The 55,083-nt window shown below is 56.7% G+C and carries 48 protein-coding genes, 1 tRNA gene and 1 pseudogene; 34 read left to right on the top strand and 16 right to left on the bottom strand.

Annotated features, from left to right (window positions below; all coding sequences use genetic code 11):
• Positions 1-350 precede the first annotated feature (350 nt).
• Complete coding sequence (locus tag ACZOF8_RS09055) at positions 351-1,619, top strand: nickel pincer cofactor-dependent isomerase, group 22 (protein ID WP_022488251.1); 1,269 nt, start codon at positions 351-353, stop codon at positions 1,617-1,619.
• 32 nt (positions 1,620-1,651) lie between these two features.
• Here the strand turns inward: ACZOF8_RS09055 and ACZOF8_RS09050 are convergent, their stop codons facing one another.
• Positions 1,652-2,455 carry an AraC family transcriptional regulator gene (locus ACZOF8_RS09050; protein WP_288310225.1) on the bottom strand — a complete coding sequence of 268 codons (804 nt, stop codon included), beginning with the start codon at positions 2,453-2,455 and terminating at the stop codon, positions 1,652-1,654.
• A gap of 255 nt (positions 2,456-2,710) precedes the next feature.
• On the opposite strand from ACZOF8_RS09050, the gene ACZOF8_RS09045 reads away from it, so the two are divergent.
• Genes ACZOF8_RS09045 through ACZOF8_RS09030 form a run of 4 tightly spaced genes read left to right on the top strand, consistent with a single transcriptional unit; the run spans position 2,711 to position 7,214 of the window.
• Positions 2,711-4,033, top strand: coding sequence for an SLC13 family permease (locus ACZOF8_RS09045; protein WP_022488249.1), 1,323 nt, complete (start codon positions 2,711-2,713; stop codon positions 4,031-4,033).
• Between the two features lie 15 nt (positions 4,034-4,048).
• Positions 4,049-5,575 carry an NAD(P)/FAD-dependent oxidoreductase gene (locus ACZOF8_RS09040; RefSeq protein ID WP_154488644.1) on the top strand — a complete coding sequence of 509 codons (1,527 nt, stop codon included), beginning with the start codon at positions 4,049-4,051 and terminating at the stop codon, positions 5,573-5,575.
• Between the two features lie 21 nt (positions 5,576-5,596).
• On the top strand, positions 5,597-6,847 hold the full coding sequence (locus ACZOF8_RS09035; RefSeq protein ID WP_154488643.1) for an NAD(P)/FAD-dependent oxidoreductase: 1,251 nt from the start codon (positions 5,597-5,599) through the stop codon (positions 6,845-6,847).
• Positions 6,840-7,214, top strand: coding sequence for a DUF1667 domain-containing protein (locus ACZOF8_RS09030; protein WP_154488642.1), 375 nt, complete (start codon positions 6,840-6,842; stop codon positions 7,212-7,214). The genes ACZOF8_RS09035 and ACZOF8_RS09030 overlap by 8 nt, the downstream gene beginning before the upstream one ends.
• Before the next feature lie 45 nt (positions 7,215-7,259).
• Here the strand turns inward: ACZOF8_RS09030 and ACZOF8_RS09025 are convergent, their stop codons facing one another.
• A complete protein-coding gene (locus tag ACZOF8_RS09025) occupies positions 7,260-8,231 on the bottom strand; it encodes a LysR family transcriptional regulator (protein ID WP_154488641.1) in 972 nt (323 codons plus the stop codon).
• Positions 8,232-8,377: 146 nt separating this feature from the next.
• On the opposite strand from ACZOF8_RS09025, the gene ACZOF8_RS09020 reads away from it, so the two are divergent.
• The 4 genes and pseudogenes from ACZOF8_RS09020 (at position 8,378) to ACZOF8_RS09005 (ending at position 12,440) form a co-directional block, all read left to right on the top strand.
• Positions 8,378-8,908, top strand: a complete 531-nt coding sequence (locus tag ACZOF8_RS09020) for a TRAP transporter small permease (RefSeq protein ID WP_487426803.1) — start codon at positions 8,378-8,380, stop codon at positions 8,906-8,908.
• Positions 8,905-10,182, top strand: a pseudogene (locus ACZOF8_RS09015) (TRAP transporter large permease); the annotation flags it as partial. The gene ACZOF8_RS09020 and the pseudogene ACZOF8_RS09015, both read left to right, overlap by 4 nt.
• Positions 10,180-11,241, top strand: a complete 1,062-nt coding sequence (locus ACZOF8_RS09010) for a TRAP transporter substrate-binding protein (RefSeq protein WP_487426805.1) — start codon at positions 10,180-10,182, stop codon at positions 11,239-11,241. The pseudogene ACZOF8_RS09015 and the gene ACZOF8_RS09010, both read left to right, overlap by 3 nt.
• A gap of 56 nt (positions 11,242-11,297) precedes the next feature.
• A complete protein-coding gene (locus tag ACZOF8_RS09005; protein ID WP_302157757.1) occupies positions 11,298-12,440 on the top strand; it encodes a metallo-dependent hydrolase in 1,143 nt (380 codons plus the stop codon).
• 105 nt (positions 12,441-12,545) lie between these two features.
• Here the strand turns inward: ACZOF8_RS09005 and ACZOF8_RS09000 are convergent, their stop codons facing one another.
• Positions 12,546-12,725 (bottom strand): hypothetical protein, encoded by a 180-nt coding sequence (locus ACZOF8_RS09000; RefSeq protein ID WP_022488242.1) that lies wholly within the window; start codon positions 12,723-12,725, stop codon positions 12,546-12,548.
• Between the two features lie 676 nt (positions 12,726-13,401).
• On the opposite strand from ACZOF8_RS09000, the gene dsdA reads away from it, so the two are divergent.
• Together dsdA and ACZOF8_RS08990 are read left to right on the top strand one after the other, a co-directional pair.
• Positions 13,402-14,742 (top strand): D-serine ammonia-lyase, encoded by a 1,341-nt coding sequence (gene dsdA / locus ACZOF8_RS08995; protein ID WP_487426802.1) that lies wholly within the window; start codon positions 13,402-13,404, stop codon positions 14,740-14,742.
• Positions 14,743-14,776: 34 nt separating this feature from the next.
• Positions 14,777-16,114 carry a GntP family permease gene (locus ACZOF8_RS08990; RefSeq protein WP_022488240.1) on the top strand — a complete coding sequence of 446 codons (1,338 nt, stop codon included), beginning with the start codon at positions 14,777-14,779 and terminating at the stop codon, positions 16,112-16,114.
• 37 nt (positions 16,115-16,151) lie between these two features.
• Here the strand turns inward: ACZOF8_RS08990 and ACZOF8_RS08985 are convergent, their stop codons facing one another.
• The 3 genes from ACZOF8_RS08985 to ACZOF8_RS08975 form a co-directional block, all read right to left on the bottom strand.
• Entirely contained in the window at positions 16,152-16,706 is a 555-nt protein-coding gene (locus ACZOF8_RS08985; RefSeq protein WP_022488239.1) for a cupin domain-containing protein, read from the bottom strand.
• Positions 16,707-17,016: 310 nt separating this feature from the next.
• A complete protein-coding gene (locus ACZOF8_RS08980; RefSeq protein WP_419144613.1) occupies positions 17,017-18,354 on the bottom strand; it encodes an ATP-binding protein in 1,338 nt (445 codons plus the stop codon).
• A gap of 396 nt (positions 18,355-18,750) precedes the next feature.
• Entirely contained in the window at positions 18,751-19,671 is a 921-nt protein-coding gene (locus ACZOF8_RS08975) for a LysR family transcriptional regulator (protein ID WP_022488237.1), read from the bottom strand.
• Positions 19,672-19,802: 131 nt separating this feature from the next.
• On the opposite strand from ACZOF8_RS08975, the gene ACZOF8_RS08970 reads away from it, so the two are divergent.
• Entirely contained in the window at positions 19,803-20,693 is an 891-nt protein-coding gene (locus ACZOF8_RS08970; protein WP_022488236.1) for a DUF6282 family protein, read from the top strand.
• A 20-nt stretch (positions 20,694-20,713) separates the two neighbouring features.
• Positions 20,714-22,027 (top strand): SLC13 family permease, encoded by a 1,314-nt coding sequence (locus ACZOF8_RS08965; protein ID WP_154488636.1) that lies wholly within the window; start codon positions 20,714-20,716, stop codon positions 22,025-22,027.
• 323 nt (positions 22,028-22,350) lie between these two features.
• On the opposite strand, the gene ACZOF8_RS08960 is transcribed toward ACZOF8_RS08965, so the two are convergent.
• Complete coding sequence (locus ACZOF8_RS08960; protein WP_022488234.1) at positions 22,351-22,770, bottom strand: Fur family transcriptional regulator; 420 nt, start codon at positions 22,768-22,770, stop codon at positions 22,351-22,353.
• A gap of 207 nt (positions 22,771-22,977) precedes the next feature.
• Between ACZOF8_RS08960 and ACZOF8_RS08955 the strand changes: the two genes are divergently transcribed.
• Positions 22,978-24,483, top strand: a complete 1,506-nt coding sequence (locus tag ACZOF8_RS08955) for a CYTH domain-containing protein (protein WP_487426800.1) — start codon at positions 22,978-22,980, stop codon at positions 24,481-24,483.
• A 165-nt stretch (positions 24,484-24,648) separates the two neighbouring features.
• Positions 24,649-27,192 (top strand): ATP-dependent chaperone ClpB, encoded by a 2,544-nt coding sequence (gene clpB / locus ACZOF8_RS08950; RefSeq protein ID WP_487426799.1) that lies wholly within the window; start codon positions 24,649-24,651, stop codon positions 27,190-27,192.
• 458 nt (positions 27,193-27,650) lie between these two features.
• Here clpB and ACZOF8_RS08945 read toward each other — a convergent pair whose 3' ends face one another.
• A complete protein-coding gene (locus ACZOF8_RS08945; protein ID WP_487426798.1) occupies positions 27,651-28,118 on the bottom strand; it encodes a MarR family winged helix-turn-helix transcriptional regulator in 468 nt (155 codons plus the stop codon).
• Positions 28,119-28,317: 199 nt separating this feature from the next.
• Between ACZOF8_RS08945 and ACZOF8_RS08940 the strand changes: the two genes are divergently transcribed.
• The 3 genes from ACZOF8_RS08940 to ACZOF8_RS08930 all read left to right on the top strand — a co-directional run bounded on the left by ACZOF8_RS08940 (position 28,318) and on the right by ACZOF8_RS08930 (position 32,068).
• On the top strand, positions 28,318-28,863 hold the full coding sequence (locus ACZOF8_RS08940; protein ID WP_022488230.1) for a rubrerythrin family protein: 546 nt from the start codon (positions 28,318-28,320) through the stop codon (positions 28,861-28,863).
• 75 nt (positions 28,864-28,938) lie between these two features.
• Complete coding sequence (locus ACZOF8_RS08935) at positions 28,939-30,402, top strand: MFS transporter (RefSeq protein ID WP_487426797.1); 1,464 nt, start codon at positions 28,939-28,941, stop codon at positions 30,400-30,402.
• 457 nt (positions 30,403-30,859) lie between these two features.
• Positions 30,860-32,068, top strand: coding sequence for a DUF819 family protein (locus ACZOF8_RS08930; protein ID WP_154488629.1), 1,209 nt, complete (start codon positions 30,860-30,862; stop codon positions 32,066-32,068).
• Here the strand turns inward: ACZOF8_RS08930 and ACZOF8_RS08925 are convergent.
• From ACZOF8_RS08925 to ACZOF8_RS08915, 3 genes are all read right to left on the bottom strand, one after another.
• Positions 32,029-33,231 carry a CapA family protein gene (locus tag ACZOF8_RS08925; RefSeq protein ID WP_487426796.1) on the bottom strand — a complete coding sequence of 401 codons (1,203 nt, stop codon included), beginning with the start codon at positions 33,229-33,231 and terminating at the stop codon, positions 32,029-32,031. The genes ACZOF8_RS08930 and ACZOF8_RS08925 overlap by 40 nt on opposite strands.
• A 328-nt stretch (positions 33,232-33,559) precedes the next feature.
• Entirely contained in the window at positions 33,560-35,290 is a 1,731-nt protein-coding gene (locus ACZOF8_RS08920) for a [FeFe] hydrogenase, group A (protein WP_487426795.1), read from the bottom strand.
• Positions 35,284-37,119: an NAD(P)-binding protein gene (locus ACZOF8_RS08915; RefSeq protein WP_329777389.1), complete on the bottom strand. Its 1,836-nt coding sequence runs from the start codon at positions 37,117-37,119 to the stop codon at positions 35,284-35,286. The genes ACZOF8_RS08920 and ACZOF8_RS08915 overlap by 7 nt, the downstream gene beginning before the upstream one ends.
• Before the next feature lie 225 nt (positions 37,120-37,344).
• Here ACZOF8_RS08915 and ACZOF8_RS08910 point away from each other — a divergent pair, with 225 nt between their 5' ends.
• Together ACZOF8_RS08910 and ACZOF8_RS08905 are read left to right on the top strand one after the other, a co-directional pair.
• Positions 37,345-37,767, top strand: coding sequence for an RrF2 family transcriptional regulator (locus tag ACZOF8_RS08910; RefSeq protein WP_022486653.1), 423 nt, complete (start codon positions 37,345-37,347; stop codon positions 37,765-37,767).
• Between the two features lie 69 nt (positions 37,768-37,836).
• A tRNA-Ala gene (locus ACZOF8_RS08905) sits at positions 37,837-37,912 on the top strand.
• A gap of 99 nt (positions 37,913-38,011) precedes the next feature.
• Here the strand turns inward: ACZOF8_RS08905 and ACZOF8_RS08900 are convergent.
• From ACZOF8_RS08900 to ACZOF8_RS08885, 4 genes are all read right to left on the bottom strand, one after another.
• Positions 38,012-38,161: a YvrJ family protein gene (locus ACZOF8_RS08900; RefSeq protein WP_441373896.1), complete on the bottom strand. Its 150-nt coding sequence runs from the start codon at positions 38,159-38,161 to the stop codon at positions 38,012-38,014.
• A 3-nt stretch (positions 38,162-38,164) separates the two neighbouring features.
• Positions 38,165-38,410, bottom strand: coding sequence for a DUF2922 domain-containing protein (locus ACZOF8_RS08895; protein ID WP_154487234.1), 246 nt, complete (start codon positions 38,408-38,410; stop codon positions 38,165-38,167).
• 15 nt (positions 38,411-38,425) lie between these two features.
• Entirely contained in the window at positions 38,426-38,653 is a 228-nt protein-coding gene (locus ACZOF8_RS08890) for a DUF1659 domain-containing protein (protein WP_195839581.1), read from the bottom strand.
• A gap of 417 nt (positions 38,654-39,070) precedes the next feature.
• Positions 39,071-39,646, bottom strand: a complete 576-nt coding sequence (locus ACZOF8_RS08885) for a peptidoglycan recognition protein family protein (RefSeq protein ID WP_441369032.1) — start codon at positions 39,644-39,646, stop codon at positions 39,071-39,073.
• A gap of 898 nt (positions 39,647-40,544) precedes the next feature.
• Between ACZOF8_RS08885 and larAH10 the strand changes: the two genes are divergently transcribed.
• Positions 40,545-41,852: an NPN-dependent 2-hydroxyacid racemase, LarAH10 family gene (gene larAH10, locus ACZOF8_RS08880; RefSeq protein ID WP_022486822.1), complete on the top strand. Its 1,308-nt coding sequence runs from the start codon at positions 40,545-40,547 to the stop codon at positions 41,850-41,852.
• Positions 41,853-42,015: 163 nt separating this feature from the next.
• Here larAH10 and ACZOF8_RS08875 read toward each other — a convergent pair whose 3' ends face one another.
• Positions 42,016-42,570: a hypothetical protein gene (locus ACZOF8_RS08875; protein ID WP_022486821.1), complete on the bottom strand. Its 555-nt coding sequence runs from the start codon at positions 42,568-42,570 to the stop codon at positions 42,016-42,018.
• A gap of 157 nt (positions 42,571-42,727) precedes the next feature.
• Here ACZOF8_RS08875 and ACZOF8_RS08870 point away from each other — a divergent pair, with 157 nt between their 5' ends.
• The 13 genes from ACZOF8_RS08870 to tuf form a co-directional block, all read left to right on the top strand.
• Entirely contained in the window at positions 42,728-43,723 is a 996-nt protein-coding gene (locus ACZOF8_RS08870; protein WP_022486820.1) for a hypothetical protein, read from the top strand.
• Positions 43,724-43,741: 18 nt separating this feature from the next.
• Positions 43,742-45,106, top strand: a complete 1,365-nt coding sequence (locus tag ACZOF8_RS08865; RefSeq protein ID WP_022486819.1) for a phosphohexomutase domain-containing protein — start codon at positions 43,742-43,744, stop codon at positions 45,104-45,106.
• 12 nt (positions 45,107-45,118) lie between these two features.
• On the top strand, positions 45,119-46,108 hold the full coding sequence (galE, locus tag ACZOF8_RS08860) for a UDP-glucose 4-epimerase GalE (protein WP_441369034.1): 990 nt from the start codon (positions 45,119-45,121) through the stop codon (positions 46,106-46,108).
• A gap of 5 nt (positions 46,109-46,113) precedes the next feature.
• A complete protein-coding gene (gene abc-f / locus ACZOF8_RS08855; protein ID WP_308664156.1) occupies positions 46,114-48,078 on the top strand; it encodes a ribosomal protection-like ABC-F family protein in 1,965 nt (654 codons plus the stop codon).
• Complete coding sequence (locus tag ACZOF8_RS08850) at positions 48,075-48,770, top strand: uracil-DNA glycosylase (protein WP_308664155.1); 696 nt, start codon at positions 48,075-48,077, stop codon at positions 48,768-48,770. The genes abc-f and ACZOF8_RS08850 overlap by 4 nt, the downstream gene beginning before the upstream one ends.
• A gap of 4 nt (positions 48,771-48,774) precedes the next feature.
• Positions 48,775-49,545: a threonine/serine exporter family protein gene (locus tag ACZOF8_RS08845; RefSeq protein WP_154488470.1), complete on the top strand. Its 771-nt coding sequence runs from the start codon at positions 48,775-48,777 to the stop codon at positions 49,543-49,545.
• Positions 49,546-49,554: 9 nt separating this feature from the next.
• Positions 49,555-50,031, top strand: coding sequence for a threonine/serine exporter family protein (locus ACZOF8_RS08840; protein ID WP_022486814.1), 477 nt, complete (start codon positions 49,555-49,557; stop codon positions 50,029-50,031).
• Positions 50,032-50,087: 56 nt separating this feature from the next.
• Complete coding sequence (locus ACZOF8_RS08835; RefSeq protein WP_279127710.1) at positions 50,088-50,441, top strand: cupin domain-containing protein; 354 nt, start codon at positions 50,088-50,090, stop codon at positions 50,439-50,441.
• 357 nt (positions 50,442-50,798) lie between these two features.
• Positions 50,799-51,053: a L7Ae/L30e/S12e/Gadd45 family ribosomal protein gene (locus ACZOF8_RS08830; RefSeq protein WP_288311668.1), complete on the top strand. Its 255-nt coding sequence runs from the start codon at positions 50,799-50,801 to the stop codon at positions 51,051-51,053.
• Positions 51,054-51,118: 65 nt separating this feature from the next.
• On the top strand, positions 51,119-51,502 hold the full coding sequence (gene rpsL, locus ACZOF8_RS08825) for a 30S ribosomal protein S12 (protein ID WP_012939266.1): 384 nt from the start codon (positions 51,119-51,121) through the stop codon (positions 51,500-51,502).
• Positions 51,503-51,546: 44 nt separating this feature from the next.
• On the top strand, positions 51,547-52,017 hold the full coding sequence (gene rpsG / locus ACZOF8_RS08820) for a 30S ribosomal protein S7 (protein ID WP_012939265.1): 471 nt from the start codon (positions 51,547-51,549) through the stop codon (positions 52,015-52,017).
• 23 nt (positions 52,018-52,040) lie between these two features.
• Positions 52,041-54,128: an elongation factor G gene (gene fusA, locus ACZOF8_RS08815; RefSeq protein WP_022486811.1), complete on the top strand. Its 2,088-nt coding sequence runs from the start codon at positions 52,041-52,043 to the stop codon at positions 54,126-54,128.
• A gap of 29 nt (positions 54,129-54,157) precedes the next feature.
• Positions 54,158-55,083: elongation factor Tu (gene tuf / locus ACZOF8_RS08810; protein ID WP_487426792.1), on the top strand; the 926-nt coding region annotated here is incomplete at its 3' end.

Genomic DNA, 55,083 nt, shown 5'->3' with positions numbered 1-55,083 from the left:
AAACGGTTTGACCGCGTGAATCCAGACCAGGAAGTAGAGGACAAAATACAGGAAATCCGCAGCCAGCATAAAGATTATGGATATCGGCGCATGACCGGTGACTGGGCTGGAAAAGTCCTGTTCAATACAGGCTTCCTTTGCAGGCAGCATAAAAAAGTAACGAGACAGTAAAAACCATCTCGTTACTAAGGTCTAACTTTTTGGGGTCACATCAGGGGACTGGCTGCTTTCACCGTTTTCTTCTGCACGATTTGTCAGGATTTTTGCCTGTGACAGTAATTTCGGAAAATTCTTCCATGATATACTGGACCTGCTGTGGAATCGGAATTTGGCAGGGAGGAGGAATTGCCATGAGTTCACTGGAAGAAATGCTGCAGGGATATGAAATCCCGGAGGTGGTGAAAATCCGGACCATCTTTGACCGGACACGGTTGGAAAATCCGGAGGAAACTCTGTTGGCACGGCTGCGGGCCAAAAATCTGCCAGTTCTCCCGGGACAGCGGATTGCCATCACAGGGGGAAGCCGGGGAATTGCGGATTATGTGCCTTTGATGCGGGCGGCCGTCCGGTATCTGAAGGAAATGGGTGCCGTGCCTTTTATCGTGCCGGCCATGGGCAGCCACGGGGGTGCAACGGCGGAAGGCCAGGTGGAAGTACTGCGGAATCTGGGGATTACGGAAGAAAGTGTGGGAGCCCCAATCGTTTCCAGTATGGAAGTGGTGGAAATCGCCCGGACGGAACTGGACCTGCCGGTGTACCTGGATAAAAATGCCTGGGAAGCGGATGGTATCCTGCTGTTGAACCGGGTGAAGACCCATACCTCCATTTATGGCCGGTACCAGAGCGGGCTGGTAAAGATGCTGGCCATCGGACTGGCCAAGCATGTGGGGGCCGCCATGACCCACAGCCTGGGTACGGACTACCTGAATGACAACATGGCCCGGGTGGGCCTGACGGCACTGGACCATGCCAAAGTGGTGGGCGGCATTGCCGTCATTGAAAACGGGTATGACCAGCTGGCAGATGTGTATGTGCTGAAAAAAGAAGAAATCAGGGAGGAAGAACCGAAAATTTTGGAACGGGCCAAAGCCATGGTTCCCCGGATCCCTTTTGCACATATGGATGTGCTGATCTGCCGGAAACTGGGAAAGGAAATCTCCGGTACAGGGATGGACCCGGCGGTGGTGGGCCGGCCCATCAACAACCGGCCCAATGTGGGTCCGGATGTAACGGAACTGGGAATCCTGTCTCTCACGGCCAAATCGGAAGGCAACGGGAACGGCATCGGCATGGGAGATTTCATCAGCCGGCGACTGCGGGATGCCGTGGATGAAAAAATGACGGTGGTGAATGCTTTGACTGGCATGAAGCCCTTTACGGCCCGGATCCCGCCTACCATGGATACGGATGAGCTGGTGTTCAAAGCCTGCATCAAGGCAGCGGGACGGATCGCTCCGGAAGATTTGAAACTGTGCATCATCAACAGCAGCGGGGATCTGCGGCATATCTGGGCCACCAGAGCGCTGGCGGAAAATCTGGATCCTCATAAGGGAGAACTGGCCGGAACGTATCAGAAGGTGCATTTTGATGGGTCCGGAACATTGATGCTGGAAGAATAGAAAAGGGGGGTGTGAATTTTTTCACACCCCCTTTACGTATGGTCCCTGATGAATTTTTTGGGGGACTGGCCCAGTTTGCTGGTGAAGGTGCGGATGAAGTGGGTATAGGTCTGGAACCCTACGGCCTTGCCCACTTCTTTTACTTTGCCCCCTTTTTCCAACAGGGAACAGGCCATCTGGAGCCGGTACATGGTCAGATAGCTGCCGATGGTGAACCCGGTATGTTCCCGGAACACCTTGCACAGCCGGGACTTGCTTACATACAGGTGGGCGGACAGATCTTCCAAGGAAATCTCTTCCCGGTAGTGGCTGTGGATGTACTGGAGGATCTGCTGGACCAGGCTGTTGTATTCTCCGGAACCGGGCTGCCGGGCAGGTCCTCTTGCCTGCAGGATCCGGGCAATGGCCAGGACAAAATGGAACAGGAGGAGGTTCTGCTGGATGTCCTGGCCATAGGCATCCGGAGCAGGCTGAAGCAGAGACTCCATCAGACCGCTGATCTGGGCCAGTTCCTGGTGGGTCAGCTGGATGGTCTGTGGGGCGGCCTGGAACAGGGATTTCAGATCCGTCTCCTCCGTGGACAGCCGTTCCAGGACGGAAAGGGGAAACCGGATGGCATACCGGCTGGTGGTTTCGTTGGCACCGCAGAAACCGTGGTGGATTTCAAAGGGGTGGATCAGGAACAGGCTGCCTACATTCAAAGGATACTTCTGTTCCTGGAGAAAAAAATCACCGATATTGTTCAGACTGATGTAAATTTCCAGCTGGTCATGAAGATGGGGACGGGGATTCACATTATGGTCTCCCCAATAGGCATAATAGAGACAGTGTGTCATAATGAGCTTCCTTTTAGCGTAATGGATTCTTTTTTCATGATACGTCAGATGGAAGGATTTGTAAATCAAAGAAAAAGCTGCTGAATCATATCATGATTTTACGCTCGATTGGCAAATCTTCGCCGGATGGACTAAAGGAATTGACGGTAAAATTCTGAATACTCTATGATAACTGGCAGATGGCCCTGCTGATATCCAGCAGGGGTGCCAAAAGGATTTCGTGGAATTTTGCAGAATGCAGAAGGGAGCAGAAAAATGAGTGAGATTACAGTCTGTCTGATCATCGCCGTAGTGACGATGATCCTGTTCATCGGCCGGGTGTTTCCCATGGCTCTGACGTCGGTGCTGTGCGCCCTGGCCATGGGGATCTGTCTGCCCAGTGTGAAGCTGTCCGCCATATACAGCGGCTTCGGGACGGCTCCGGTGTATATGATCGCCGGGATGACCATTGTGGGGGATGCCCTGTTCCAGACAGGGGTGGCCCAGAAAATCGGGATTACCCTGAGCCGGATGAAAATCTTCCAGAATGAACGGGTCTTTACGGTCATGGTGGTTGTGGTGTGCACTCTGATGTCCGCTTTTATGAGTGATTCGGGCTGCATCGCCATGTGGATGCCCATCATTGCAGCAGTGGCAGCCGGGTCCAAGGGAAAGATCCGGTCCAAGATGGTGATCATGCCTGCCGGCATTGCCTGTATCGTAGGGGGCGCTACCACCCTGGTAGGGTCCACCTCCCAGAATACAGCCAACAGCTTCCTGATGCAGGTCCCCGGCTTTGAAGCAGGCATGGGGGTCTTTGACATGACTTCGGTGATGTGGATGGTGGATGCCCTGATGGTCCTGTATTTTGCCACCATTGGCTATACCATCACCAAAAAGACACTGAAGCCTGGCTCTCCCCATTTCGATGACGGGAATGTGTTTGCCCAGAGTTCGGAAGAACTGGACAATGTGCCCCAGGCGTCCACCCGGAAGCAGGTGATTTCCGTGTTCACCCTGCTGCTGTGCATCCTGGGCTTCATCCTGTGCGGGTTTGCTCCTTTCAACAAGTATCTGAACATCGCCAATGTGGCCCTGATCGGATCCTCCATCCTGTTTGTGACGAAGACCATCGACTACAAAACCACGCTGAAGAACATCAGCTGGGACGTACTGCTGACGGTAGGTTTCATCGCCACCCTGGGGGTGGCCCTGGAGAAGACCGGAGCCGGGAAACTGATTGCGGAACAGACCCTGGCATTCTTTGGCGGAGAGGATGCTTCCCTGAATGTGATTCTTTGCGTCATGTTCGTTTTGGGCAGCTTCCTGACCCTGTTCATGTCCAATGTGGCCGTATCCGCCATGCTGGCCCCCATTTATATCCCTCTGGCCCAGCGGATGGGCCTGAGTCCGGTGCCGTTCATCATCCTGATTGCCATTGCGTCTAATATGGCCATTGCAACGCCCATCGGGACGCCGGTGAACATGCAGATTTTGCCGGCAGGGTATAAATTCAGTGATTATGTGAAAATCGGCGGCCCTCTGTGGCTGATCTTCATGATTGCCGTATGTCTGACCGCCAAGGGTATTCTGTTCTGATGGGAGAGATGAAAAATGGAACTGTATGATGCAGTTGTTGTGGGTGCAGGGGTTGTAGGCTGCGCCATTGCCCGGGAACTGTCCCGGTATGATCTGAAAATCCTGGTACTGGAAAAGGAACTGGACGTGGCTACAGGGAATTCCAGCCGGAATACGGGGATGCTCCATGCAGGATTTACTTACAAACTGGGAACCCTCCGGGCCAAATGTTCCGTGGAAGGGAACCAGGAATTCGACCAGGTGTCCCAGGAACTGGGGGTTCCTTTCAAACGGACCGGGAAACTGGTGGTGGGCTTTACGGACCATGACCGGGAAAATATCCTCCGGTTCAAGGCCAATGGGGAAGCCAATGGTGTCAAAGGCATCCGGATGGTGGATCCGGAAGAAATGCACCGGATTGAACCCAATGCAGGAGGAAATTTTGCCATGTACGTGCCGGCTTCCGGCATCCTGGACCCTATGCAATACACTATTGCCCTGGGGGAAAATGCCTGCAAAAACGGGGCGGAGTTTTCCTTTGGCTCCCGGGTTATCGGTATTGAACCCCTGGACGGAGCCCGGCAGCAGCAGGTGCTGGGCCAGGCGGAAAAGGGCAGAGTATACCAGATTACCACCAACCGGGGGATGGTCTGCAGCCGCTGGGTCATCAACAGTGCCGGTGCCTATGCAGTAAGAATCGGTCAGCTGATGGGATATCCGGAAGTGCCCCAGATCGGGACCAAAGGAGAATACTATGTGCTGGACAAAAAAGCAGGAGCCTTTTTGAAGACACCGGTGTACCCGGCTCCCAACGACCGGGGCGGGTTCGTGACTCACGCCACTCCTACGGTGGATGGGAATATCCTGGTGGGACCGGACTGGTACACCACCACCGGACCGGAAGATTATGCCAACCAGCAGCAGAGCCTGGACCGGCTGTTCCAGGATGGCCGGAAGATGTTCAAAAAGATGGAACGGCAGTACTTTATCCGGAACTTTGTGGGTATCCGCTGGCGGAACTGCGATCCGGTAACCAAGGAACCCCTGGATTTCCGGATTATGACGGATCCGTCCATTCCCCATACGGTGAGCCTGGTGGGTATCGAATCTCCTGGGGTGACGGCGGCTCTGCCGCTGGCCCGGCGTGTAGTAGACATTCTGGTGGGAGAAACGGAAAATGAAGGGGGAAAAGTTACCCGGAAACAGGATTTCGATCCAATCCGGAAACCCATCCGCCGCTTTGCTGAAATGAGCCTGGAAGAAAAAGAAGCAGCCATCCGGGAAAACCCTGCTTATGGACAGGTGTTCTGCCGGTGTGAAAATGTTTCCAAGGCAGAAATCCTCCAGGCCATCCACAATCCTCTGGGGGTCCATACCCTGACCGGCATCAAGAACCGGACACGGTCCATGATGGGCCGCTGTCAGGGAGGCTACTGCCAGACCCGGATCACCCAGCTGCTGGAACAGGAACTGGGAACGGCGCCGGAAGATCTCCGGTATCAGCGGGAAGGCGGCTGGCTGTTCACCGGAGAAGTGCGGCCGGAAACCAAAGGGGAGGAATGAAGGATGGAAGGAGCCAATGGAATGAAACAGGAAGAGAAGATCCGGCAGGCGGATGTGGTGATCATCGGCGGCGGACCGGCCGGGCTGGCGGCTGCTGTCCGGCTCTATGACCAGGGGGTCCGGGACATCCTGATCCTGGAACGGGAGCATCAGCTGGGAGGGATCCTGAAACAGTGCATCCACGACGGGTTTGGGCTGACCCGGTTCGGAGAGACTCTCAGCGGGCCGGAATATGCGGACCGGTTCATCCGGGAAGTACAGGACAGGGAAATCCCCTACATTACCGATACCACGGTGATCCAGATCACTCCGGAGCATCGGGTTTACGCCGCTCATGAAACGGGCATGGTGGCGGTCCAGGCCAGAGCCGTGGTGCTGGCCATGGGCTGCCGGGAACGGACCCGGGGAGCCCTGGCCATTCCGGGGACCCGTCCGGCCGGGGTCCTTACGGCCGGTGTGGCCCAGGCCTACATCAATCTCCAGAACCGGATGCCCGGCAAAGAAGTGGTGATCCTGGGATCCGGGGATATCGGCCTGATCATGGCCCGGCGGCTGACCCTGGAAGGGGCTCATGTGAAGGGTGTCTATGAAATCAATCCCATTCCCAGCGGTTTGCCCCGGAACATCGAACAGTGCCTCCATGATTATGATATTCCCCTCTATCTGAGCCATACAGTAACGGATATCCGTGGCCGGGACCGGCTGGAAAGCGTAGTGGTGGCTCAGGTGGATGAACATCTGCGGCCCATTGCCGGGACGGAAGAAGAAATCCCCTGTGATACCCTGATCCTTTCCGTGGGACTGATCCCGGAAAATGAACTGACCCTGGGGGCCGGGGCGGTGCTGGATCCCCATACCCAGGGTGCCCTGGTGGATGAATTCTGCCAGACGACGGTTCCCGGACTGTTTTCTGCCGGCAACGTGCTCCACGTCCATGATCTGGTGGATTTTGTTTCCCTGGAAGCGGAAGGCATGGCGGAGGGAATCCGGCAGTATCTGGAAAATGGACTGCCCGGAGCGGTCATCCCGGTGTGCTGCGGAAAGAATATCGGTCATACGGTTCCTCAGCGGGTCAGTGGACAGACGGGTTTCCGGCTGTCCCTGCGGGTGCGGCAGCCTCAGCGGAATGGCTGTCTGACAGTGAAACAGGGCGGGCAGGTTCTGGTGCGGAAAAAGATTCCCAACGCACTGCCGGCCAATATGATCGAACTGGAGGTTCCCTGCAGTGGGCTTTCTGCAGAAGGAGAAATCGAGGTGAGCCTGGATGAATAAGGAAATGACCTGCATCGTCTGCCCCAACGGATGCACGCTCAAACTGGATTATGAGATCCGGGAAGGAAAACCGGTGCTGGCTAAGGTGACGGGGAATCTGTGCCCCCGGGGACTGGAATATGCCCGGCAGGAACTGCTGGCGCCCAAACGGACCATTGCCAGTTCCGTGCTGGTGGAAGGGGGCGAACTGCCTTTGGTCAGCGTACGGACCCGGGGTGCCATCCCGAAAGAAAAAATCTCTGACGTGATGGAAGAAATCCGGAAATGCCGTGTGAAGGCTCCCATAGCGGCAGGAACGGTGCTGCTGTCCAATGTACTGGGCCTGGGAGCCGATGTGATTGCCACCAAAACGGTGGAAAAGAAATAACCCCATAAGAAAAGGACCTGTCCACAGGAGACGGGCCCTTTTTGTTTACCGGTTGTAACCGGGACTGTGCCGGGAAAATTGTTCTTCCATGGATTTCCCATACTGCCGGGCCAGGTCCAGCAGATACCGGGTGGCTTCCCCCAGGCGGTAGTCTTTCCGCCGTACTACGGAAACGGACCAGGTGGGATTTTCCAACATCCGGAACCAGGCACATTCATTCCGGTGGCTACTGGCCAGTACCCGGGAATGAGGCAGGATGGTGCAGCAGAATCCCCGGCTCACCAGAGTGGCCAGGGCACTGTTCATGGCCGTTTCCAGCATGATGTGGGGGTAAAAGCCGCTTTTTTCGAACATGGGATCGATGACGTCCTGACGCATGGTGGAAGATTTGAAAATCAGAGCAAAGGAATCATCCTTGAACAGCCGGAGATCGATGACCCGGAGAGGCTTTCCGGCGCTGAGGGGAACCGCCCGGGAAGCCAGGGGATGGGACAGGGGAACCCCCAGCAGCAGGTCTTCCTGGTATAGGTCTTCCCGGATCAGGGTGCGTTGGAGCGGGGCCGGAAGCTTTTTGATCAGGACGATGCCCAGATCAAGGGATCCGTGGTTCAGCATGTGATACTGGTCTGCCACAATCTTTTCCACCAGGGAAAAATTGATGTGGGGATAGCGCTGGTGGAACTGCTGATAGATGGCAGTAAAAGCATCGATGCCGTGTTCATGGGTCAGGCCCAGGGAAATCAGGCCGCTGATACTGGTCTGGAGATCGCTGAGCTGGGTCAGCGTATTCCGCCGGATCCGGAGGATTTCCGTGGCACTGTCCACAATGAGCCGACCGGCAGGGGTGATTTCCAGATGATGGTTGTCCCGTTCAAAAAGTTTCACGCCCAATTTGTTTTCCAGTTTGATCAGCTGCTGGTTCAATCCCGACTGGGTGATGAACAGTTTCTGGGCCGCTTTGGAAATGCTGCCGCAGTCGGCAATGGTCACGATGTAGTCAAGGACCTGGATATCCATGGCAAGGCTCCTTTCCAGATTTTTGATAGTAATGATACTTCTTATAACTATAATTATTAGCACGTTTACTGATAACAAACAAGATGATAGGATAAAAATATGAAAAATTCCGGAAAATTCTTTCTTCAGAGAGGGGAGTAGGGAAAATGAAACTGGTCAAATGGCTCGACAAGAATCTTGAACTGGTGATTTTGGCCATTATGCTGGCAGTGATGTGTTGTCTGTCCTTTGCCAATGTCATCATGCGGTATGCTTTCCATCATGCGCTGACCTGGTCCGATGAAATCTGCTGCTATCTGCTGGCCCTGTCGGCTTTCTACTGTCTGCCCTGTGCTGTGCGCCACGGGGTCAGCATCAAGGTGGATACCTTTACCACCATGATGCCGGAAGGTCTGCAGAAAATCCTGGGCCTGGTGTGTGACGGTGTCATGATCCTGCTGTTGGCTTATCTGTTCAAAGGAACCCAGGAACTGATTGCCAAGGCGGCGCTGATCCATCAGGCCAGCCCGGCTCTGGGCATTCCGGTGGCGGATATTTACCGGGCCATGGCTTTCGGCATCCTGCTGGGAATCTTCCGGTACGCACAGCTGATGGTAAGAGTCCTCCAGGGGAAAGCCACCCTGGAAGGGAATAATGGGAATGATATACAAAACGGAAAGGGGGCTGGAGAAGAATGAACATTGGATTCTTTTTTGTACTGCTGGGAGCATTGCTTTTCATCGCTCTCCCGGTAGGCGGGGTATTCACTCTGCTGTCCACGGCTCCCAATCTGCTGAACGGCCAGTTTACTTTTGGCATCAGTGATGTAGCCCGGGCTATGTTCTCTGGCCTTAACAGTTTCACCCTGCTGGCTGTCCCCATGTTCATGGTTTCCGGGATGATTATGGCCCAGGGAGGGATTTCCAAGAAGCTGTTCAATTTCTTCGGGTATTTCATCGGCAACAAGACGGCCGGGTTCCCCTGTGCGGTAGTGGCTACCTGCATGTTCTATGCAGCCATTTCCGGTTCTTCTCCTGCAACGGTTTCTGCTGTAGGGGCCATGACCATTCCTTTTCTGGTATCCATGGGATATGAAAAGATCTTTGCCACCTCCATTGTGACGGTGGCCGGGGGACTGGGGGTCATCATTCCTCCCAGCATTTCCTATATCGTCTATGCCTCCACGGCCAACTGCTCTCCTTCCAAGCTGTTCATTGCCGGGATCATCCCGGGGATCCTGATCGGGGTCTCCCTGATGGGGTACTGCTGGATCTACTGCAGAAAGCACGGAGAGGATAAAGAAAAACTCAACGCCAGCTATCGGAAGCTTCATGAACAGGGATTGTGGAAACTGTTCCGGGAAAGCTTCTTTGCCCTGATGACACCGGTCATCATCCTGGGGACCATTTATTCCGGGGTCTGCAGTCCCACGGAAGCGGCGGTGATTAGCGTGTTCTACGGCCTGTTCATCTGCCTGTTTGTTTACAAGACACTGCAGTTCCAGGACCTGGGGAAAGTGTTTATGAAAGGGGCCAAGACCTATGTGAACATCCTCTTTGTGATTGCGGCAGCCGCGGCCTTTGCCAAGGTCATCACCCTGCTCCGGTATCCCCAGACCATCAGCACGGCAGTACTGGCTATCTCGGACAACAAGTATGTAGTGCTGCTGATCATGAACATCATCATGCTGATCTGCGGTATGTTCATCGATAACATTCCCAATATCATGATTCTGACTCCCATTATGGTGCCGGTGGCCACGGCTTTGGGTGTGGATCCCATCCATTTCGGGATCATCATGACCTGCAACCTGGCCATTGGGATGGTAACGCCGCCCATGGGCATCAACCTGTTCGTGGCGTCCGGGATGACCAAGATCCCCATGCTGAAGCTGGCACGGGCCACGGTTCCTTTCCTGGCCACCTTCCTGCTGTCCCTGATGCTGATTACCAATATCCCTGGCATTTCCATGGGGATGGTCAGTGCCCTTTCCAAAGAAAAGGCCAAAGTGGCCTCCAATATCAGTACCGCACTGGATGCAGATGCGGATGAATTCGGGAAAAACATCCAGCCTTTGGATCCCAGTGAGATTACGGGAGAATACCACTGGCGGGCAGCTATGACAGTGGCGGATTCTTCCATCAACTACCAGATGGTAGCGGAATTTGCCCACCTGCTGAAAGAAAAATCCGGAGGCAAGATCACCGTTGACCTGTATCCTGGCGGCCAGTTGGGAAACACCACGGAATTTACCGAAGCGGTGGTCAGCGGTTCCATCGAAATCGGTACCGGCATGACTACGGATCTGGTGGATTTCATTCCTCAGTATGCGGTGTTTGACATGCCCAACCTGTTCGACAATGTGGGGCAGATGCGGACTGTGCTGAACGGGCCCTTTGTCCAGGTGATGAACCAGTACTGCAACGCTGGGGGCATTCAGATGCTGGGGTATTCCGATGCCGGCTTCCGGGAACTGACCACCAACAAAAAGGTGACGAAACTGGAAGACCTCCAGGGCCAGAAAATCCGTGTGATGACCAACAAATACCATATTGCCTACTGGAACGCCTTGGGAGCTGCGGCTACCCCCATGCAGTTCACGGAAGTGTTCATGGGCCTCCAGCAGGGCACCATCGACGGGGAAGAAAATCCCTACATGAACATTGTGGGTAACAACGTCCAGGAAGTCCAGAAGTATGTGGTGGAAACCAACCATGTGGGCCATATCATCACCTTCTTTATGAACAAGGACGTGTACAATTCTCTGCCGGACAACGTACGGAAACTGGTGGATGAATGTGCAGCGGCGGCCACGGCTTATGGGAACCGGCGGGCGGACAAGAGCATCCAGCAGTACAAACAGACCTGCATTGATGCCGGCTGTGAAATCGTTACTCTGGATCCCCAGGTGATTGCCCAGCTCCGGGAAAAAGGCAAAGTGGTCTATGACATGGTGAGAAAAGACCAGGGCAGTGAAATCGTGGATCAGCTGCTCCAGGCTGTGGACCAGGCCAGGAAGGGCGAAAAATAAAACAGGTGACCCGGCAGGACAATTTCTGCCGGGTCTTTTGAAAGGAAGTGCGGAACATGGATTTTTTGATCAAAAACGGGCGGGTGTATGATCCGGAAACCCATCAGCTGATACGAAAAAATATGGCCTTGGTCAATGGGAAAATCGAATATCCCGGAGAAGGGAGGGATGAGTCCGGATACAGACAGGTCATTGACGCCCGGGATTGTCTGGTAACGCCCGGTCTTATCGATTACCACACTCATTACTTTTTTCGGGGCAGTGAAAATGGCGTCAATGGGGATGCAGCCTCCTTCTGTATGGGCATTACTACCGCTGTAGACGGGGGGACTGCCGGCGTAGGAGGCTATGAACTGTACCGGGCCAGCGTGATGGCCATGTCATCGGTGCGGATCCTGAACTGCCTCCTGGTGGCTTCGGGAGGGCAGTCCAATGACCGGTATCCGGAGAACCTGGATCCCCGGTATTTCGAGGAGGAAAAGATCCTGGACTTCTTCCGGAGGTATGGGGACAACCTGGTGGGCCTGAAAACAAGGCTTTCCCGTGGAATCCTGGATGAGAACATGGCCAGAAGTTCTCTCAAACGGACCGTGGAAATTGCCGAGAAGGCCGGGACCCGGGTGGTGGTCCATGTGACGGACTGCCCTCTGCCCCTGGATGAAGTGGCGGAAATCCTGCGGCCGGGAGATGTGATCTGCCATATTTACCAGAACCGGGGAGAGCACACCTGCCTGGATGAACGGGGAAAGGTCCTGCCGGGACTGTGGGAAGCCCGGAAAAAAGGGGTCCTGTTCGATGCATCCAACGGCCGGAGCAACTTCGACCTGGAAGTAGCCCGGAAAGCGGTGGAACAGGGATTTGTACCCGATGTAATCAGTTCAGACAACAATGCCTCCAGCTGTTTCCTCCAGCCTCTCCATTCCCTGCCCCGGATTTTGTCCAAGTATCTGGAGTTCGGGATGCCCCTGGAACAGGTGCTGGATTGTGCCACCTGGAAGCCGGCTCAGCTGATCGGGCGGCCGGAACTGGGAACTCTGGCCGAAGGAAGCCCGGCTGATGTGGCTTTGTTCCGGCTGAAAAAGAAAGACGTGGAGTACAGTGATATCAACGGCAATACCATGACCGGCCATCAGGTACTGGTGCCTCAGATGACCTTTAAAGGGGGCCAGTGTGTATACTGCCAGGCGGATTTTGGGTAAGGAGGAAATGGCTGTTTCTTGGGATGGGCCGCATCCTCGCATCCTATGGCCGCTGACAGCTGACAGCTGACAAAGGCCGCCGGAAAATCCGGCGGCCTTTCCTACCTAAAGCAATCCATGTAATTTTCCCAGTTTCTGAATCTGATCCAGAGAGTAGTGGGTGATCCGGGAAATGGTTTCCATGGGGATTTTTTCCTTCAGCATGCCAAGGACGTTGGCTTCCCGTTCTTTCAGGCGGCCCTTTTGTTCGCCTTCTTCCAGAATGGATTGTCCGTATGTACACATGGTCTCCGCCTCCTTTTTCATCTCTACAGTCATGGGGATGTGGTATTCCCGTATGAAAATTCGATTCTTATTTACTGTTTATTTTATCATGTTTGATGGGTGATGGACGAGAGACGAAAGGAGGCAGAGCCGCTTTCCAGCCTCACACCGATGGATACCATCTGCCGGGGGCAGATGCTTCTGAACTTGTAAAACCCCCAGGCCGGGACGGGCGGGCCTTTGGCACGCCCCTACGGCGTTGGGGGCGGGCATTGTTTGTTCGACCGATTGGACGGGGATGCCGTCCAAGGGAGAGTCTCCGTAAGAAAATCGTTGTTAGCCGGCTCCTGGACAGCGACGGCGTAGGGGCTTGCCCCAGGCAAGCCCGTCCCGGCCGCCCAGGGGGCATATATTCAAAAAGGGGGTACTGCACAGAACGTGCAGCACCTCCTTTTTTCGTTCATCCCAATAAAACACTGTTGTTATTCTATACTAAACAAAATAATGGAAAACAGAAGCTGCATAAATTTATAGAGCTTCTGTTTTTTTCTTTAAAACTGTTGTATTCCTTATGAAATCGCAGATAAAAAGAATACTGGAAATTTTCTAAAAATACCATTGACAAGGAGGATGTGTTTAATTATACTGTACATAACAAAGAAATTATGTTTAATAAATCTGAACGGAGGGATTTGTGATGGATGCGGAAAAGTACATTGCTCAGGACCCGGTGATCCGGGAAGTTTCGGAAAAGAAGGAAACGGTGTGGGTGAACCCCCGGTACCTTCCTTTTGACATGACCAATGCTGTGTGCAGTCTGGTGGTGTCCGATGCCATGATCGACGATGCGGCAGACCGGCTCCAGCGGTTCGCGCCTTTCATTGAACGGTGCTTTCCGGAAACGACAGTGACCCATGGGCTGATTGAATCTCCCCTGAAAGCCATTCCGGATATGCAGAAGGCCTTGGAAAAGGACTTTGCCTGCACCATCCCCGGCCATCTGCTGCTGAAGATGGACAGCCATCTGGCCATTGCCGGGTCCGTCAAGGCCAGAGGGGGCATCTATGAAGTCCTGAAACATGCGGAAGACCTGGCCCTGGCTGCGTGCAAACTGAAGGTAACGGACAACTATGCCAAACTGGCAGATCAGGATATGAAGGATTTCTTCCATCAGTATACGGTACAGGTGGGCTCCACCGGGAACCTGGGCCTGTCCATCGGGATCATGAGTGCGGCGCTGGGCTTCAAGGTGAAGGTCCACATGTCCATGGATGCCCGTCAGTGGAAAAAAGATCTGCTCCGGCAGAAGGGCGTGGAAGTCATCGAATATGCCGATGACTATTCCAAGGCGGTGGCGGAAGGCCGCCGGCTGTCCGACCAGGATCCCACCAGCTATTTCGTGGATGACGAAAAATCCGTGAACCTGTTCCTGGGCTATGCTGTGGCTGCCAGACGGCTGAAGAAACAGCTGGATGATATGAAGATCACCGTGGATGCTGACCATCCTCTGATTGTTTACATCCCGGCCGGTGTGGGCGGGGCCCCCGGCGGCGTTTCCTACGGGCTGAAACGGATCTTCAAGGACAATGTCCATGTGTTCTTTACGGAACCCACCCTTTGTCCTTCCGTCCTGCTGGGCACGGCCACCCAGGAATTCGAAAAGGCCAACGTCCACGACTTCCACATTGACGGGATTACGGAAGCGGACGGCCTGGCCTGTGCCAGCCCCTCCGGATTTGTGACCCGGATCATGACCAACCTGCTGTCCGGGGACTTTACGGTGGATGATTACCGGCTCTTCGATTTTCTCCGGGATCTGAAGAAAACCGAAGACGTGGAAATCGAACCTTCCAGCTGTGCGGCCTTCATCGGACCCTGCCGGCTGACGGTGTATGAAGGGACCCGGAAATATCTGAAGGACCAGGTCCTGGATGCAGGCAAACTGGCCAACGCCACCCAGATTGCCTGGGCCACCGGCGGCCGTCTGGTACCGGAAGAAATCCGGAAAGAATACCTGAACACCTATCTGAAAAAATAAGGTCTGTTCCCCCAAGGGGGAAGGAGGGATTTCCATGAATGGTGCATTTCCTGTGATTGCCGGGCTGGTCCTTGCGGTGCTGGCCCTGGTGATCTGTACTGTTAAACTGAAGCTTCACCCGTTCTTTGCCTTGATTGCCACGTCCTTTGTCTTTGCCATTGTGTCCGGCATGGGCATGGAGCCTATGCTGAAGGCCTTTGCAGATGGCATGGGAGGAACGGTGGCGGATATCGGCCTGGTCATTGCCCTGGGGACGGTGACCGGGGCCCTGCTGGAAAAATCCGGGGCCGCGGAAACCATGGCCAAGACCATTTTGAAGATCACCGGCAAGAAACATGCAGCCCTGGGGCTGGCCATTACCGGGTACTTCGTTTCCATCCCGGTGTTCTGTGATTCCGCTTTCGTCCTGCTGAGCCCCATTGCCAAAAGGCTCTCCCGGGATACCAAGATTTCCATGACCACCATGGCCATTTCCCTGTGCATGGGCCTCCACGCCACCCACATGTTCGTGCCGCCCACCCCTGGCCCTCTGGCAGTGGCCGGGATCCTCAGCGCCGACCTGGGACAGGTGATCCTGTTCGGGGCTCTGGTATCCATTCCCGTGACCCTGGTGGCTTACCTGGCTTCCCTCTATGCCGGGAACAAATACTACTATCTGCCCACCAGTGTGGAAGACACGCCGGAACATCAGAATCTGCCCAGTGCCATGATGTCCTTCCTGCCCATCCTGGTGCCCATTGCCCTGATGCTGCTGAAAACTGTAGGCAGCATGTGCAAGCTTACCGGTACCCTGGCCCTGGTGCTGAACATTGTAGGGACTCCGGCGGTGGCTTTGCTGATCGGGCTGCTGATTGCCGCTGTGGGCTACCACAACATCTTTCCGGAAGACACCAAAGCCTGGGGCTTTGACGGGGTCATTGCCGACGCCATGAAGACGGCCGGACAGATTGTCCTGATCGTAGGGGCCGGCGGGGCCTTCTCCGGAGTGCTGAAAGCCTCTCCTCTCCGGGACATCCTCACTGCCAGCATGAGCGGGGTTTCCATCGGCATCCTGGCACCTTTCCTGATTGGGTTCCTGTTCCGGACCTGCGTAGGCTCTGCTACTATTGCCATGGTAACGGCAGCCACCATGATCACTCCTCTGATCGATGTGCTGGGCTTCGGTTCTCCCATGGGCCGGGTGATTGCCATGCTGGCCTGTGCTGCCGGGGGCATGATGGTATTCCACGGGAACGACGATTTCTTCTGGGTAACGGCCACTACTTCCGATATGGATACGTCCATTGCCTACAAGACCATTCCCATTATCAGCGTGCTCCAGTCCATGACCGCACTGGTCACCGTGTTCCTGCTGAGCATGGTATTGCTGTAACAAAAAAACTGCCGCGGCTGCGGCAGTTTTTTTGTGCTTAAAAAGAAGGAGGAGTCACGGCGAAGATGACCCGGACCAGTTCTTTGGACCGGTTGGACCATTTGTGAGGGTGGCCGGACAGGATCCGTATGCTGTCTCCGGCAGAAAGCTGGTAGGTCTGGTCATCCACGGTAATTTCCACTTGGCCTTCCATCACATAGGCAGTTTCCTCGCCCTGATGGCCCCGGGGAACTTTGGTGGTGACGGTGCCGGCGGGGATTTCCATCAGGATGAATTCAATGGTACTGTCCGTATCCGGGGTCAGCAGCTTGTAGGTGACTTCCGTGCCCCAGTGGCCGATGATCCGGTGCTCTCCCTGGCGGACGATCTGGTCTGCAGGAGTGGGGGCCTGGGGCTTGAAAAATTTGTACAGGGGGATCTGGAGAACTTCTGCAATGCTCTTCAGGGTGTTGATGGAGGGGTTGACGGCGTTGTTTTCAATCTGGCTGAGCATGGAAGGAGAGATTTCCGCATGGGCGGCCAGTTCCCGGAGACTCATCCCGGCAGCTTTGCGGTATTCCTGGATCCGCCCTCCAATGTCCATCTCTTCCATGATAACAGCTCCTTCAACAGTTGATTTCTGTCTTCATTGTAACATAAAAAGAGAGAGAAAATGGAAGGAAATTTTAGGACAGGAGTCCTACGTCTTATGCCTATGGAGACCATCTGCCGGGGGCAGATGCTTCTGAACTTGTAAAACCCCCAGGCCGGGACGGGCGGGCCTGCGGCCCGCCCCTACGGCGTTGGGGGCGGGCATTGTTTGTTCGACCGATTGGACGGGGATGCCGTCCAGGGGAGAGGTGTCATAAGGAAACCGTTGACAGCTGACAGGGGTGCTGCAGAGAACGTGCAGCACCCCCCGTTTATTTCTCCCTCAGCCACCGTTTTAGCAGGAAACCGAGAAAATAAGGTATGGTGTAGAATTTTCCGTTCCAGCCGATGTTTCCGGTGCTGAGTTTGATGCCGTACCGGATGTCCGGATAATGGCTCGAATCTTCCAGGAGACGGTTCAGGGAGCGGGTACTGCCGTCGGTGGCTTTCACCTCCACGGGGATCAGGGAATCTGCATCCCGGACGAAAAAGTCCATTTCCAGGGTGCCTTGGGTGTTTTTGTAGTAATACAGGCCGTAGCCCTGCTGGACCAGCATCTGGGCGGCCATGTTTTCAAAGAGAGCGCCTTTGTAAACGCCGAAGTTACGGTTCCGGCGCAGATCCAGCTGGGCTTCTTCGTCCAGAGAGGCGATCAGGAGACCGGTGTCGGCAAAATACAGCTTGTACTGGTCTGGGTTGTAATTCCCTTTCAAAGGCAGTTCCGGATGGTCCAGGCAATAGCAGACATTGACGATGCCGGCGTTGGACAGCCAGTCCACTACCCCCAGATATTCCCGGTTCCGGGCTCCGTGGGCCACTTTGGAAATCTGGAATTTTTTGTTTTCCTTTCCCAGAAATACAGGGATTTTCCGGTAGACATTCAGGATTTTTCCTTTGTCCAGGCCGCCGGCATATTTGGTGATGTCCTCTTCATAGTCCAGGAGCAGCTGTTGCTGGAGCTGGAGAGTGCCGCTGAAATTGTTCTGCTGGATGAACCGCCAGACTACTGCAGGCATGCCTCCCAGCACCAGATAGTCCTGGAAGTTTTTTTGCAGCACGTCCATTTCCAGCCTGGAAAGGGGCCGGGTTTCCAGCAGATGCTGATAAAAAAGGTCCACCTGTTCCGAAGTGTAGCCTCTGGCCCAGAGAAATTCTTCAAAATCCAAAGGATACAGGGTGATATCTTCCTTGTAGCCCACACTGTTGGATTCGATTTCCTGATAACTGATGCCCATAAGGGATCCGGAACAGATCACATCATAGCGGCCGTCCAGCTGGAAGGCCTTGAGACTGGTAGCGCAGTTGGGACAGGCCTGGAGTTCGTCGAAAAAAATCAGGGTTTCATGGGGCTTCAGCTGCAGGCTGGGGTCCAGGAAGGTGATGTTCTGAAGGATCCGGTTCACATCGAATCCGTCATCAAAGATGTGCCGGTATTCTTTCTGGAGGACAAAGTTGATTTCCACCAGGTGGGTGTAATGGGTGCGGGCAAAATGCTCGATGGCTTCCGTTTTTCCCACCTGCCGGGCTCCTTTGATGATGAGAGGAAGGTGATGGGGGGAATTCTTCCATTGGACCAGGAAGGAATCGATTTTCCGGGTAAGCCGGTTCACAAAAATCACGCCCTTTCTTCTCTAAAAATCACAAAAATCATGGTATTTTAGATGATTATATCACAAAATTATTAAAAATAGGGAGGAGTGCACGGTGGAAAGCGGCAGAGCCCCTTTCCAGTCTCACACCGATGGAGACCATCTGCCGGGGGCAGCTGCTTCTGAACTTGTAAAACCCCCAGGCCGGGACGGGCGGGCCTGCGGCACGCCCTACGGCGTTGGGGTCGAGTGTTGTTTGTTCGACCGATTGGACGGGGATGCCGTTGTGACGGCAAAAAAGGGCCGGTTCCTGGACAGCGACGGCGTAGGGGCTCGCCCCAGGCAAGCCCGTCCCGGCCGCCCAGGGGGCATAGATTCAAAATGGGGCTGTTGCATGAGCAACAGCCCCCCTTTTTTTCACTTCCCCAACACTTCAAAGATCACCTGATCCAGGGCCTTTGTGGCTTTGGAATGGTACCGGCCCGGGGCCATGGCGGTACCCAGGGGAATGGAGGTACCGTCTTTGCCCAGGGACAGCAGCTGGGCCCGGTGGAAGTACTGGCGGCTGCTGGCGTAGGTGAAGGCCAGTCCCAGACCGTTGGCGGCCAGGGCCGCGGCAAACAGGGCGGACAGGTTCTCGTTGTAGTAGGTGGGGTTCATGCCGTGGCGGAGGAAGATCCGCCGGGCTTCCCGGCCCAGGATGGTGCCGTAGCCGCTGAGCAGGAATTCGAACCGGGCCGCATCCTGGATGTTGATGTACTGGGACAATTGGGAAGGCTGCTGGCCGGCCTGGCCCTGATGGACCAGTTCCATCACCGGATGGTCCGGGTGGGTGATCAGGCAGATTTCGTCATGCATCAGGAACCGGGCCTGGATCCGGCTGCGTTTTTCCGGCATCACCAGAAGGGCCAGGTCGATTTTCCCGGTGAGCAGCAGCTGTTCCAGGGCCAGGGAATTCTCTTCCACGATCTGGACCCGTACCCCCGGATATTTCTGCTGGAAAGCCTGGAGTACGGGCGGCAGCAGGAAGGATCCCCGGAAAGAACTGATCCCCAGGATCACATGGCCCCCTTTCAGGTTGCCGATATCCTGGATCTCGTCCTTGGCCCGGTGGAATTCCGCCAGGGTATCCTGGGCGAACCGGATCATCCGTTTTCCCGGTTCCGTGGGCCGGATGCCGCTGGAAGTGCGGATGAACAGTTTGTATCCTAAATGAGACTCTGTGGTGCTGAGAAACTGGGACAGGCTGGACTGGGCCATGAACAGCCGTTCCGCCGCCCGGGAAATGCTCTTTTCTTCCGCCAGGGCAAGCAGGTAGTGAAGTTCCCGAAGATCCATTGTATCCTCTCCTTTACCATCGGTATTTCCTATACAAGATATCGTATTTTATCGGCTTCTGCAATAGCCAGCCCCGCGGTACACTAAAAGCAAATTTATTCAGAATACTTGTACAACAGGGAGGAATCAGAATGAGCAGAGTTTCACTGAAGGGAATCTGCGATATGCATGTACACACCAATCCGGATCTGCGGCTGCGGGCCTACAACGATCTGGAACTGGCGGATGCGGCGGTGCGGGTGGGGGCCCGGGCCATTGTGATCAAGTCCCACCTGGGGTTCACGGTGAACCGGGCGGCCATTGCCAATGCCTATGTGAAGAAGGTCTATGGGGACAGCACCAACTTCACCATGTACGGCGGGGTGGTCATGAACAAAGTCATCGGGGGTGTGAACCCGGAAGCGGTGGAAAAGGGACTGAAACTGGGGGCCAAGGTGATCTGGCTGCCCACCCAGTCCGCCCGGCGGCATCTGGAAAAAATGGGAAAAAATCCCGATGAGGGAATCCAGCTGGTCCGGGACGGGAAAGTGATCCCGGAACTGGAAACGGTGTTCGGTCTGATCAAAGACCATGATGCAGTACTGGCCACCGCCCATGTATCTCCGGAAGAGGCTTTTGTGGTGGTGGAAGCGGCCCGGAAGGCCGGGGTGGAAAAAATCGTCATCACCCATCCGGAATGGTGGGTGTGCGGGTACACCCTGGAAGATCAGATCCGTCTGGTGAAGGATTATGACGTGATCCTGGAACGGTGCTATGCCCAGAACATGGGGAAAGGGAAGAAGTACCACATGAACCTGCGGGAAAATGCGGAACTGATCCAGGCTGTAGGGTACCAGCATGTCATGGTGGATACGGACGGGGGACAGACGGAAAATCCGGACTGGGAAACGGAAATCTACGAATACATGCATTACCTGGTGGAATACGGGATTCCTGAAGAACAGGTGTACTACATGACCAAAACCATTCCCTACCGGCTGCTGGGCATCCAGGAAGAACCGGTGGGCGCAGCCAAAGACTGAAACAAGGGGGAGGAAGCATTATGCTGAGTGCGGCGATTGTTCTGGCCATAGCCATTGCCATTTATCTGGGGTATAAGACCGGTCTGAACACCGGGCTGTTCTGTATTGTCTTTGCTTATCTGATCGGGTGTCTGGTCATGGGGCTGAAACCCAAAGCGGTGATCGGGTTCTGGCCCATCAGTACCATGTTCGTGATTTTGTCCGTGTCCCTGTTCTACAATGTGGCGGCCATCAACGGGACCCTGGAAAAAATGTCAGGCTCCCTGCTCTATGCCTGCCGGAAATTCCCGGGGATGCTGCCCTATGCCCTGTTCGGAGTGGCCGTGGTGCTGTCAGTGATGGGGGCCACCTATTTTACGGTGCTGGCTTTCTTGGCGCCCATTACCCTTTTGATCTGTGATGAATCCCGGATGGACAAACTCACCGGGGCGGTGGCCATCAACTGCGGGGCCCTGTGCGGCGGGAACTTTCCCACCTCCAATCTGGGGGTGATTTTCCGGGGGCTGTCGGATACAGCCTATGAAGCCCTGAAGCTGAAGGCTCCCATGGATTCCTTTGCCATGGAAATGGAAATCTTCCTGCTGTCCTTTGCCTTTTCCCTGGTGCTGATCACCCTGTTCCGGTACGGCATCAAGGCCAACCGGAACATCGGCCAGGGGGTCACCTTCAAAAGGCCGGAACCTTTTACGAAAGTCCAGAGCCAGACCCTGACCCTGATGCTGGTGATGATGGTCGTGGTGCTGGTGTTCCCCCTGCTGAAGATCCTGGTGCCCGGGAACGCAGGAATCGCCTATATGGCCGGTAAAGTGGATGTGGGCCTGGTGGCCATTATCTTCGCAGTGATTGCCCTGTTGATGAAGCTGGCTCCCCAGAAGGAAGCCATTTCGAAGATTCCCTGGAACACCATCATCATGATTGCCGGGGCCGGGATGCTGATTGCGGTGGCGGTGAAAGCCGGGACCATCAAGATGCTCAGCGCCTGGGTGGGAGCCAATGTGCCCACGCCGCTGATCCCTCTGGCTTTCTCCATCATTGCCGCCATCATGAGTTTCTTCAGTTCCACCACCGGGGTGGTGACCCCGGCTCTGTTCCCTCTGATTCCGGGACTGGCGGAAAGCACCGGATTGTCTGCCTCCGCCCTGTTTGCCTGTACGGTACTGGGGGCCCAGTCCAGTGCCATCAGTCCCTTCTCTTCCGGCGGGTCTTTGATCCTGGGGTCCACGCCTAAAGAAGAGGACCGGAACACCCTGTTCAACAAGCTGCTGCTCCGGGCTGTGCCTGTCAGTGTCCTGGCGGCAGCTGCCTACAATTTTATTGTGGCATTTGTGCTGTAAGGAAAAGTGCGGGTTCCTTTGAAAGGTTAACCCCTCAGGCCGGGACGGGCGGGCCTGCGGCACGCCCCTACGGCGTTGGGGTCGGGCATTGTTTGTTCGACCGCTTGGACGGGGATGCCGTCCATGGGAGAGTCTCCATAAGGAAATCGTTGTTAGCCGGTTCCTGGACAGCGATGGCGTAGGGGCTCGCCCCAGGCAAGCCCGTCCCGGCCGCCCAGAGGGTATAGATTCAAAAAGGACCCGCCTTCATGAGAGGCGGGTCCTTTCCTTCGGCAATTGACAATTGACCATTGACGGGGCTGCTGTGCCTGGCGCAGCAGTCCCTATTCCTTACACTCCTTGCAGAGCCCCAGGAAATAGGTCTGGTGGCAGCGGATGGTGAAACCGGTTTTTTTGGCCACGTCCTGGTCCAGGTGTTTGTGGTAGGCAAAATCCAGGTTGAACACCTTGCCGCATTTTTCGCAGCGGAAATGGGGGTGGGGATGGGGATCCACATCGTAGCGCATGGTCCCGTCGCCTACATCCACAGTCTGGATCAGGTGCATCCGGCAGAAAAATCCCAGAGACTGGTAGATAGTGGCAAAACTCAGGGTAGGCATCTGCTGCCGCACTTTTTCATAGATTTCTGTAGCCGTGGGATGGTCTTCGGGGCCGGTAAAGGCCCGGTATACTTCCAGCCGCTGGGGGGTGATTTTCATCCCCTGGGCTTTCAGGACTTCTGACAGTTCCTTTGGACTGAGCATGGCAAAGCCTCCTTATATATAGATAGAATAAAATTGTTAAAAGAGAAGTTTCTTTAATAATAACTTTTAATACGTAAAATGTCAATAAAATCAGCCATTTCCAATGGGCGGCTTCCTCCATAACCAAACAGTTCATCCCAAGAGGGGAGATGTTGTGTTACAATTATATGATAAGATTTTGGAAAAGATCAGGGAGTGTGAAACCATATGGCGCAAGGACAGGAAAAAGAAATCAAACTGCTTTCCACCAAGGCGGGCCGCCGGAAATTCTTCCAGCTGCCTCTGGTGAAGGAAAAAATCATTCCCGGCAGCCGGCATACCCTGGACCTTTGGAACCAGTACCTGGATACCCGGGACCGGAAACTGACCCGCAGCGGCATGGCCTACCGGATCCGCCGGACCAACGGGAAGGCCTTCGAAGCCACGGTGAAAAGCCAGGGGAAGACGGTGAACGGCTTCTCCAGCCGGGAGGAATACACGGTGCCTCTGACCAAGCCGGAACCGGTGCTCCAGGGCTTTGCTCCCCAGCTGGACCAGAAGCTCCAGACCCTGCTCCAGGAAGACGAACTGCTTCCTTTGTGTACGGTGGAATTTACCCGGAAAACGGCTCTGATCCAGCTGTCCGCCGTGACGGTGGTGGAAGCGGCCCTGGACCAGGGAACCTTGACCGCCGGGGATAAAAAGGCTCCCATCGAGGAACTGGAACTGGAGATCAAACGGGGCCAGGAACGGGACCTGCTGCGGTTTACGGCGGCTCTGGCCCAGGCCATCCCTCTGTGGCCGGAAGAGCGGAGCAAGTTCAAACGGGGGCTGGATCTTACCGGCTGGAAGGGGAACCCACCCAAAGACGGGAAGGCAACTGGCTGGAATCAGGAAACGGAGCCGTCGGAAGTGTGGCGGACCCTGGTCCAGCAGGCCCTGGGCAGGGGGCTGGATCTTCTGGTGCCCGGAGAGAACCGGGAATTTGAGAGCCGGGAACTGCTCACCATTCTCCAGCAGTGCGCCGGACTGTGGAACCTGGGCCAGGGCTTTTTGTCCCGGACCTCCTGGAAAAAGGGTCGGGATCTGTTGGACGGGCTCCTGGGGGTGCTGGAACCGGTGGATTACCTGGAAACGTCTGACCGGCAGCGGGAAAAGCCTTTCCCGGAAGAGCTCCTCTCCCTGGAACCGGCCTGGCAGTGGCTGGAAGACCGGTGGGTGGCGGCGGCCCAGCACTGTGCGGACTGCTGCGCCCGGGAAGCGGCAGCGGCCCTGTGGCAGCTGCTGTACCTGGCCACTCTGGCCAAAAAGGACGGAGAGAACTCCACCCTGGAAAAATTCCTCCAGGTCCGGTGGAATCGGTGGCAGCAGGAACAGCAGTTCCTGGAAGATGCCGGCAGCCCGGACCCCTGGGAACGGAAAGGTCAGCTGGAAGACCTGGCCGGGCTCCTGACCCTGGAACGGGGCCTGGGAGAAAAACGGCTGGTGAAGCGAGGGGAAGCCTACTGGGAAAAGTGGTGGAAATACTGCCGCAGCTATGCCCGGACGGGAGCCCTGGCAGAAGGGGCCGAAGGAGCCCGGGAACGGGAACTGACCCTGTCCCTGGCAGCCCTCTGTGGCCAGGAAGGGATCCGGACGGAAAAACGGGGGGACAAGGCGGATGCCGCCGGGAAGGCCTTCTTCCGGGAAGTGGCCCGTCATCCGGAATGGTCCTGTCTGGCCAAAGAAAAATAAAATCAAAAAAAGTCAAAAAAACGAAAATAATATTTGACTTTTTGACTTTTAATGGGTATAATAAGACCCGGGAAGTGAGAAAAGAGACTTCCCGGGCCCTGTTTGTTTCGGGCTCTGAATGAAGAAGATAACCCATTGATCCAATGGTTTTTGGAGGTGTTTGTTATGCAGGCAGAACGCTTGAGTGATGAAGTGCGTGGATTGTTGGAAGCTGCCCAGCAGCAAGCCGTTATGAATTACAACCAGGAACTGACCACCGTCCATCTGCTGTCCGCCATGTGCAGCCAGCCGGACGGGTTCTTCAAGTTTGTGCTGAAGAGCCTGAACGTGGATGAGGCCCAGTTCAGCCGGGAGGTGGACCGTCTGCTGAAGCAGATCCCTTCCGTGAAGGGGTCCGATCAGCTGAGCATGAGCACGGGCCTGGCCCGGGTGTTCGCCCTGGCGGAAAAAGCCGCCGGCCAGAACCCGGTGACTGCATCCCATCTGCTGGCCGCCCTGTGTGAAGACGGGGATGCGGAAGTGGTGGAACTGTGCAAAAAGTACGGGATCACCCGCAGTGCCATCCGGGGGCTCATCGACAAATATGAAAACAATGGGGATGCGGATGAAAACCGCAAGACCCTGGAGAAATTCGGCCAGGACCTGACCCAGAAAGCCCGGGACGGGAAGCTGGATCCGGTAATCGGCCGTGACGATGAGATCCGCCGGACCATTGAAATCCTGTCCCGCCGGAAAAAGAACAACCCGGTGCTGATCGGTGAACCGGGCGTGGGCAAAACCGCCATTGTGGAAGGCCTGGCCCGCCGGATTGTGGCCGGGGACGTGCCGGAATCCCTGAAGAACAAGACCCTGTATGCCCTGGACCTGGCGTCTTTGGTGGCTGGGGCCAAGTACAGAGGGGAATTTGAGGAACGGTTGAAGAAAGTCCTGAAAATCGTGTCCGATTCTGCCGGCCAGATCATCATGTTCATCGATGAACTGCACACGGTGGTGGGGGCCGGGGCTTCTGAAGGCTCCATGGATGCGGGGAACATCCTGAAACCCATGCTGGCCAGAGGGGAACTCCGGTGCATCGGTGCCACCACCCTGAAGGAATACCGGAAATACATTGAAAAGGATTCCGCCCTGGAACGGCGTTTCCAGCCGGTGCTGGTGAAGGAACCCAGTGTGGAGGACACCATTTCCATCCTGAGAGGGCTGAAGGAACGGTACGAAGTCCATCATGGGGTCCGGATCAAGGATTCCGCCCTGGTGGCTGCTGCCACGTTGAGCAACCGGTACATCAATGACCGGTTCCTGCCGGACAAGGCCATCGACCTGGTGGATGAAGCCGCTGCCCGTCTGCGGGTGGAAATCGATTCCATGCCTACGGAACTGGATGAAAGCCGTCGCCGGATGCTCCAGCTCCAGATCGAGGAACAGGCCCTGTCCAAGGAAGAGGACGATGCTTCCAAGGCCCGTCTGGAAAAGATCAAAGAGGAACTGGCCAAACTGAAGGGCGAGAACGACAAGCTCATGGACCAGTGGAAAGCCGAAAAGGGCGGCATTGCCAAGATCCGTCAAGTCAAGAAGGATATGGACAATGTGAAGAAGGAAATGGAAGAAGCGGAACGGTCCTATGACCTGAACCGTCTGGCGGAACTGAAGTACGGCAAGCTGCCGGAACTCCAGAAACAGCTGGCGGCCCTGGAAAAAGAGGAACATTCCGACAAACGCCTGCTGAAGGAAGAAGTGGACGAGGATGATATCGCCAAGGTGGTGAGCACCTGGACGGGCATCCCTGTGAACCGTCTGATGGAAGGAGAAAAGAAGAAACTGGCGCATCTGCCGGAAATCCTCCACAAACGGGTGATCGGCCAGGACGAAGCGGTGGAAGCTGTCAGCGAAGCCGTAATCCGGGCCCGGGCCGGGATCAAGGATCCCAACAAACCCATCGGTTCCTTCATCTTCCTGGGGCCTACCGGTGTGGGCAAGACCGAACTGGCCAAAGCCCTGGCGGAAGTGCTGTTCAATGATGAAAAGAGCATTATCCGTATCGATATGAGTGAATACATGGAGAAACATACGGTGTCCCGTCTGATCGGTGCCCCTCCTGGATATGTGGGCTATGAAGAAGGGGGCCAGCTGACGGAAGCGGTGCGGCGCCATCCTTATTCCGTGATCCTGTTCGATGAAATCGAAAAGGCTCACCCGGATGTGTTCAACGTACTGCTCCAGGTGCTGGACGACGGCCGTTTGACTGACGGCCAGGGCCGTATGGTGGACTTCAAGAATACCCTGATCATCATGACCAGCAACCTGGGGTCCCATGAGATCATGGAAAAGAAGGGCAACATCAGCAAGGACGAAGTCCGGAGCATGCTGATGAAGTTCTTCCGGCCGGAATTCCTGAACCGGGTGGACGACATTGTGGTGTTCAAACCTCTCCAGGAAGAACAGCTGAAGGATATCGTACGGTTGATCCTGAACCATCTGGGCAGCCGGCTCCACAGCCAGCTGGAACTGACCCTGACGGCCACCGACGAAGCCGTTGCCTACCTGGCCAAAGCCGGGTTCGACCCTGCCTTTGGGGCCCGTCCTCTGAAGAGACTGATTGTCCATACGGTGGAAACCGTAGTGAGCAACAAGATCGTCCAGGGCGAGATCCAGAGAGGGGACCATATCGAAGTGGTTCTCCAGAACGGGAACATCGACGTGGTGAAGAAGTGAATAAAAACAGGGACTGCTGCCTGGGCAACAGTCCCTGTTTTTTTGTCAGCTGTCAATAGTCAGCGGCCGAAGGAGACCATCTGCCAGGGGCAGATGCTCCTGAAGGGAAACGCAGCCTTACGGCTGCTAACCCACCACCAGCCTGGCGGCTGGTCCCCAGCTACGGCATAAGCGACCTCGCTATCCGCTGAAGCGGATGCTCCCTGCTTACGCCCTTGAAAAGGGCGGATAGACAGTACGCGGGCTGCTGCCCTTGTACTGAAAAGCAATGGGCGCCAGCCCGAGCGTATATCCGCCCTTTGCAAGGGCGGGGGTATCCATGCGCAGCATGGGTGGTGGGTTAGCAGCGCCAGCTGCGTTTCCATTCAATAAAATTTGTCTGCAAATTTTATCATTCGGCCATTGACGATTGACAATTGACCATTGACAGGGCTGCTGCAGCGCAGCAGCCCCCCTTTTTACCCCTCCAGTACGTGGAGGATCCGGTACAGTTTTTCTTTCAAATCGGCCACTTCTTCGGCTGTGAACAGGGGACCTTTCCGGTTGATCAGGCAGCCCATGGCATGGGGGACTTTCAGGGCCTTGTCCCGGAGGGCCAGTCCATCGGGGGTGATTTCCACCACCACCACCCGTTCGTCGTCGGGCTTTCGGTAGCGCTTCACATAGCCCTGGGCCTCCAGCTTCTTCAGCACTGGGGTCAGGGTCCCGGAATCCAGGTACAGCCGTTCGCCCAAGTGGTGTATGGTAGTGGCCTTTTCTTCCCAGAGCACCATCATGGTTACATACTGGGCATAGGTGAGGCCGATTTCTTTCAGGAAGGGAGTATAGGCAGCTACGATTTTCCGGGCGCTGGCATACAGGGGGAAGCAGAGCTGGTTTCCCAGCAGCAGGGGATTGCAGGCATCCTTTTCATTCATATCGATCATACCTCCGGTACGGAAAAACTTTTGATTACACTTTATTGTAACAGGAAAAGAACATGAGAACAAATTAAATTTAGCAAAATTAAATTTGACAAAATTAAATAAAACGGGTATAATGGGTTTCACAAGAGGCCGATGGCCAGAAGAAAAGAAACAGAAAGCTCCGCTTTACGGGGGCAAGGGAAAACAGGAGGAAAAGACAATGAGCATTTACGGACAGACCAAAGGAACGGAACTGGAAGCTATGGCAAAAAACATGATGCAGGGAGAAGCCAACGGCACCATGATGTATTATGCACTGGCCCGGCTGGCCAAAGAACAGGGCTATGAAGATCTGGTGCCCCTGTTCATCGAAGCCGCCAACCAGGAAGCGGTCCATGCGGGCTTCTATGCCGTGCTCAACGGGAAATATCCCCAGGATTTCTGGGGCCTGGTGAAAACCCTCCAAAAAGCGGAAACCAATGGGGAGGCCCAGGTAAAGGGCATGGCGGACAAGGTGCGGGCTGCCGGGTTTGCCGAAGCGGCTGACGAAATGGAAGTGTTTGCCAAACAGGAAGGCCACCATGGGGAACTGATGGCGGAAATCCTGGCCCGGTATCCTCAGGCAGAGAAAAAGGAAAAGGCCAAAAAGGTGTATGTGTGCCCGGTCTGCGGCTATGAATACGAAGGGGACATCAACAGCGAAAGCGACGACTGGGTCTGCCCTCTCTGCGGCCAGCCCAAAAGTGCGTTCAAGGAAGTAAAATAAGAGGATGAAAAACAGGGGGTGCTGCACATACCGTGCAACACCCCCTTCTTGACATTTCCGGGAATTTTTTCTACTATGTACTCTCAGAATGTATTTTTGTGTCTGAAGGTGAAACTGTTGGAAAACGAAAATCCTGCTTTTGTGCGCCGGGCGGATGCCCGGCTGTTTCTGTCCATACTGGCCGCGGGACTTCTGTCCTTTACCGGGGTGGTCATCGAAACGGCCATGAACGTGACCTTCCCCACCCTGATGGAGGAATTTTCCGTGAGCACCTCCACGGTCCAGTGGCTTACCACCGGATATCTGCTGGTGCTGGCCACGGTGATCCCCACGTCCAGCTACCTGAAGCAGCGGTTCCCTCTGAAAGGGCTTTTTGTGGCCGGGAATCTCCTGTTCCTTACCGGGACGGTGCTGGATGGCCTGGCCGGGAACTTTCCTCTGCTCCTGTTGGGACGGCTGCTCCAGGGGGCGGGTACAGGCATTGGCCTGCCTCTGATGTTCAATCTGGTGCTGGAACAGGCGCCGCTGGACAAAATCGGCACCATGATGGGGGCCGCCATGCTGGTGTGCGCCCTGGCTCCGGCGGTGGGGCCTTCTCTGGGCGGGTACATCATCGGCCATTTCGGCTGGCGGATGATCTTTGCCGCCCTGGTGCCCGGGCTGCTGTTTTCCCTGGCGGTGGGGATCTGTGCCATCCGCCAGTCTTCGGCCTGGGGGCCCCGGCCTTTTGACGGGTTCGGCCTGGGCTGCCTGCTGGTGGCCCTGCCCTGTCTGCTGCTTTTGTGCAGCTACGGGACGGTGCTGCCGGCCCCGGGTCTTTTGGCCCTGGCAGGGCTGATGGTGCTGGCCCTGGCCGTCTTTGTCCGTCAGGAAAACCGGCTCCGGAAGGCCGGGTCCACCCCGCTGCTGAACCTCCAGGTGTTCCAGGTGCCGGCCTTTGACGGGGCGGTGCTGGGGCTGTTGCTGGTCCAGTTCCTGTGCCTGGGAGTGGGCTTCCTGCTTCCCAATTATGCCCAGATCGTCCTGGGGTCCGATCCTTTTGCCGCCGGGTGCATCCTGCTTCCCGGGTGCCTTTTGGGGGCGGCCCTGGCCCCTGTAAGCGGCCGGCTCTATGACCGGCTGGGGGCCCGGAAGCCCCTCATCCTGGGCAGCTGTGCCATTATCCTCAGTTTCGGGCTGTACCAGCTGGCTCTGGGAAAGGCGGCCATTCCCGGGCTTACGGCCATTTATGTGGTGTTCACCCTGGGCCAGGGGCTGTCCGCCGGGAACATTCTGACCTATGCCCTGGAAAACCTGCCGGAATCCATCCAGCCGGACGGGAACGCGGTGTGCAACACCCTTCAGCAGCTGGCCGGGGCAGTGGGGACTTCCGTCTGTGCGGCCCTGGTGGCCGCCGGTCAGACAGGACGGGCCCTGGCCCAAGGCACCAGCCTGGGCACTGCCCACGCCTTCCATCTGCTGCTGGTCCTGGCCCTGTGTCAGGGAGCCTGCATGGTGTGGGCGCTGGGGAAAAATCGGCAGGCAGTCTCTAGTCACTAGTCTCCTGTTGAAGGATACCATCTGCCTGGGGGCAGATGCTGCTGAGTGGAAAAGGCAGCCCTACGGCTGCTAACCCACCACCCATGCTGCGCATGGATACCCCCGCCCTTGAAAAGGGCGGATATACGCTGGGGCTTACGCCCTTTGCTTTATGTGGGTACCAGGGCGTAAGCCCACATACCCATTATCCGCCCTCTGCAAGGGCGGGGGACCAGCCGTAAGGCTGGTGGTGGGTTAGCAGCGCCAGCTGCGTTTTCCTTTCAAAGAACCTGGCCATAGGACAGGTTCTATCCAAAAAACGATACCTATGGCTTGCGACTCCAAAAGGGGCCGCCCGCTCCGTGTATCAAAGGAGGCTCATCATGTCATTTGGCAAAGGGAAAGAATATCTGGATACCAGGGGATCTGGGGGACCGGATCTTCGTTTTGGAATAACGAATAAGGAAGGATGTTGTTTATGAATCCACTGATTGCACCGGAAAACACCTGGCTGCTGCTGGCCCTGACCTGCGGGGTGGTGGCAGGCTCCATCTGGCTGGAACAGACCTATGCCTGGGCCTCTCGGATTTCCGGGGCCGTACTGGCCCTGGTGGCGGCCATTGTGCTGGTGAACCTGAACGTGATCCCCAGCCATGCCCCCATTTATGACGATATCATCTGGGGATACGCCGTACCCCTGGCCATTCCTCTGCTGCTGCTCCAGGCCAACCTGACGAAGATCTGGCAGGAAACCGGCCGGCTGCTGTTCATTTTCCTCATCGGGGCGGTGGGGACCGTGTGCGGCGCCGTGCTGGGCTGCTGGCTTTTGGGGAGCCGGATCGACGGGCTGGCCAAGGTGGCGGCCATGATGACCGGGTCCTACATCGGAGGCGGGGTCAATTTCGTGGCCCTGGCCGACGCCTTCCACACGGAAGGGACCCTGGTTTCCGCTACGGTGGTGGCGGACAACCTGAATATGGCGGTGTATTTCCTGGTACTGCTGAAATGTGTGGGCAGCGCCTTTTTCCAGAAACACTATCCCCATCCCCACATGGACCGGGTGGCCCGGGAAGGACGGGAAGACGCTCAGACCCAGGCGGCAGCCTACTGGCAGCCCAAGAACATTTCCTTAAAGGACATTGCCCTGGACCTGTTCTATGCGGTGGCGGTGGTGACCCTGTCCCAGAACCTGGGGAAGGCCCTGGGGGCCGCCATTCCCACCGGCAGCGGCCTGGGACACATGGCCAATACCTTCTTCAGCAGCCAGTATGTGTGGATCACCCTGTTTTCCATGGGGTTCGCCACCTTTTTTGAAAAACAGGCGGCAGCCCTGGCCGGAGCCCAGGAAATCGGCACCTATTTCATCTACCTGTTCTTCTTCGCCATCGGGGTGCCCGCTTCCATCCTGGAAATCCTCCGGAACGCGCCGCTGCTGTTCGTGTTCTGCTTCCTGATGGTGGTGGTGAACATGGCCTTCTGCTTTGTGGGAGGGAAACTGTTCCATTTCAGCCTGGAAGACATCGTCCTGGCTTCCAATGCCAACATCGGAGGCCCCACCACCGCGGCAGGAATGGCCATTTCCCAGGGCTGGACGGCCCTGGTGGGCCCCAGCATGCTGGTAGGCACCTTCGGCTATGTAATCGGTACCTATCTGGGTATGGTGGTCGGGGGAATATTGGGGGCGTGAAAAAGGGACTGTTGCTCTTGCAACAGTCCCTTTGCTTTCCCCTTTATCCGCTCCGCATCTTCCCCTTCCACCAGGGTGGGACGGTAATCGTTCCAGTCCGGGGTGGAGGAGATCCGGCAGGGGATCACTTTTCCCGGGTCCGTTCCCACCAGATGGCCGTCCCGGAACCGGAAGGTCTGCTGGTAGATGAAGGTGTCCTTGTCTCCCGGGTTGCTGTTGCCTCCGAAACAGAAATTCCCCAGGCTGTAGCAGATGGTCTTTCCCTTGTAGGTTTCCAGAGGCTGGATCACATGGGGATGGGCCCCCAGCACCAGGTCGGCTCCGTGATCCACCGCCAGATGGGCCAGCCACACCTGGTCCTCATCCGGATGGGTTTCCAGTTCGCTGCCCCAGTGGAAATAGACCACTTTCAGCCGGGCCCCTTTTTCCCTGATTTTGGCCAGTTCTGCCACCAGCTGATCGGCGGCCCCGGCTTCCAGGGCGTTGATTCCCACCAGGCCTACGGGGATTCCCTTTACCGGGAGGATCTGGCTTTCCTCATAGCCGAAGGGCATAATCCCGTTGTCTCCCAGGGTCTTGAAGGTGTCCCAGTACCCGTCGTTCCCATAGTCGTAACTGTGGTTGTTGGCCAGGGAGGCGGCTTCCACGCTGCCGGCTTTCAGCACTTCCACATAGGCCGGATCGCCCCGGAAGGCGAAGGTCTTGTCCTGGCGCTGGCCCCGGGTGGTGAGAGGGCCTTCCAGGTTCACCACCGTCAGGTCGTCCTTGGCAAAAACGGACTGGACGCCTGCCAGGAATACGGAACCATCTCCGCCGGCGGCGTCCCAGGCAGCCGGGAAGGTGGCCTCATAGCCAAAGCTTTCTTCCGTGCCCAGGGTGCAGTCCCCGGCGGCACTGAGGGTCACGGTGGTGATGGGGTCCTCCGGAGGCCGGGGTGCCGGAGCGGGAGAGACAGGGGCCGCCGGGGCCGGGAGAGTTTCCGGCAATTCGGGAGATGCTTCCGGAGCCGCAGGAGCGGCTGCCGGGGCGGCAGGGGTTTCCGCCGGGACCGGCGCCGGTACCTTACGGGCTCCCAGAGACGCCGGGGAGGCCAGGGCGGGAGCTGCCAGAAAGGTCAGGGCCGCCAGACAGGAGATGAACAGGGTGGAAATGGGATGGGTCATAGAGCAGGTTCCTTTCTCTGAAATTTCAGTCCTTATCATAATGAGCCGCATAGCGGCTCGGTCTCGAGTCTCGAGTCTCGAGCCAAATGAAAAATTTGCAGGCAAATCTTTGAACGTGTAAATCGGTACCGTAGGGGCTGCACGCCGGGCAGCCCGCCAAATCATCGATGATCTGCGCATTTTGCGGGGCGCCGGGCCTGCGCCCCCTACGGTTATACACAATAAGAAGAACCTGGCCGAAGGACAGGTTCTATCCAGCGGTCCGAGACTCATGACTCGAGACCCGAGACCTGAAGAGGAGGCTGTTGCTCTTGCAACAGCCTCCTCTCTACATTTTCCACCCAAAATGATCCGTGTGGAGGAGTTTTTCTGCTTTGGGGCTCAGGGGTTTGCCCAAAAATTCCCGGTACAGCCGCTGGACCTGGGGATTCTGGTGGGAGAACCGGAGATGGCTGTGCTTGTCCAGGGTCCGGAGCTCTTCTCCCCGGACGCCTTCCAGCTCCACATCCTCCTGGGGAATGGGCTGGCCGCCTCCTCCGGCACAGCCGCCGGGACAGGCCATCACTTCCACGAAATCGTAATGGACTTCTTTCCGCTTCAGGGCCTGGATCAGCTGCCGGGTGTTCCCCAGGCCGCTGACCACGGCACAGCGGATTTCTTTGCCGGCCATGGTGTACACCGCATCCCGGAGCCCTGTACCGTTCCGCAAAGGAGCAAACAGGTCCGGATCGGGATTTTCCCCGGTCAGGGTGGCGTAGGCTGTACGGAGAGCCGCTTCCAGTACCCCGCCGGTGGTGCCGAAAATGGTCCCGGCTCCCGTAAAGGTGCCCATGGGATCATCCAGCGGCTCTTCCGGCATGAGGGCCGGATCCAGGTGGTCCGCCCGGAGCATCCGGATGAATTCCCGGGTGGTGAGGGCCAGGTCCACATCGGGTCCGTAAGGCCCCTGCATGGTGGGCAGGGCACATTCCGCCTTTTTGGCCAGGCAGGGCATGATGGAAACGCAGTACAGCTTTTCCGGAGGCACCTGGAGCTTTTCCGCCAGCCAGGTCTTGGCAATGGCCCCGAACATCTGCTGGGGGGATTTGGAGGTGGACAGCCGTCCGGTCAGTTCCGGATACTGGCCCTTCAGGAACCGGACCCAGCCGGGGCAGCAGCTGGTGAACATGGGGAACTCTTTCGTGTCCCCGGCCTGGAACCGTTCCAGGAATTCATTGGCTTCTTCCATAATGGTGAGGTCCGCCCCGAAGGTGGTGTCGTACACATGGTCGAACCCCAGCTGCCGGAGGGCCGCCGCCATTTTCCCGATGGTCCCCTGCTCCCGGGGCAGGCCGAAGGCTTCGCACCAGGCCGTCCGCACCGCCGGAGCCACCTGGACCAGGGTCACTTTGTCCGGGTCCGCCAGGGCTTCGTAGAGTTTGTCCGTATCGTCCCGTTCCCGGAGCCCGGCCACCGGACAGTGGGTGATGCACTGGCCGCACAGGGTGCAGTCCGAATCCTTGATTACCCGGTTCCCGGACACATCCACCGTGGTCCGTCCCCCGGTGCCCGCCACGTCCCAGATGTGCATGGCCTGGATCTTGTCGCAGACCTGGATGCAGCGCATGCATTTGATGCATTTGTTGTAGTCGTGGAACAGGGGGTAGGTGGTGGTCCAGGCCCGGCGCAGGCCTTTGGGCAGCTGTTCCTCATAGGGATTGTCGTGGATCCCCAGGCTGTTGGCCAGGGACTGGAGCCGGCAGTTGCCGCTGCGGACACAGACGGCGCACCGGCAGTCGTGTTGGGAGAGGATCAGTTCCACGTTGATCTTCCGGGTTTCCCGGACCCGGGGAGAATGGGTGTGGACCACCATGCCCTCTTTGACAGGACTGTTGCAGGCGGTGATCATCCCCGGTTCTCCTTCCACCTCCACACAGCACACCCGGCAGGCGGCGATTTCGTTGAGGCCTTTCAGATAGCACAGGTGGGGGATCTGGATCCGGGCCTGCCGGGCCGCTTCCATAATGGTGGTCCCTTCCGGCACCTGGATGATTTTGCCGTCAATGGTACAGGTTACCATTCCCGATTCCTCCCTCCTTTAAAGCTGCCGTAGCCAAAGTGGTCACAGCGCAGACACCGGCTGGCTTCCTGATGGGCTTCTTCCGGGGTCATCCCTTCCGCCACCAGACGGAAATCTCCCACACAGTCCGGAGTGCAGTGGTGCTTCAGGTTCACCCGGCCGCAGGGAGGGGTCTGGGTGAAGTAGGCGTCGGGGATCTCTACCTGGCAGGAAATCCGGTGGTGGCAGCCGAAGAAGGAATCGATGTTGTCGGCGGCCACTTTCCCGGCGGCCACTGCCCGGATCACTGTGGCGGGACCGGAAACCGCATCCCCGCCGGCAAACAGGTTCCCCAGGCCTGGGATGCTGGTGGACAGATCCGCCTGGATGGCCCCCCGGTGGGTGGTGACCCCGATGGCCTCAAAAGGCTTGGTGACAATGGACTGGCCGATGGCCACAATCAGGATGTCGCAGGGGAACCGCCGTTCCGGCAGATCCGCCTTTATGGGGTTTGGCCGGTCCTTTCCATTGTAGGGGCCGATATGCTGGGGCTGGGTCCAGATGGCCGTTACCTGGCCCGCTGCGTTGGTTTCAATCCGGCTGGGGGCTTCCAGGGTGACGATTTCGCAGCCTTCCGCCATGGCCGCCTGGATCTCTTCCGGCAGAGCGGTCATATCTTCCAGCCGGCGCCGGTACAGGCACTGGACGGAAGCCGCCCCCAGCCGTTTGGCCGTGCGGGTGGCGTCCATGGACACGTTGCCGCCCCCGATGATGCAGACCCGTTTGCCGGTGAAATCCGGAACCCGGCCTTCCCCGATGTCCCGGAGCAGCCGGACGGCACTGTACACCCCCTGGGCGTCTTCCCCGGGGATATGGAGCTTCTTGTCGCTGTGGGCCCCGATGGCGATGTACACCGCATCATACTGCTGCTGGAGCTTTTCCACCGGAATGTCCGTCCCCACGGAAACTCCGGTGCGGACCTGGATCCCGGTGGTGAGGATGTAGTCCAGGTCTCGGTCCAGCACTTCCAGGGGCAGACGGTAGTCCGGGATCCCGTACCGGAGCATGCCGCCCAGCTGGGGCCGCTGTTCGTATACGGTGACGCTGTGGCCCATAAGAGCCAGATAGTAGGCTGCCGTCAGGCCTCCCGGGCCGCCTCCGATCACCGCCACGGTCTTGCCGGTGGCAGGGGCGGGCTTTGGCGCCCGGGCCGGTTTGGCATGGTCCACGGCAAACCGCTTCAGCCCGCAGATGTTCACCGGGGCGTCCACCATCCCCCGGCGGCAGTGGTGTTCGCAGGGATGCTCGCATACATAGGCGCAGGCGGCGGGGAAGGGATTGTCCTTCCGGATCAGTTCCAGGGCGTCTTCATACCGGCCTTCCCGGATGAGCGCCACATAACCGGGAATATCCACATGGGCCGGGCAGGTGGACACACAGGGCACCGGGTGGCTGAGACCGCAGATGCACCGGCCGGTGAGCACGTGCTCCTTATAATCCTCCCGGAAGCCCCGGACCCCCTTCAGTACCATATAGGCCGCCTCGTAGCCGATGGCACAGTCCGAAGAAGAGGCGATGCTCCGGGCGGTCCGTTCAATAAGGTCGATGGTGTCCAGGGTGGCCGTCCGGTCCAGCACCCGTTCAATGAGCACCTCCAGCTGGCCCAGGCCCACCCGGCAGGGCACGCATTTGCCGCAGCTCTGGGCATGGCAGAACCGGAGAAAGTTCAGGGCCATGTCCACCGGGCACAGCCCCGGAGAACTGGCACTGATCCTTCGGTGCATATCCTGATACAAACCGTTCAGGACCGTCTGGGCCCGTCCCGGTGTTTCGATCTGTAAGCGACGCACGATTTTCTCCCCCTCCATGAATTTTCAGTATGGAATCCGGAAACAGAATGAACAGATACGATATTATTTTACCGTTCAGAAGCAAAGAGTGTCAACTGATTCGGTGAAAAAATCTGATAAATCGGGGGGGTGTGAAATTCCTAAAAATTACTAGGAATTCACCTTTCCTTTTGGAAAATTCTATAGTACAATTATAGGAAATTATTCTTGCTGCGAGGAGGAACCATGAAAATCTCTACCAAGGGACGGTATGCCCTGCGCCTGATGATCGATCTGGCCATCAACGGCACCGAATCCTATGTACCTATTAAAAGCGTCTCTCAGAGACAGGAAATCTCAGAAAAATACCTGGAACAGATCATTACCCAGCTCTCCCGCGCCAAACTGGTTAAAAGTGCCAGAGGAGCCCAGGGAGGATACAAACTGGTCCGTGATCCCAAAGACTATACCGCCGGAGAGATCCTCCGGGCCGTGGAAGGGTCCCTGGCTCCCGTGGCCTGCCTGGAACCCGGCCACGCAATCTGCAGCCGGGCCGCCCACTGCGTCACCCTGGACCTGTGGAAAGAAATCCAGGATGCCATCGACAACATCGTGGACAACACCACCCTGGCAGATCTGGTGGAAAAGCAGGAAAAGAAGGGGATGTGAATTTTTCACACTCCCCTTTCCGATTTTTCCTTGCACACTTCTCCCGGAAGCGCTATAATACTACGTATTGGGGCACTAGCTCAGCTGGGAGAGCGCAAGGTTCGCAATCTTGAGGTCAGGGGTTCGATCCCCCTGTGCTCCACCAGACTAAAAGCAAGCATCCATGCGGGGTTTGACCGTGTGGGTGCTTTTTTGTGCGCAAAAAGAGAGTGCTGCATAAAACATGCAGCACTCTCTTTTTTCCTTATTCTATTTTCACTGCCATGCGCAGCCGTTCGATGCTCTGGGTCAGGTTCTCCAGTTTCTCTTCCATGCGTACCAGCAGGTACCAGGAAATGACCATGGGGAATCCGTACTGGGCAGCCTGGCCGGCCAGCAGGGACAGGTCCTCCATGGGTTAGCCCTCGGTGACTTCGTCAGTTCCGTCAGAGAGCAGATCCTTGACATCGGTCACTTTGGCCCCCTGGATGGTTTCCACAGGAATGCCGTTCTTGGTGAGGAAGACTTTGCTTTCCACCACTTTGTTCATCACCGGCAGCACCATTTCCCGGTCCACGTCAGAGCGGGGGTTCACGATGCGGATGTTTTTGGTCGCTTTTTCGCTGTCCTTGAAAATCAGGTCCAGTTTTCTGGAATCTGCCATTGTGCACTACCTCCTTTACGCCACTTCTTCCAGGGTATGCCGTTCCACGATGTACATCCCCTTGGGAGCTTCTGCCATCAGCCCGCCGAATTCCTTGCCCACTTCCGCCAGTTTTTCAGGGGTGGCATCGGTGGACAGCTTTTCGTAGCTGATGTTCTTGAATTTGGGCTGGTCATTTTTGTCCACCCCGTTGCTGATTTCCAGCTGCAGGGTCACTGCGGTGAGGTTCTTCTGGATTGCCATTTTCATTCCTCCTTTGGATTGTCAGGATAAGGTTGCATCACAGGGTGTAAGGGGGCGGGGCCCGGCAGGGCCGGGCCAGTCACTAGTCACTAGCCGATGGAGACCATCTGCCGGAGGCAGATGCTTCTGAAGGGAAACGCAGCCCCTGGGGGCTGCTAACCCACCACCATTGCGCAAGCGCAACGGTCCCCCGCCCTTGCAAAGGGCGGATATACGCTCGGGCTGACGCCCATTGCTGTATATAGGTATGCGGCCTAACGGTCCATTGCTTTATGTGGGTGCCAGGGCGTAAGCCCGCGTACCCACTATCCGCCCTTTTCAAGGGCGGGGGACCGGCCGACAGGCTGGTGGTGGGTTAGCAGCGTCAGCTGCGTCCTCATTCACAGGAACCCGGGTACGGGTTCCTTCCATAACGACTCACGATGAACGACAAACGATGAACCCACCTTTTACCCGCTTCACCCACTGATAATACAGTCCCTTCCCCCGGAGCACCGCCCCGCCGCTGCGCCATACTCCGTCATAGTCTTTCAGCTTCCACAGATCCCACCGTTCAAAAGCGGGCGTCCCGGCCATGCTTGGCCCGTAACCGTCCAGGTCGGCAGCCTCTGCATGGGTCATGATCTGGGCAGGCTCCAGAGGGAGTTTCCAGACATCTGACAGGGTGGCCAGCAGGATGGAAGTGCTTTCCACCTGCAGGGGAGTGGGGGGATAATCCCCCAGGTCGAAGGTGCCGTCTGCGTAGAGCATGGCATCTTTGGCACAGCACAGGGCAATGCCCAGGGCACCGGTATTCCGGTTCCAGGTGTGGGGGAGGATCCGGGTCCAGTCCCGGGTACTGGTTACCAGGCTCCCGTCCCCCCGGACCAGAAGGTGATAGTCCGGGAACAGCTGGTCATAGGTTCCAGCCGTCCAGTGCAGGTAGATTTTCTGGATGTGCCCACGGGCCCTGCGGGCCAGTTCCAGAACCTCCTGCCGTTTGATTGCTTCCATGTCACCGCCTCCTTACACTGTATAAGAGACGGCAGGGAGGATTTTTTCGGAGGAAATTGGGAAAAGGGGCAGGGACGCTTTTCCGTCTCACGCAGAAGGAGACCATCTGCCGGAGGCGGATGGTCATGAGCTGACAGTCACTAGTCTCTAGTCTCTAGCGGCAGGAGGGAACCCACCGGGGCGGTTTCCTGGGAACGGATAAAAACCGGAGGCCGGGACGGGCGGGCCTGTGGCCCGCCCCTACAACCTTGGGGTCGGATGTTGGATACAACGGTCACAGGAACGGATTTTTTGACAACCCCGTTTCTCTGATTTCCTGCTGGTCCTCTGCCCCCAACGTGGTAGGGGCTGCCCGCAGGGAAGCCCATCCCGGCCTACGGTTTTTTACGTTCAAAGGCAGATGCGCAGCATCTGGCATCCGACTTTCAGGGGGACACATCTGGATGCCTTGGTTACGGGACAACATCGGGTGTTGTCGCTCCTGGGGTGGAGCACGCGGGCGATGGGGTCCGGCTTCCTGGTCCGTAGCCGCTGCCTTTGACCGTCAGGGCAAGGCGATAGGCTGTGAGCCTCCCGCCAGGGACGAACGGGTCTGCCCTCCCGGCGGAGAGCCCTTGCGGGTGGAAGAGTATAGGAGGACTTTTCCCCTCTGGGAGGCCGGGACGGGTTTGCCTGCGGCGAAACCCCTACGTCGTCGACCTCAAAGCAACGATAAAAAATTTTTGACACCATTTCTGAATAACTATACGGCGATGAAGGATTCACCGAGAACTTGTTGACACATACTTCAGATACATGGAAACGGCTTGCCCCTGGCAGATTGTGCTATAATATTCTGTATAAACAGTTTTTTTGCTCCAACCGTCTGCAGTTTCTGTCTGAAAGGGAGGAAGATATCGTGGGACTCAGGAAATTCAGCTTTAATTTTGGCAGGACCACCCAGGAAGTGGAACTGCCGGAGGAACGGATCAGCAGCATCATCGAAGGCCGTCCGGTGCCGGCGGTGGATGTGGAGCAGGCCACCCTGGAGGCCATGCGCCATCCCATCGGCTGCCGGCCTCTCCAGGAAATGTTCGGGAAAGGGGACAAGGTCTGCCTGGTCATCGCCGATGTGACCCGTTCCTGGAACCGGTCTTCTGAATATGTGATCCATGTGGTCAATGAACTGAACCTGGCCGGGGTGCCGGATGAGGACATGTACATTGTCTTTGCCCAGGGAACCCACCGGGAGCAGACTCCGGAGGAAAATGTCCGGGTGGTGGGCGAAGAAGTGGCCCGGCGGATCCGGATGTACCAGCACCACTGCCGGAACAACGATGAACTGACCTGTGTGGGGACCACCCGGTTCGGGACCCGTGTGATGCTGAACAAGCGGGTGGTGGAAGCGGACAAGATCGTGATCATCGACGGCATCACCGCCCATCTTTTTGCCGGCTATGGGGGCGGCCGGAAACTGCTCCTGCCCGGGGTGGCCGGCTGGGATACCATCCAGGAGAACCACTGCCATGCCCTGGCGGACCATTTTGGGGACGGCATCAACCCCAAGACCCGGAACGGAGTACTCCAGGACAACCCGGTGAACTACGATATGCTGGATGCCATGGAGATGGTCAAGCCCACGTTCCTGGTCCATTCCATCATCAACAATGAAGGGAAAATCTGCCGCATGGTGGCCGGTGATCCCTACCAGGCCTGGCTGGAAGGGACCCGGATCTGCCATGACAACCAAGCGGTCTCTTTCAAGGCCCGGGCGGATGTGACCTTTGCCTGTGCCGGGGGCTATCCCAAGGATGTATCCCTGTATCAGGGCTGCAAATGCTATGATCCGGCAGATGTGACCACCAAACCGGGGGGCATCATCATCGCCATCATGGAGGCCAGTGACCTGTACGAACCGCCGGAATATCTTGGCAGTTTCAAGTATGACAGCGAGAAGGACATGGAAAAGGCCCTGCGGGAGAATTTCAGCATTCCCTTCTTTGTGGCGTTCAACCTGTTCTGCATGACCCACCGGTACACCATCTACCTGGTGACGAAAAAGGAGAATTTCGACGCCATCCGGAAGACCAATCAGATCCCCTGCGCCACGGTGGCCGAAGCCTGGGAAAAGGCCCAGGCCCAGCTGGCCCGGGAGGGGAAGAAGGACTATACCCTGAACCTCATCCCTCACTGCGGAGGGGTCATCGCGGAGGAGCCGGAGAAATAGATGAAAAACTCTTCATCTTCCCTTCATTTCCCCCGTTTACAATCGTTAGTATTATCTAACGAGGGGGCAGATCATAATCAATCGGCCAGTGACCAGTGACCGTTGACCAGTGACAAAAGGGACTGTGAAAAAATGATTTCTCATTTTTTCACAGTCCCTTTTGTCATTTCTTCGCATTCTTCGTCATTTCGTCGGTGGCGGTGCGGATGATGGCGGCCAGCAGGGTGTCGGAATCGTATTCCGTGCTGGTCCGTGCATCGGTGACCTGGTAGATGGCCTGACCGTTCTTGGTGGCCAGGAAGGTGACGCCTGCGTAAGCGGTTTCCCCCTTGGCCAGCTTGTTCCCTTTCCGGGCAGCGGGCTCGGTACCGTCAGCGGTCTCGATCCCCACCGGGTTCACCTGGACCTGGAGGGTGATGGTGTTCCGGAGCTTCTTGTCCGGCAGCATCACCGGGTTGCTGTATACGGTGACCCCTTCTTTCTTGAAGTCCCGCTGGAGGGTCAGCAGGGTCTTCCGGACCGCATCGTCGTCCCGGGTAAAGGCGGGATGGGCTTTCCGGAAGTCCGTATCCTGCCGGGAAAGATCCTTCAGATACACGACTTTCACATTTTTAAAAGCAAAGGTGCTGCTCTTCCAGCCGCTGCGTTCCGCGCCTGCCGTCAGGGGCAGGGCCAGCAGAGTCAGGAGCAGGGTGGCCATAGCCAGGAATTTTTTCATGGGTGTTCCTCCTCTTAGGTTCTGTCTTCCCATTTTACAACGGATGGGGACAGCTTTCAACGGCTTTTCGTTTTGACTAACCTGGGGAATCGGGCTATAATTTGTAGAGTTATCTTGTATCCGCTGTGGGTACAGTGCAGGAAACGGAGGAAATCCTATGCCAATACCTCTTGTGGTGTGGGCGGCTGCCGGGATCGGCGCTGCCGGACTGAAACTGTATAAAAGTGCCACCAGCTCTGAAAACATGGTGAAAAATGCCATTGAACGGTATAATGAAGAAAGGTTCAAGTTCTACAAGGTGCTGGAGCAGCTGACTCCGGAAGTGGAAGAACTGGGCCGTCTGAAGCTCCATATCTGGGGCTGCTACGACAAGGTCTTTGCCATCCTGGACAAGATCGAGAACAAACCGGGCCATTATACCTACAAGACCCATAAGAATCTCCATCTGCTGCCCCAGGATGTGCGGAAGCTGAAACGGATCCGCCGGGTGGTGGACCGGATCCAGGAAAAGAAACTGGATACGGAAGGCACCGGGATGCTGACGGTGGTGGCTCTCCAGGGGGGAGCGGCCAGTTCCTACAGCCAGTCGGAACTGGAACGGGACGAGGCCAAGCTGGTGATGGAACAGATCATGGACCAGCCTCTGTACACTTCAGAAGTGACGGCCCTGGATGAAATGAGCGTGCTGGAATCCATCATGTGCTTCCCCAAGGTGCTGCGGCCCGGGTATTTTTCCGACAAGGACGGGTCCAAAATGACCAAGGATGAGGCGGTCCATTTCAAGACGGATACGGATACCCAGTCCCTGCTCCTGGCGGATGCGGAGGCCCGGGGGGAACGGCTGCTGGAAGTGGTCCGCCATGTGTACAAGACCACCGAGACCCTGAAAAATGAACAGCGGGAGCAGATCCAGTTCTTCCAGCGGCTGCTCCTGGAAAAGACCGATTACCAGACATTTACCCTGGAGGAAAAGGACCGTCTGAACTTCCTGGTGGCCCTGGGCTTTGTGCTCCGGGAACTGGCACGGACGGATATTGTGCTGAAAAACGGCAGCATGGCCATCCTGAACCGAAGCGGCCTGCGGGTGCCCCTGGGCAAGGCCCAGGACCTGCTGCCCATGGAAAACCTGGCTCTTTTGGATGAGAACGACTAATTGTGGGGAGGAACCATCATGATCAGTACCAAAGCGTTTAAAGCCTATGACATCCGGGGCATCGTCCCCAGCGAAGTGAACGAAGACCTGGCTTACCGGCTGGGACGGGCCCTGGCCTGGAAGCTCCAGGCCAAAGAACTGGTGGTGGGCCATGACATCCGGCTCAGCGGACCGGCCCTCAGCGAAGCGGCGGTAAAGGGCATGCGGGATGCCGGGGCCAATGTCCAGGATCTGGGCCAGTGCGGCACGGAAATGATCTATTTCGCCACCGCCCACCTGAAAACCGATGGGGGTATGATGATCACCGCCAGCCACAACCCCAAGGACTACAATGGCATGAAGCTGGTCCGTTCCGAAGCCCGGCCCATTTCTGCGGATACGGGGCTGAAGGACCTGGCGGAACTGGTGGCAGCGGAAGACTTCGAGACCCGGGTGCCCAAGGCGGCGGAACCGGGAACCTACAAAAAAGTGGATATCGTCCCCAGCTATGTGGACCATCTTCTTTCCTATATCAATGTAAAGAGCCTGCTGCCTCTCAAGATCGTGGCCAACCCGGGGAACGGGGGCGCCGGTCCCATTGTGAAGGAACTGGCAAAGCACCTGCCCTGCCAGTTCATCATGATTAATGATACCCCGGACGGCACTTTCCCCAACGGGGTGCCCAACCCGCTCTTGCCGGAAAACCGGGCAGCCACCTCGGACGCTGTGAAAAAGAACGGGGCCGACCTGGGGATTGCCTGGGACGGGGACTTCGACCGGTGCTTCTTCTTTGACGAAAACGGCCGGTTCATCGAAGGGTATTATCTGGTGGGGCTCTTTGCCCAGTACTTCCTCCAGAAGCATCCCGGCAGCAAGATTCTTTACGATCCCCGGCTCACCTGGAATACGGAAGACATCATTGCCCGGTACGACGGCCAGCCGGTACGGTGCAAGAGCGGCCACGCCTTCATCAAGGAATGCATGCGCCGGCAGGGTGTGCTGTACGGGGGCGAAATGAGCGCCCACCATTATTTCCGGGATTTCTCCTACTGCGACAGCGGGATGATCCCCTGGCTGCTGCTGATCTCCCTTCTGTCCACTTCCGGCATGACCCTGTCCCAGCTGGTGGATGCCCGGATCAGCGAGTATCCCTGCAGCGGGGAAATCAACCTGAAGGTGAAGGATGCGGACGAAGTGCTGGAACGGCTGTCCAAGCATTTCCGTTCCGGGATCCAGGACCGGATGGACGGGCTCAGCGTGGTGTACAATGAATGGCGGTTCAACCTGCGGAAATCCAACACGGAACCGGTGGTGCGGCTGAATGTGGAAACCCGGGGGGACAAGGATCTGCTGAAACAGAAGACCCGGGAAATGCTGGATCTGATCGGCGGAGAAAGAGCATAGGAGGCAAAACGGATGAATGTACTGGTAACAGGGGGAGCCGGCTATATCGGCTCCTATGTGGTGGAAGAACTGACGGCCAACGGATATACGCCCATTGTCTATGACAATTTCAGCACCGGCCATGTGGATGCGGTGTCGGACAAGGTCCAGCTCATCGAAGGGGATATCCATGACTTCAACTTCCTGAAGCATATCCTGGGGGAATATGAAATCGACGGGGTCCTCCATTTTGCGGCCAGCAGCCAGGTGGGAGAATCCATGGTGAATCCGGGGAAATACTACTACAACAATGTGGCCGGCACCCTGGGGCTTTTGGATGCCATGCGGGAAGCGGGAGTGGAACAGCTGGTGTTCTCTTCCACAGCGGCTGTCTACGGGGAACCGGCCCAGGTGCCCATTACGGAAGACATGCCTCTCCAGCCCACCAATGTGTACGGCCGGACCAAGCTGATGATCGAAAAGATGATGGAAGACTACAGCCATGCCTACGGCCTGCGCTATGTGGCCCTCCGGTACTTCAACGCCGCCGGGGCGTCCCTTCTGGGGAACATCGGGGAAGACCACCGGCCGGAGACCCATCTGATCCCTCTCATTATCCAGGCGGCCCTGGGCCAGCGGGAAAGCGTGTCCATTTTCGGCACGGATTATCCCACTCCTGACGGCACCTGCCTCCGGGACTACATCCATGTGAAGGATCTGGCCAGCGCCCATGTACTGGCCATGGACCATCTCCGGAACGGCGGGGACTGCCGGACGTACAACCTGGGAACGGAAAACGGCTTTTCCGTCCGGGAAATCATCGACGCGGTGAAGAAGGTCACGGGACGGAACTTTACAGTGAAGGAAGAGGCCCGGCGGGCAGGAGACCCGGCGAAACTGATCGCCTCTTCGGAAAAAATCAAGAAGGAGCTCCATTGGGAGCCCAAGCACAGCCAGATCGAAGAAATCGTGGAAACCGCCTGGCGGTGGCATGAAGGGCATCCCAAAGGATACGAGAAATAAGGAGTATGGATATTTTGGTGACCGTGGACGGCCTGAAAAAAAGTTTCGGCGTCCACGATATTTTTCAGAATGTAAGCTTTACCATCCGCCAGGGAGAAAAAGTGGGCCTGGTGGGGGTCAACGGCAGCGGGAAGACCACCCTGCTCCGGTGTCTGCTGAACCCGGATTTCGCCGACGGAGGGTCGGTGAAGTTCGCCGGGGAACTGCGGCTGGGGTATGTGGAACAGGGGTTTGACGACTTCCGGGAGGAAACGGTCCGGGAGTTCATGCAGCACGCCTGTCCGGATATCCTGGACCTGCGGGAGAAGATGCGCCGGCTGGAGGAAGCCAGCGGCCGGGCCCAGGGAGAAGAGCTCCAGGGGATCCTGGACCAGTATGCCCGGACGGAAAGCCGGTATGCCCATCTGGACGGATACCATTACGAAAGCAACATCAAACGGGTGCTGCTGGGGCTGGGGTATCCGGAAGACACCTGGCAGTGGCGGGCGGACAAGCTGTCCGGGGGACAGAAGACCCGGCTCCAGCTGGCGGCGGCCCTGGTGAATTCTCCGGACATGCTGATCCTGGACGAACCCACCAACCACCTGGACATCGTCATGAGCGAATGGCTGGAAAAGTACCTCCGGGAATTCCGGGGCGGAGTGCTGGTGATTTCCCATGACCGGGCCTTCCTGGACAATGTGGTGGAAGAGATCCTGGAAATGGAAGGGGGCACGATCCACCGGTTCAAGGGGAACTATTCCCGGTATCTGGAACAGAAGGAAATCCAGGTGCTGACCCAGACCCGGGCCTATGAGGCCCAGCAGGAATACATCGCCCGGCAGGAGGCCTACATCCGCCGGTTCAAGGCGGGGATCAAGAGCAAGATGGCCCGGGGCCGCCAGTCCCAGCTGGATCGGCTGGAGCGGATCGACGCCCCGGTCCAGGAGGAAGAGTTCCAGCTGCGGCTGCCCCATGCGGCGGAGTGTGCGGAAAAGGTGATCATGCTGGAACACCTGGATGTGGGGTATCCCCAGCATCTCCTGCTCCAGGATGTGGACCTGACCCTGCGCCGGGGAGAAAAGGTGGCCATCATCGGCCCCAACGGCTGCGGGAAATCCACCCTGCTGAAGACCATCCTCCAGGAACTGCCGCCTCTCAAAGGAGAGGCACGGATCGGGAACCGGGTGAAGATCGGCTATTTCTCCCAGAGCTATGAACGGCTGGACGAGAAACAGACCATTATGGAGAACTTCCTGACGGAATACGGGCTCACCGACGAACAGACCCGCCGTCTCCTGGGGAGCATGATGTTCCACGGGGAGGATGTGTTCAAGGTGATCGGGACCCTGTCCGGGGGCCAGAAGGCCCGGCTGGTGCTGCTGAAGCTGGTGCTGGACGGGGCCAACTGCCTGCTCCTGGACGAACCCACCAACCATCTGGACATCGCCGCCAAGGAGGCGGTGGAAGCGGCCCTGGAAACCTTTGACGGCACCGTGCTCCTGGTAAGCCACGACCGGTATCTGGTGAACGAGGTGGCCGGCCGGATCTGGGCGGTGGAAGAAGGCCATGTGACCGATTACAAAGGGAACTACGACTTCTATCTGGAAGAACGGGACAAGAACCGGAGCCGGGAAGGACAAACGGCTCCGGCGGTACCGGCTGCCTCCCGGAAGGAAGAAAAGCCGGCGCCCCAGGGAGCACAGGAACCGGCGGCCGCCAAACCGGCAGCCCCGGCGCCCCCTGCGGAAAAGAAAACGGAAAAGAAGCCCTACAGCCCGGCGGAAGCCCAGAAGCTGCTGCCCCAGGTGGAACTGAAGATCCGGGAATATGAAGCTCTCCAGAAGGTGCTCAGCGACAAGATCGCCGACCCGGCCAACCAGCAGGACCTGGAAACCAGCACCAGACTGGCGGAAGAGTACGCGGAACAGGACAAGATCCTGGACGGGCTTATGGAAAAATGGGAAAAACTCATGGAGTCACTGGAATGACAATCGACGAATTTCTGCATGCTCTGCAGCAGTTCCATGGGGACGGCTGCTTCAATCCCTGGGGGGAGTATGATCCCTCCTGCGATATTGGACCGGAAGCTCCGGTGATCCGGTCCGCCAATTTCCGCCGGTACCTCCAGCTCCGGCAACAGGCCCGGTTCCTGTTCATTGCGGAAGGGCTGGGATACCAGGGGGGCCATTTTTCCGGCATGGCCATGACCAGCGAACGGATCCTCCTGGGCCACCATCCTGCAGTGCGGCCGGAGGTGGTGCTGGGAGAAGGCTGGGATTACCGGCGGACCAGCAATCCGGACAGCCCTCTTTTGAACCGGAAACAGAAGGAGGAAGGGTTCAACGAACCCACCGCCACCATTATGTGGGGAGAACTGGCGGCCCAGGGGCTGGCTCCCTTCCAGACCATTTTGTGGAACATTTTCCCCTTCCATCCCTACAAGCCTTCCGGGATCCTCACCAACCGGACTCCCACGGGATTGGAACTGGATCAGGGGATCCGCTATGCCCGGATGCTCCTGGACCTGGTGCCCGGGCTCCAGGTGATCGCCATCGGACGGAAAAGCGCCGGTACCCTGGAGAAATACGGGGTGCCCTGTGCGGCGGTGCCCCATCCCTCCATGGGCGGGGCCAACCGGTTCCGGGCGGCGGTAGGGGCTCTTTTTGCCCAACCGAGGTGAAACTATGACCAAAAGTACCTTAGCATCCATGAGCAAGGAACAGGTGCTGAAAATCGCCCTGACCGCCGGAAAGATCCTGCTGGTCAGCGGGGCAGAGACCTACCGGGTGGAGGACACCATGCTGCGGATCTGCCACGAGGGAGGCATGAACACCATTGCGGCCTTCTGCACCCCTTCCCTGATCATGATCGGGGAGGAGACCATGGAAGGGGCCAGCCTCATGTACCGGGTGACCCACCGGGGGACGGATCTGACCCTCATCAGCGAAGTGAACGACATGAGCTTCCACATGCCCACCTGGGGAAAGAGCTTCCAGGACACCATGGCCATCCTGGAGGAAAAGACCATGCGGAAACCCCGTCCGGCCCGGGAGGAGATCTTCTGGTCCGGCCTGGCCGGGGCTTTCTTCGCCGTGGTACTGGGGGGCGGATACCTGGAATTTTTGGCAGCCCTGCTGGGGTCCCTGCTTTCCATGGCCTTTGTGAAGGCGGTGTCTCCCTTCCGGCCCAGCAGCTTCTGGGAGACCACCATGGCCGGGGCCATTATCTGTCTTACGGTGGTATTGTTCCGGATGGCCTGTCCGGACCTTGTGATGGAACTGGCCATTGCCGGGGGCGTGATGCCCTACCTGCCGGGGATGGCCTTTACCAACGGGATCCGGGATTTCATGGCCGGAGACCTGCTCAGCGGCACCTGCCGGGCCGGGGAAGCCATTTTCCTGGTGGGCGGGGTGGCCATCGGCATCGCCACCGTCCTGGGCATACTGTACATGTAGGAGGCTTTTATGCCGCTGGCAGCAACCATTTTCATCAAAACCGTATTTTCCTTTTTCGCCACCGTGGCCTTCGGCAAACTGTTCAAATGCCCGGAAAGCTGCCTGTACAAGGCGGGGTTCGTGGGTATGGTGGGCTTCGGGGTGTACATTATCCTGTTGAGCGGCTTCGGCCTCAGCTCCATGCTCAGCAACTTTGCCGGCACTGTGGCCCTTTCCATCTGCAGCGAGATCTTTGCCCGCTGGTACCGGCAGCCGGTGCCCATCTTCTCCATTCCGGGGATCATCCCCCTGGTGCCCGGACTGCCCTTGTACCGGGCCATGAACTACACCATGCTCAATGCCTACAGCCTGGGGATGCACACCTTTGTGTCCGCCGCCCTGGATGCCACAGCCATTGCCATGGGGATCCTGCTGGTGTCCGGCCTGGCCAAGGTGTACAAGACCAGCAAGAAGATGGTCCGGGACAAACGTCGGCACGGCCGTTGAGGAAAATCGGAAGACTGGCTATAATACAGACAGGAAATGTGAAGGAGGAATGCCCAATGGCAGTATTCACGAAACGAGAAAAACAGGTGGTCAACAATCCAGGGACCGGGACCATCGAAAAGGAAATCCTCATGGACCCGTCCGCTTTCCAGGGGAACAATGACCTGTTCGCCCAGATCACCCTGCATCCGGGCTGTGCCGTCCCTGTCCATCAGCATCTGGGGAACAATGAGACCTACTACCTGCTCCAGGGAGAAGGGGAATACACCGACGAGGACAAGAAGTTGACCGTAAAGGCCGGGGACGTGACCTTCTGCGCCGACGGAGGCACCCACGGCCTGAAGAACACCGGCAAGGAGGATCTGGTGTTCATCGCTCTGATCTGCAATACGCCGGGGTATAAGAGATAAGGATTGTCAATAGTCGGCTGCCAACGGTCAGCGGCCGGAGGAGGAAACCCGCTTTTGGCGGGTTTCTTTTTTTGTAAAAAAAATGTGAACTCTTGTATAAAAAATGCATTTTTTTCGGCTGAATTGACCTTAAATCTGCGAAAATTTCCCTGCTTTACTGCGGTACCAGTGTCCGGGAAGCGAGGAAATTTCCCCTTGCTTACACTAAAAGAAACGCACGGAACTGTGTAAAGAAAGAAGCGCATAAAATGTGGCCGAAAACCGAAAAAAATCCCGAAAAAATATTGACATTGGCTGTCAGTAATGTTACAATACCACAGTGTCACAGAGGGGTAGTATGTCTTTTGGAGGTGTCAAATGTTTCTCGCAGACGTAAAAAACGGTTCGCCGGTTGTAGTCGGTGTGAAGCAGTCCCAAAAGGCCATTGCCCGGGATCGGGCCGCAGGAGTCCTGATCGCCCGGGATGCGGATGACCATGTAACAGGGCCTGTCAGGGACCTGTGTGAAGCCAAGGGCATCACAGTGGAAACTGTGGATACCATGCTGGAACTCGGCAAGGCCTGCGGCATCCATGTGGGAGCTTCCGTAGCCGCTGTGCTCAAAACCCGGTAGAATCTGCCGGAAACGGCAGATCTTCATAATCATTAAATCTTATTCTCGAGAAAGGAGGTGCCGGAATGCCTACAATCAACCAATTGGTTCGTAAAGGTAGACAAGTTATTACTCAAAAATCCACGGCGCCAGCATTGAAAAATTCACCGCAAAAACGCGGTGTCTGCACGAGAGTGTACACCACCACTCCGAAAAAACCTAACTCTGCTCTGCGGAAGGTTGCCCGTGTCCGTCTGACCAATGGGATTGAAGTCACTGCTTACATTCCTGGTATTGGCCACAATCTGCAGGAACACTCCGTTGTCCTGATCAGAGGCGGAAGAGTCAAGGATCTTCCCGGTGTTCGTTATCACATCATTCGCGGCGCATTGGATACCGCCGGTGTTGCTGACCGCAACCAGGGCCGTTCCAAATACGGTGCAAAACGCCCGAAAGCAGCCAAGAAATAAGCTGCCTGCTGTAGAATGAGACAATAACGAAGGAGGAAATACAGATGCCGAGAAAAGGTCCTGTAACCAAAAGAGACGTATTACCGGATCCAGTATATGGTTCCAAACTGTTAACCAGATTCATCAACAAAATTATGCTCGACGGCAAAAAAGGTGTTGCTGAGCGTATCGTATATGACGCATTCGATCTGATCCATTCCAAGACCGGGAAGGATCCCATGGAAGTGTTCGACGCTGCCATGAAGAACGTAATGCCTGTCCTGGAAGTAAAAGCACGCCGGGTGGGCGGTGCCAACTACCAGGTTCCTGTGGAAGTCAGAGCTGACCGGAAAACCACTCTGGGTATCCGGTGGCTGGTCAACTATTCCCGCCTGCGCGGTGAAAAGACCATGTGCGAACGGGTTGCCGGCGAACTGATGGATGCCGCCAACAACACCGGCGCTTCCGTGAAGAAACGTGAAGACACGCACAAGATGGCTGAAGCAAACAGAGCTTTTGCTCACTATCGTTGGTAAGATTCCTTAAGGAGGAGTAATTCGTGGGTAGAGAGTTTCCCTTAGATAAAATTAGAAACATCGGTATCATGGCTCACATCGATGCCGGTAAAACTACGACCACGGAACGTATCCTGTTCTACACCGGCAAGACGCACAAGATCGGTGAAGTTCATGATGGGGCTGCCACCATGGACTGGATGGTCCAGGAACAAGAACGTGGTATTACGATTACTTCCGCTGCTACGACCTGCCATTGGAAAGGCCATTCCATTAACATCATCGACACCCCGGGGCACGTTGACTTCACCGTTGAAGTAGAACGTTCCCTGCGTGTACTGGATGGCTCTGTGGCTGTATTCAGCGCCAAAGGCGGTGTTGAACCCCAGTCCGAAACCGTATGGCGTCAGGCGGAAGAATACAACGTCCCCCGTATCGCTTATGTAAACAAGATGGATACCACCGGGGCTGACTTCTTCAACGTAATCCAGATGATGAAAGACCGTCTGGGTGCCAACGCAGTTGCCATTCAGGTTCCCATGGGCGCCGAAGACAGCTTCGTAGGCCTGATCGACCTGGTAAAGATGCAGGCCATCATTTACGGGGACAAGCTGGGCAAGGATGAAGAATTCGAACCCATCCCTGAAGAATACGTGGAAGAAGCCCAGAAATACCGCCAGATCCTGCTGGAAGCCGTTGCGGAAAGCGACGACGACCTGATGGAAAAATATCTGGAAGGTGAAGATCTGACCGAAGAAGAAATCAAAGGCGCCATCCGGAAGATGACCTGCCAGTGCAAGCTCTTCCCTGTGACCTGCGGTTCTTCCTACAAGAACAAAGGCGTACAGCCGCTGCTGGATGCCATCATCGACTACATGCCCTCTCCTCTGGATGTACCCGCCATCAAAGGGACCAACCCGGAAACCGGGGAAGAAGAAGAACGACCTTCCGATGACAACGCTCCTTTCGCAGCTCTGGCCTTCAAGATCGCTACCGACCCCTATGTGGGCCGTCTGGCATTCTTCAGAGTGTACTCCGGTACCCTGACCGCCGGCTCCTATGTCTACAACTCCAACAAAGACAAGAGAGAACGGATCGGCCGTATCCTGCGGATGCACTCCAACCACAGAACGGAAATCGAAGAAGTATTTGCCGGGGACATTGCTGCTGCCGTAGGTCTGAAAGACACCGGTACCGGTGATACCCTGTGCGACGATAAAGCTCCCATCATCCTGGAATCCATGGTGTTCCCTGAACCGGTTATCTCCGTGGCCATCGAACCCAAGACCAAGGCTGACCAGGAAAAAATGGGCATCGCCCTGGGCAAGCTGGCTGAAGAAGACCCCACCTTCCGTGTCCGCACGGATCCGGAATCTTCCCAGACCATCATCTCCGGGATGGGCGAACTTCACCTGGACATCATCGTTGACCGGCTGAAGAGAGAATTCCATGTAGACTGCACCGTGGGCAACCCGCAGGTAGCTTACAGAGAAACCATCCGCAAGGAAGTGGAAAGCCAGGGTAAATTCGTACGGCAGTCCGGTGGTAAAGGGCAGTACGGCGATTGCTGGCTGAAACTGACTCCGCTGCAGCCGGGCGAAGGCTTCAAGTTCGAAAACAAGATCGTTGGCGGTGCCATTCCCAAGGAATACATCGCTCCTGTTGAAGCCGGTGTCAAGGAAGCTATGGAAAACGGTGTCATCGCCGGGTATCCCATGGTGGATATCGGAGTTACCGTGTTCGACGGCTCCTACCACGAAGTCGACTCCTCTGAAATGGCATTTAAGATTGCCGGTTCCATGGGCTTCAAGAATGGTGCCCTGAAAGCAAACCCTGTTCTGCTGGAACCGTACATGAAAGTGGAAGTCACCATCCCTGAAGAGTACATGGGCGACGTTATCGGCGACCTGAACTCCCGCCGGGGCCGCATCGAAGGCATGGAAGCAAGAAGCGGTGCACAGGTTATCACGGCTTATGTTCCCCTGTCCGAAATGTTCGGGTATGCAACGGACCTGCGTTCCAAGACCCAGGGCCGCGGCAACTACTCCATGGAAGTAGACCATTACGAAGAAGTTCCCAAGAACATCGCGGAAGCGATCATTGCCAAAAATAAGGGAACCGCACAGGACTAATGTCCTGGCATCACTAGGAGGATATCACAATGGCTAAAGAGAAATTTGAAAGAACCAAACCCCATGTTAACATTGGTACCATTGGTCACGTCGATCACGGCAAGACGACCCTGACTGCGGCTATCACCAAAGTCCTGTCCGAAACTCCGGGCTGCAAAGCCACTTTCGAAGCTTATGCCGATATCGATAAGGCTCCGGAAGAAAGAGAACGTGGGATTACCATCAACACCGCTCACGTTGAATACGAAACCGAAACCAGACACTATGCACACGTTGACTGCCCGGGGCACGCTGACTATGTAAAGAACATGATCACCGGTGCTGCTCAGATGGACGGTGCCATCCTGGTTGTTTCCGCTGCTGACGGCCCCATGCCTCAGACCCGTGAACACATCCTGCTGGCCCGCCAGGTTGGCGTACCTGCCATCGTAGTGTTCCTGAACAAATCCGACCAAGTTGACGATCCTGAACTGATCGAACTGGTTGAAATGGAAGTCCGTGACCTGCTGAGCCAGTACGGCTATCCTGGAGACGAAGTGCCCATCGTTGTGGGTTCCGCTCTGAAAGCCCTGGAAGGGGACAAAGAACAGGAAGACAACATCCGGAAACTGATGAAGGCTGTTGACGAATACATTCCTACTCCTGTCCATGACCTGGCAAAACCGTTCCTGATGCCTATCGAAGACGTGTTCACCATCACTGGCCGTGGTACCGTAGCTACTGGCCGTGTGGAACGTGGCGTGATCAAAGTTGGGGACACTGTTGAAATCGTTGGTCTGTCCGACGAAAAGAAACAGTCCGTAGCTACCGGTCTGGAAATGTTCCGGAAGACCCTGGATCAGGCTGAAGCCGGTGACAACATCGGCTGCCTGCTGCGTGGTATCGACCGTACCGAAATCGAAAGAGGTCAGGTACTGGCCAAACCGGGCACCATCCATCCTCATACCAAATTCAA

The sequence above is a fragment of the Acidaminococcus sp. genome, from assembly GCF_057597765.1.
The sequence above is the reverse complement of the archived record's forward strand: the minus strand, read 5'-3'. Positions and strand labels throughout refer to the sequence as shown.

Bases quoted from the DNA above. Each gene is read 5' to 3' on its own strand.
- ACZOF8_RS09055 (WP_022488251.1), top strand. From the start codon at position 351: ATGAGTTCACTGGAAGAAATGCTGCAGGGATATGAAATCCCGGAGGTG.
- ACZOF8_RS09050 (WP_288310225.1), bottom strand. From the start codon at position 2,455: ATGACACACTGTCTCTATTATGCCTATTGGGGAGACCATAATGTGAAT.
- ACZOF8_RS09045 (WP_022488249.1), top strand. From the start codon at position 2,711: ATGAGTGAGATTACAGTCTGTCTGATCATCGCCGTAGTGACGATGATC.
- ACZOF8_RS09040 (WP_154488644.1), top strand. From the start codon at position 4,049: ATGGAACTGTATGATGCAGTTGTTGTGGGTGCAGGGGTTGTAGGCTGC.
- ACZOF8_RS09035 (WP_154488643.1), top strand. From the start codon at position 5,597: ATGAAACAGGAAGAGAAGATCCGGCAGGCGGATGTGGTGATCATCGGC.
- ACZOF8_RS09030 (WP_154488642.1), top strand. From the start codon at position 6,840: ATGAATAAGGAAATGACCTGCATCGTCTGCCCCAACGGATGCACGCTC.
- ACZOF8_RS09025 (WP_154488641.1), bottom strand. From the start codon at position 8,231: ATGGATATCCAGGTCCTTGACTACATCGTGACCATTGCCGACTGCGGC.
- ACZOF8_RS09020 (WP_487426803.1), top strand. From the start codon at position 8,378: ATGAAACTGGTCAAATGGCTCGACAAGAATCTTGAACTGGTGATTTTG.
- ACZOF8_RS09010 (WP_487426805.1), top strand. From the start codon at position 10,180: ATGGGGATGGTCAGTGCCCTTTCCAAAGAAAAGGCCAAAGTGGCCTCC.
- ACZOF8_RS09005 (WP_302157757.1), top strand. From the start codon at position 11,298: ATGGATTTTTTGATCAAAAACGGGCGGGTGTATGATCCGGAAACCCAT.
- ACZOF8_RS09000 (WP_022488242.1), bottom strand. From the start codon at position 12,725: ATGTGTACATACGGACAATCCATTCTGGAAGAAGGCGAACAAAAGGGC.
- dsdA (WP_487426802.1), top strand. From the start codon at position 13,402: ATGGATGCGGAAAAGTACATTGCTCAGGACCCGGTGATCCGGGAAGTT.
- ACZOF8_RS08990 (WP_022488240.1), top strand. From the start codon at position 14,777: ATGAATGGTGCATTTCCTGTGATTGCCGGGCTGGTCCTTGCGGTGCTG.
- ACZOF8_RS08985 (WP_022488239.1), bottom strand. From the start codon at position 16,706: ATGGAAGAGATGGACATTGGAGGGCGGATCCAGGAATACCGCAAAGCT.
- ACZOF8_RS08975 (WP_022488237.1), bottom strand. From the start codon at position 19,671: ATGGATCTTCGGGAACTTCACTACCTGCTTGCCCTGGCGGAAGAAAAG.
- ACZOF8_RS08970 (WP_022488236.1), top strand. From the start codon at position 19,803: ATGAGCAGAGTTTCACTGAAGGGAATCTGCGATATGCATGTACACACC.
- ACZOF8_RS08965 (WP_154488636.1), top strand. From the start codon at position 20,714: ATGCTGAGTGCGGCGATTGTTCTGGCCATAGCCATTGCCATTTATCTG.
- ACZOF8_RS08960 (WP_022488234.1), bottom strand. From the start codon at position 22,770: ATGCTCAGTCCAAAGGAACTGTCAGAAGTCCTGAAAGCCCAGGGGATG.
- ACZOF8_RS08955 (WP_487426800.1), top strand. From the start codon at position 22,978: ATGGCGCAAGGACAGGAAAAAGAAATCAAACTGCTTTCCACCAAGGCG.
- clpB (WP_487426799.1), top strand. From the start codon at position 24,649: ATGCAGGCAGAACGCTTGAGTGATGAAGTGCGTGGATTGTTGGAAGCT.
- ACZOF8_RS08945 (WP_487426798.1), bottom strand. From the start codon at position 28,118: ATGATCGATATGAATGAAAAGGATGCCTGCAATCCCCTGCTGCTGGGA.
- ACZOF8_RS08940 (WP_022488230.1), top strand. From the start codon at position 28,318: ATGAGCATTTACGGACAGACCAAAGGAACGGAACTGGAAGCTATGGCA.
- ACZOF8_RS08935 (WP_487426797.1), top strand. From the start codon at position 28,939: ATGTACTCTCAGAATGTATTTTTGTGTCTGAAGGTGAAACTGTTGGAA.
- ACZOF8_RS08930 (WP_154488629.1), top strand. From the start codon at position 30,860: ATGAATCCACTGATTGCACCGGAAAACACCTGGCTGCTGCTGGCCCTG.
- ACZOF8_RS08925 (WP_487426796.1), bottom strand. From the start codon at position 33,231: ATGACCCATCCCATTTCCACCCTGTTCATCTCCTGTCTGGCGGCCCTG.
- ACZOF8_RS08920 (WP_487426795.1), bottom strand. From the start codon at position 35,290: ATGGTAACCTGTACCATTGACGGCAAAATCATCCAGGTGCCGGAAGGG.
- ACZOF8_RS08910 (WP_022486653.1), top strand. From the start codon at position 37,345: ATGAAAATCTCTACCAAGGGACGGTATGCCCTGCGCCTGATGATCGAT.
- ACZOF8_RS08900 (WP_441373896.1), bottom strand. From the start codon at position 38,161: ATGGAGGACCTGTCCCTGCTGGCCGGCCAGGCTGCCCAGTACGGATTC.
- ACZOF8_RS08895 (WP_154487234.1), bottom strand. From the start codon at position 38,410: ATGGCAGATTCCAGAAAACTGGACCTGATTTTCAAGGACAGCGAAAAA.
- ACZOF8_RS08890 (WP_195839581.1), bottom strand. From the start codon at position 38,653: ATGGCAATCCAGAAGAACCTCACCGCAGTGACCCTGCAGCTGGAAATC.
- ACZOF8_RS08885 (WP_441369032.1), bottom strand. From the start codon at position 39,646: ATGGAAGCAATCAAACGGCAGGAGGTTCTGGAACTGGCCCGCAGGGCC.
- ACZOF8_RS08875 (WP_022486821.1), bottom strand. From the start codon at position 42,570: ATGAAAAAATTCCTGGCTATGGCCACCCTGCTCCTGACTCTGCTGGCC.
- ACZOF8_RS08870 (WP_022486820.1), top strand. From the start codon at position 42,728: ATGCCAATACCTCTTGTGGTGTGGGCGGCTGCCGGGATCGGCGCTGCC.
- ACZOF8_RS08865 (WP_022486819.1), top strand. From the start codon at position 43,742: ATGATCAGTACCAAAGCGTTTAAAGCCTATGACATCCGGGGCATCGTC.
- galE (WP_441369034.1), top strand. From the start codon at position 45,119: ATGAATGTACTGGTAACAGGGGGAGCCGGCTATATCGGCTCCTATGTG.
- abc-f (WP_308664156.1), top strand. From the start codon at position 46,114: ATGGATATTTTGGTGACCGTGGACGGCCTGAAAAAAAGTTTCGGCGTC.
- ACZOF8_RS08850 (WP_308664155.1), top strand. From the start codon at position 48,075: ATGACAATCGACGAATTTCTGCATGCTCTGCAGCAGTTCCATGGGGAC.
- ACZOF8_RS08845 (WP_154488470.1), top strand. From the start codon at position 48,775: ATGACCAAAAGTACCTTAGCATCCATGAGCAAGGAACAGGTGCTGAAA.
- ACZOF8_RS08840 (WP_022486814.1), top strand. From the start codon at position 49,555: ATGCCGCTGGCAGCAACCATTTTCATCAAAACCGTATTTTCCTTTTTC.
- ACZOF8_RS08835 (WP_279127710.1), top strand. From the start codon at position 50,088: ATGGCAGTATTCACGAAACGAGAAAAACAGGTGGTCAACAATCCAGGG.
- ACZOF8_RS08830 (WP_288311668.1), top strand. From the start codon at position 50,799: ATGTTTCTCGCAGACGTAAAAAACGGTTCGCCGGTTGTAGTCGGTGTG.
- rpsL (WP_012939266.1), top strand. From the start codon at position 51,119: ATGCCTACAATCAACCAATTGGTTCGTAAAGGTAGACAAGTTATTACT.
- rpsG (WP_012939265.1), top strand. From the start codon at position 51,547: ATGCCGAGAAAAGGTCCTGTAACCAAAAGAGACGTATTACCGGATCCA.